Raw genomic sequence first — 57,671 nt, 5'->3', positions numbered from 1 at the left:
TTATTATGGGTGCTAGAATTTAATTTCTGATTAAAATTAAATTAATAATTTCAATATTAACTAGTTTTAATTTCATTTAAAGTCAATTGGTTATTTATATTTTAATGTGATTTAATAGTGGAGGCATAAAAAATAATTAATCGAAACAGTATAATATATTGCTTTGTAATGATGGAAATTATAAAAATACTTTTATGAAATATTGTTAATCATTCAATAAAAAATCAACTTTGACTTTTTATTTTTTGGATTAATTTATGGGCTAATCAATATAATTATTAATGAGAAAGTTAAGTATGTTGATTAACATTTTAATAAATGGAATGGGGTCATAGATATGTTCTTTTCAAGAAAATTAGAGGCGTTTATGGCGGTTGTTGAAAATGGCTCGTTAAGCAAAGCGGCAAGAGTGATGAACCGTACGACACCTCCCATCGCGAAGTCAATCAAAGACTTTGAGACAAGCCTAGGTAAACGGCTTTTTAAACGAGAAAAATTTGGAATGACATTAACTAAGGACGGCCAAGAGCTTTATAACGATCTAAGAGATCTTTATTTACAGGAGAAAGAAATAACGAAAAAACATTTTTCAGGTTATATAATCAATGAGGCTAATATTTATTATGACTGGGGAAAGGAAAATCATTTAATTAATTTATATCAATCAGCACATCAAAATAATGTACAAGTAAATATATTAAGGTTTAATTATGATGAAGTAGATGAAATTGTCGATTATGATGGAAATACACTTATTCTTAGTTCAGAGCAGGTTGTCAGCGAACGGTTTTCATTACAAAAAATAATAGAAAATTCACCATTAGGTATTTATTGTCGGAAAGAACTATATGAAAAATTTCATTATGACCTTGTTACATTATTACAAAAAAGTACCTGGTTATGTGACCCCGCATTTTATAAAAGTTCTTTAATGAGCGATTTATTAGCAAAAATTGAAACGGTTGATAATAAAACGAGCGTGAGACAAATGGATAATATTGGCTGTTGCCAAAGTTTTATTCAAGATGGTGACTTTATAGGTATTATAGACCACTATCCAGAAGAAGAATTAATTGATAAATCATTAATTTATATACCATTAAACAAGATTTTGGGGAAAAGTGTTTGTTACATTTATAAATCAAAATCACACTCTAGTGTACTAAATCGTTTTATGGGTGTTGTTGATAAATTAGGGGGGGATGTTAATTAAATGGTGGTGGGAGAAGGATTCGAACCTTCGAAGTCTGTGACGGCAGATTTACAGTCTGCTCCCTTTGGCCGCTTGGGTATCCCACCAGATTTTGAGTTGCTGTAATCATTGACAGCGGGCGGCATCATATCAAATGACGCGCCGCTGTAAAGCATTAATTTTCAATAAAATGGTCGTTTGCTGTTTTTTTATTCTTAATGCGTGTTAAATCAACAAAGTGTTGTTAAATAAGCCACTGCGTTGGCTTATAAAATAATGGTGCGATTACCATATACAAATACACGTTGAGCTAAGACCCAGTAAAGGGCATGACTTAGTACATTTTTTTCAACGTCACGTCCAGCACGCATCATATCATCCGCTGTGAATGTATGGTCTACATTAATCACGTTTTGTGTAATGATTGGCCCTTCATCAAGGCTGTCATTAACAAAATGCGCTGTAGCACCAATAATTTTTACGCCACGCTCATAAGCTTGGTGATAAGGACGGGCACCAATAAAGGCAGGTAAAAACGAATGGTGAATATTGATAATCTGGTTTGGATAATGCTGAACAAATGCGGGCGTTAATACGCGCATATATTTAGCCAACACAACGTAGTCAGGCTGATACTGGTCAATCTGTACTGTCATTTTTTCGTCATGTTGTTCGCGAGTTAAGCCTTCATGACTAATATGGTGGAATGGGATGCCAAATTGTTCGACTAAGTTTCTTAGCGTATCGTGGTTTCCAATAACAGCAGCAATTTCAACATCCAAGCCATCATAAGCACTTTTCATGAGTAGGTCGCCCAGACAATGTGCTTCTTTGGTTACCATGACGACAATACGACGCCGGCCTGCAGTGTTTAATTCACGTTGAGACCCAACAGGCAATGCATCGTCGAGATCCGCTAATAATGTTTCATCGTTGAAAATGCCTTCTAACTCAGTTCTCATGAAGAAACGGCCAGTGTGATGATCAACAAATTCATTATTTTGTACGATATTGAGTTGGTGTTTATAGCAAATATTGGTGATTTTCGCGATTAATCCTTTCGCGTCAGGGCAAATTGTCCTGAGAATTTTCTTTTGTACAATTTTGTGTTGCATGAAACAGCCTAATCCTTAACTAACAAAGCGATATAAAAAACGACAGATTGAGTATTAAATGTGTCTCATTAGACAGGCATTAAATAAAGGGTAATTAGTCTGGGTGCCCACACTTTTTATATTTTTGACCAGAGCCACAAGGACATAAATCATTACGACCAATTTTTGGGTTAATACCGTCTATATAATACCAACACGAATCCATCTTAATAAAACGTGAACGTTCATGAATAAGCTGCTTATGATCAGCTTTTTCATCAATAAAGCAAGCCGAAAATTCGACATAAGCTTCATCGGGATTTTTAGCATAAGAAGAACTAATAACACGAAGACCACACCAGCGTGTCTTCGAAAAACTATTTACAATTTCGTGGTGCCATTCTTGAGCATGGCAATCCGGGTGCCATGTTTTAATCAGATAATCGGCATTTTGGTGAACATAAGCGCTATATCTGGAGCGCATAAGCTGTTCAGGCGTCTGTGGAATAGATTTTCCTTGTAAAAAAGGTGCGCAGCATTGTTCAAATTGTGCTTCGTTGCCACAGCAACACCTATCTTCTACTTGTGATTTCATAACACTCTCTATAAAAATAAGTATAAGATTGAAAAGTCACTATACTTAAATGATGGCGAATAAATGATTTTATCGTATGAATAATTGTATTGTTAATTAAACCAGGCTTTTGCAGTAGGTATCTTATGAAAAATAGAAAAGTACTCATAATAGAAGACGAAATCACCTTCTGTACAATTTTAAAAAATTACCTCGAAACGCTGGGTATTGAGATCTATACCGCAGATAATGGTCAATTAGCAATAGAGATGTTAACAATAAACGGTATCACCCCTGATATCATTCTCTGTGACCTTAATATGCCGATAATGAATGGTGAAGCGTTTATGCGAGAGCTTATTGCTCGTAATATTGATATTCCAGTCATTGTGATTACGGCAACAACTGATTTTACTCAGTTAGATAGAATGTTTCGTTTAGGGGCTAAAGATGCTTTGCTTAAGCCAATAAAAAATTTAGATGAAGTTAAAGTGACCCTACTTTCTGCACTGTATCCTGAGAAAAATAGCCTAACAGAGCTAATGGGAGAGGAAATTCATCAGATTTCTACATTAATGCAAGATCATACTCAAGATATGTTGACGGTGTTGAAGCAGTTACAACCGCCAGTAAACCAAATTATAAATAATTACCGAATTAACTATCGCCAACTTAATGAAGCTAACCGCTTTGGTTTATTATTAGACTTAGCTGCTATTTCAGACAGCCAAATAGGATTTTACTGCATTGACACTGAGCGCTCTCCCCAAGAAGGTATTATGGCTGCTTTTTTGATTCGTGTGGTGTTCAATGACCTATTAAAAAGTGCGGTAAGCTACCCAGAAAAAAAATTACCGAATATTGATAGGATTATTAATCAAATAAATTATTTACTAGAGGATTCGGGGTTTAGTGGGCAATTTCCTCTCTTATTGGGGTATTTTAATACACAGAATAAAGCAATTATAATGGCGAGTGCGGGCTTAGAAGCGGAAATAACGACAGAAAATACGCATGTTAAGTTACCAAGAAGTCTTCCTTTAGGTACACTTAAATTTTATCAATCTAACCATTTAGAGGTAAAAGGAAATGCTTGGCAGTGTTTAATACGTAATAATAGTCAGAAAATAAAACTTATGTTTAACCCGGAGACATAATTAATGTCTAAAATGCATGCATGTGTCATCTAAATAACCCTATTCAGACTCGTCGCTATTTATTCATAAATATTTCCTGATATACTTTTGCGCACTTAAAATGCCTCTTGATACTTTAGTGAAATTTGAGAGGCAAGGATGATATCTGGAGTGATAAAAATGACACAGCGCAAGGTGCGTAAAGCGGTAATCCCTGTTGCAGGCTTAGGGACTCGTATGCTTCCTGCAACAAAAGCTATTCCAAAAGAAATGTTGCCAATAGTCGATAAGCCACTTATTCAATATGTTGTTAATGAGTGTATTGCTGCGGGGATCAATGAAATTGTTTTAGTAACACATTCATCAAAAAATTCCATTGAGAACCACTTTGACACAAGCTTTGAGTTAGAAGCTATTTTAGAAGCGCGTGTTAAGCGCCAGTTATTGGATGAGGTTCAATCTATTTGTCCAAGTCATGTAACGATTATGCAAACGCGACAAGGAATAGCAAAAGGATTAGGGCATGCAATTTTGTGTGCTAAACCGTTAGTCGGTGAAGAACCTTTTGCGGTTATTTTACCTGATGTCATTTTAGACCGTTACAGTACAGATTTAACTAAATTTAACTTGCGTGAAATGCTCGAACAATATGAATCAACAGGTGCAAGTCAAATTTTAGTTGAGCCAGTCCCTGAAGAAGATGTATCTAGCTATGGTATTGTGGATTGCAGTGGAGAAACGCTAGCACCTGGGGATAGCAAAAGAATTGTTCGTATGGTTGAAAAACCAAAACGTGAAGAAGCTCCATCTAATTTATCTATTGTTGGTCGTTATGTTTTATCTGAAAAGATTTGGGATGCATTAGCTAAAACAGCTCCCGGTGCTGGTGATGAAATACAATTAACTGATGCTATTGCATTAATGATGGAAAATAATGAGCCTGTAGAGGCCTACCACTTATGTGGTAAAAGTCATGACTGTGGAAATAAATTAGGTTATATGAAAGCATTTGTTGAATATGGAATGCAGCATGATGCGTTGGGTGAAGAGTTTACTCAGTGGCTGAAGAAATTATCAGCGTCATTGAATGCAGCAAAATAAAATTTCACAATAAATTTTTATTAAAGGCTAACTTAATTTGTTAGCCTTTTTTATGCGTGAAAAAATAAATTATTAACAATAAACGTCAGGTATTAAGGCGTATCGCTCTGATTTAGACTGTTTAGTTGCTACTCATTATAAGTGAGAGGTGTACAAAAATTAACATATAACCCCATTACATAAATAAAATCACTGAACAATATTTAAGTTTATCTAATTAAGCTTACATATCTTTACTACTCTGTTTTATTTATCATGATTATTTGATTGGTAGTATAATACAGCGCAAAGGCTTAAACAGAACAGTTAATTGAAGTGGGCAGTAGTTATGCGGCTTTAGTGCTAAAAAAGGGAGCTATAATAGCTAAGCGCTTTTTCTTAGTAGAGGTTAATATAAAATAATATATAAAGGTTGAAACAAAAACACCCTTATAAAAGGGTGTTTAGAATACATGTATAGGCTATTAGATTAAGAAATCATCTAAAGATTTGCCTTGTTCTTCAATGGCAACTTTGATTACTGCTGGAGTACGGCCTTGGCCTGTCCAAGTTTTAGTTTCGCCATTTTCATCAACATATTTATATTTAGCTGGACGTGCAGCACGTTTAGCACGGGTGCTAGTGCTTTTACCTGAGTCCATTGTTTGCAGAAGGTCATTTAAATCGACGCCTTGCTCAAGAATCATTTCACGAACTTTTTCCAATTTACGGTTACGTTCTTCTAATTCCGCGCGAGCTTGGCTCTCTTCATCACGACGTTCTTCAACAACGACGGTTAATTTTTCCAGCATTTCTTCTAAAGATTCTAAAGTTACTTCGCGAGCTTGAGCACGAAGAGTACGGATGTTATTTAACGCTTTTAATGATTCGCTCATTTTCCTGGTCTCAAATTATTTGTTGGCATGTGTACAGTAATAATAGAATGCTATTTTAAATTCTGCAATAGCTAAATTACTTCCTTAGTTTAAAAGTAATCTTTAACGAATGCAATTTTTTTACAAAAGAAAAATAAACTTTTCGTAGATATATATATAGCTATTATCAATAACTGAACTAAACGAAAAATAGGAATAAGCCAAAATCTTAGTGATTAAATAATTCAAAAAAGAAGAGGCGTGTCTCATTTTACTTTTACTCGGAATGAATTGAAGGGAAGGTCAGGCTTAAATTTTCTTTTTTTGATGATGCTTTTTAGCGGAATGTGCTTTAGTTGAAACTGTTTATAGTTAATATCAAATTGATTTTTATTGCATACGTGCTAAGTAATATTTGCAATAAGGTACAAGTTGAGCCCCAAAAAAAAGTTAAATTTTCAATAAGTAAAGGGCATCTACACCAATATTGTTAATCCTCAAGTATGTTTTATGGTAAAATTATTATGTATATTAATTTTGAGGGAACAGCCAAATGGCTCAGCTTTACTTTTATTATTCAGCAATGAACGCGGGAAAATCAACGTCATTATTGCAATCATCGTATAACTATAATGAAAGAGGAATGCGTACGGTTATTTTTACGGCAGAGATAGATAACCGTTTTGAACAAGGAAAAGTCTCATCGCGAATAGGTTTATCTGCGGAAGCGTTACTATACTCAACAACAACAAATATGGCCGAGTTAATCAAAAAAGAAAATAGTGTACAAAAAGTACATTGTGTTCTTATTGATGAATGTCAGTTTCTAACAAAAAAACAAGTTGAAGAATTATGTGACATAGTCGATAACGAGGATATTCCGGTTTTATGTTATGGATTGCGTACCGACTTTGCAGGACAATTATTTGAGGGTAGTCAATATTTGCTTGCTTGGGCTGATAAATTAGTTGAGCTAAAAACGGTTTGCTATTGCGGGCGTAAGGCGAGCAAGGTATTACGTATAGGAAGTGATGGGGTGCCTGTATATGAAGGCTTACAAGTTGATATAGGTGGTAATGAAAAGTATATCTCTGTTTGTCGTAAGCACTATTCAGAAGCAATAAAACAAGCTCAGTTGATGAATGAGGGCGTTATACCTAAGCAGCCACTTCATTTTCGATGAGCAGAAATATTTTGGTGTAGGGACTAAAATAGGCTTCGGTTATCGGATTATTACGGCAGTTAATGAAATCAACTCAGTGGGTTAAATTATTTTATATAATATTGATTTTATGTATTCTTGCTGTCATCCATTTCAAATAGTGAAACAAAAGGCACTACAATAATTGTAGTGCCTTTATTTTAAATAATGTTTAACACATTATTTCTTAGCGTTTTTCTTTTCTACTTCTTTTTTTACGGCTGTTTTTTTCTGAGGCGCTTTTTTTCCTCTTTATCAATCACAGGCGTATCTTGATGCTCAACAAACTCACGACCATAATAAGAATCCAGTAATAACTGTTTAATTTCAGAGATTAAAGGATAGCGGGGGTTTGCTCCTGTACATTGGTCATCAAATGCATCTTCAGAAAGTTTATCTACACGGGCTAAGAAGTCGGCTTCAGTTACACCAGTCTCACGAATAGATTTAGGAATGCCTAAATCAGCTTTCATTTCCTCCAACCATGCGAGTAATTTTTCAATTTTCTCAGCAGTCCGATCTCCAACTTTAGTGAGCCCTAAATGATCTGCAATTTCTGCATATTGGCGACGTGCATGAGGTCGATCGTATTGGCTAAACGCAGTTTGTTTTGTTGGGTTATCATTAGCATTAAAACGGATAACATTACAAATTAATAATGCGTTCGCAAGGCCATGAGGAATATGGAACTCTGAACCAAGTTTGTGAGCCATTGAGTGACAGACACCTAAGAATGCGTTTGCAAATGCAATACCCGCAAGTGTTGCTCCGTTATGTACACGTTCTCTTGCAACAGGGTTTTTAGCGCCTTCGTGGTAACTGGCTGGTAAATAATCTTTTAATAAACTCAGGGCTTTAAGTGCTTGTCCGTCAGTAAATTCATTTGCTAAAACAGAAACATAAGCTTCCAATGCATGGGTGACAGCATCTAAACCACCAAAAGCTGTTAACGATTTAGGCATATTCATGACTAAGTTCGCGTCAACAATTGCCATATTTGGTGTTAATGCATAATCCGCTAATGGATATTTTTGGCCTGTTTTATCATCAGTCACTACCGCAAATGGAGTCACTTCTGAACCCGTACCGGAGGTCGTTGTGATAGCAACTAATTTAGCCTTAACGCCCATTTTAGGGAAACGGTGGATACGTTTACGTATATCCATGAAACGTAATGCTAATTCCTCAAAATGAGTTTCGGGGTGTTCATACATAACCCACATAATTTTAGCCGCATCCATTGGTGAACCACCACCTAATGCAATAATGACATCAGGTTGGAATGCTTGCATTTGTGCTGCACCTTTACGAACAACCGTTAATGTCGGGTCTGCCTCAACTTCAAAGAAAACATCAGTTTCAATCTGATGTTTTTTGAGAACGCTAATGACTTCATCAACATAACCATTATTGAATAGATAGCCATCGGTTACGATAAAGGCGCGTTTTGCACCGTCAGTTGCAATCTCTTCAAGGGCGATAGGTAGACAACCACGGCGGAAGTAGATTGAGTTCGGAAGTTTATGCCACAACATATTTTCAGCTCTCTTCGCCACAGTTTTGGTATTGATAAGGTGTTTTGGACCGACGTTTTCAGAGATGGAGTTACCCCCCCAAGAACCGCAACCTAGTGTAAGAGAAGGCGCTAATTTAAAGTTGTACAGGTCACCAATACCGCCTTGTGACGCTGGCGTATTGATTAAAATACGCGCAGTTTTCATTTTTTGGCCAAAATAGTTAACTCGCTCATGTTGGTTATCTTGGTCAGTATATAGGCAAGAGGTATGGCCAATTCCCCCCATTTCAACTAATTGTTCTGCTTTTGCAACGGCATCTTCAAAATTCTTACCACGATACATGGCTAATAATGGAGACAGTTTTTCATGGGCGAACGGTTCTGACTCATCAATAGTTTTTACTTCACCAATTAAGATTTTAGTTGTTTTTGGCACGCTAATACCGGCCATTTCGGCAATTTTATAAGCAGGTTGACCAACAATGGCGGCGTTTAGGTTGCCATTTTTTAAGATGATATCTTGAACTGCTTTGAGTTCTTTTCCTTGCAGCAGGTAGCCACCATGGCTGGAAAAACGCTCGCGAACTTGGTTGTAGATTTCATCCACGACTACAACGGATTGTTCAGATGCACAAATAACCCCGTTGTCGAATGTTTTTGACATCAGAATAGACGCGACAGCACGTTTAATATCTGCCGTTTCATCAATCACCACAGGGGTGTTACCCGCACCAACTCCGATAGCGGGTTTACCTGAGCTATAAGCGGCTTTCACCATGCCTGGTCCACCTGTCGCTAAAATCAGGTTAATATCAGGATGGTGCATTAAGGCATTGGATAACTCAACAGAAGGGGAGTCAATCCAGCCAATAATGTCTTTTGGTGCACCCGCTGCAATAGCAGCATCCAGCACGATTTGTGCTGCACGGTTAGTAGCAATTTTGGCGCGAGGGTGCGGAGAAAAAATAATAGCGTTACGTGTTTTTAAGCTAATGAGTGATTTAAAAATTGCGGTTGAAGTCGGGTTAGTTGTTGGCACAATACCACAGATAATACCAATCGGCTCAGCTATCGTAATTGTCCCAAATGTTGGGTCTTCAGATAGCGTACCACAGGTTTTTTCGTCTTTATAAGCATTGTAGATATACTCTGAAGCAAAGTGGTTTTTGATCACTTTATCTTCAACAATGCCCATTCCAGATTCTTCGACAGCAAGTTTTGCTAGGGGGATACGTGCGTCAGCAGCAGCGAGGGCAGCGGCTCTAAAGATTTCATCAACTTTTTCTTGGGAGAAAGTTGCGAATTCACGTTGAGCTTTTTTGACACGAGCAACGAGTTCATTGAGTTCGGTAACGTTAGTTACGGACATATAGATTACTCCTGATAAATGTTAAACTTTTTAAGCCAATGAGCAATGCATCTATAGAACGAAGAAATGCTTAAAGATGAAAGTATAGATGTAATCTATAATAACGCTGCTCATCATCGCTTATTGGCTTAAAAACCTTATTCAATATTGAGTTAATATCCTAATTAGCTCTGTCTATCAGTTAAGAGTAGATTAACAAAACGGTAATTAAATAAAGTGATCTAAATCACGAAAATGCTAAGCTGACTCCTTTCAGCACGTGTATTTATGCACAAGTTGAATAAATGTTGTTCATCTATTACTTAATTTAATATTATCAAAACAATTCGTGCGGATAATCTATGTCTATCTAACTAAATATTAAATAAATTTAGCAAGTTAAAGAAAATATTGTTTTACTCAAGGAAATTAATAACATCGGTGGTAAAATTATGAAAGGTATCAATGAATCTCTAAAGAGAATTGCTTAAGGAAATGAATGGGTGAGTAGCGCATTACTTGATTTATCGGGTTATATTAAATTTTTTATTGGTTTATTTGCACTTGTAAACCCAGTTGGCATATTACCTGTGTTTATTAGTATGACAAACTATCAAAGTAATGCTGGGCGAAATAAGACTAACACCATTGCAAATACCTCAGTTGCGATCATTTTATGTACATCATTATTAATTGGTGACTCAATACTGCAATTATTTGGTATTTCAATTGATTCCTTCCGTATTGCTGGGGGGATTTTGATCGTCACAATCGCGATGTCAATGATTAGCGGTAAAATTGGTGAAGACAAACAGAACAAGCAAGAAAAAACGGAAACTGCGGTTAGGGATAGCATTGGTGTTGTACCTTTAGCTTTACCTCTAATGGCGGGGCCTGGTGCAATAAGTTCTTGTATTGTATGGTCATCTCGTTGGCATGGTTGGCAAAACTTTTTAGGCTTAGCGTTGACGAGTATCGCTTTTGCCTTTTGTTGTTGGTTATTATTTCGTTCAGCGTCTTTATTGGTTCGTTACTTAGGTCAAACAGGGATCAACGTAGTGACTCGTATCATGGGGTTATTACTGATGTCGCTGGGAATAGAGTTTATTGTGACGGGTGTTAAGGCCATATTCCCAGGCCTATTGTAATCTCATTTCTTTTTATGGCTGCAAATCGGCCCTATTGCAGCCATACCCACTGCTAATTTACCTCGTATTACACATATCAGTTTTGCTATTCAGATAGCATATTTCCCTTTTCTTTAATTGGCTGGCTAAAATTTTAGCTATCAATAATCACGTCTAAAAAAATGATGCCTGTAATTATATGTGGCATTTATTGCTAAAACAGGGATAAAAAGTAAGGAATTGTGAGCTATGTAAATTTATTCACTATTCTAATTGGCGTTTGTTAATGATATGTTTGGAAATGTGCTTGGGGGCTATCTTATAGTATATAACCAATATTTTATTAAATCATTGTAATATAAGTGAATTATAATCATGCCACCTGTTTTTTTAAAACTTACTTAAAATTTTTAACTAACTAATGTTAATTAATTGTTTTAATTATTTGAGTTCATTAAGTGGATTGCCCATAAGGAAATAGCGGTACTAGGGCTTAAATATTAGCATAAAGAAGGTTGCTAGTGAGGTTATAGCACCATCAATGAATCATGAGGGATAGGATGTTCAAATCAACACTTGGTTTTGGTGTACTCTCTTTATTATTTGTTACGTTACAGGCAAGTGCCACAGAAAAAGTAAAACAGGTTATTACAATTAACAATGGCTCAGAAGTGACTTCACTTGACCCCCACAAAGTGGAAGGGGTGCCAGAAAGCAATGTGATATTAAACTTATTAGAAGGTCTAGTGTATACCGATGTAGACGGTAAATCGGTTCCTGGTGTTGCTAAGAGTTGGAGTAATGAAAATTTCACCACGTGGATTTTTACTTTACGAGATGATGCAAAGTGGAGTGATGGTTCGCCAGTAACCGCTGAAGATTTTGTGTATAGCTGGCAACGCTTGTCTGACCCAAATACCGGCTCGCCTTACTCTAGTTACTTACAAAATGCATATATTTTAAATGCAGATGCAATTTTAGCAGGGAAAATGCCAGCAACAGCGCTGGGAGTGAAGGCGCTTGACCCGCAACATTTACAAGTAACGCTTAGCCACCCTGTGCCTTATTTTGTAGATATGCTTTCCCATACATCTATGAAACCCGTGAATAAATCTGCAATTCAACGACATGGCGATAAATGGACCCAGCCTCAAAATTTTATTGGGAACGGGGCATACGTATTGGATAACTGGGTGGTAAATGAACGTATTGTTGTCAAAAGAAATCCATTTTACTGGGATAACCAGAATAGCCGTATTGAGCAAGCGACCTTTTTAGCGATTAGTTCCGAAGTGAGCGATATTAATCGTTATCGTAGTGGTGAAATTGACATATCTAATTCTGCAATCCCACCTGTTTTATATAAAAAAATGCAGCAAGAAAGGCCTAATGAGTTATATGTTCGGCCTTATTTGTGTACGTTCTATTACGAAATTAATAATCAAAAAGCGCCGTTTAATGACCCGAGGGTGCGTGAAGCTATAAAACTAGGGTTAGATAGAGAAACAATCACTAACAAAATTATTGCGCAAGGGCAAAAAGTCGCTTATGGCTTTACGCCAACCTTTATTAATAATGGCAATTTTACATTACCTAATTGGGCAAATTTATCGGCGGAGCAACGTTACCAACGAGCAAAAGATTTGCTTTCACAGGCCGGTTATAACAAAGAAAACCCATTGAAATTTGCTTTACTGTACAACACTTCAGATCAAAATAAGCAGCAAGCTATTGTTGCGGCATCCATGTGGCAGAAAAATATTGGCGCACAAGTTACGTTGCAAAACCAAGAATGGAAAACATCATTACAAAGTCGTCATGAAGGAAACTACGATGTTGCTAGGGCGACATGGTGTGCAGATTACAACGAACCAACCGCCTTTTTGAACATGATGCTGTCTCAAAACAGTAATAATACCTCTTTTTATAATAATCCGGACTTTGATGCCTTACTTGAGAAAGCGTTAATTGCACCAGATCCTTCATCTCGTCATGCGATATACCAACAAGCGGAAGCTCTGCTAGACAAGGATTCGGCTATTGTCCCTGTTTATTATCGTGTCAGTGCTCGAATGATAAAACCGAGTGTTAGTGGATTTAAAGGTAATGACCCTCTTGATTATACGGATATTAAACGGTTATATAAATGAACCTAATTAATAATATCTAAATAATTATAAAAAGTGTTCATCTCGTAGGTGAACATGCATCAACACACAATCATAATAATATATATGGGAGTAACCGATAAGATGAGTAAATCAATCAATAAATCGATTATTGCACTTAGCGTAATGGCTGGGTTAGGAATGGGCTCTATAGCAACAAGTTTTGCTGCAACGGTTCCTGCTGGTGTTGAACTGGCAGAAAAACAGGTAATGGTTCGTAATAATGGTTCAGAACCTCAATCTTTGGACCCACATAAAATTGAAGGGGTGCCTGAATCCGCTTTAGCGAGAGATCTTTTCGAAGGGATCACGATAGTGGGGCCTGATGGTGAAATTTTACCTGGTTCGGCAACCAGCTGGGAAAATAAAGATTTTACAGAGTGGACATTTAAAATTCGTGATGGCGCTAAGTGGTCTAATGGTGACCCTGTCACGGCAGAGGATTTTGTGTATAGTTGGCGACGATTGGCTGACCCTGATACCGCATCGCCTTATGCAAGTTATTTGCAATATGCTCACATCCAGAATATTGACGATGTTATCGCGGGTAAGAAAAAGCCGGAAGAACTTGGTATTAAAGCCCTTGATGATAAAACCCTAGTTATTACACTGAGTGAAGCCGTTCCCTATATTCCTAAATTATTAGCGCACTCATCTATGTCGCCAGTCAATAAAAAAGTCATTGAACAACATGGCGCTAAATGGACGCAGCCACAGAATTTTGTGGGGAATGGGGCATATAAATTAAAAGATTGGACGGTAAACGAGCGCATTGTATTAGAACGTAGCCCAAGCTATTGGGATAATGCGAATACGGTTATTGATCAAGTTACATTTTTACCTATTTCTTCAGAAGTCACTGATGTTAACCGCTATCGAAGTGGTGAAATTGATATGACATACAGTAACTTACCTATCGAGCAGTTTAAAAGCTTACAACAAAATATGCCGAATGAGTTACGTGTAAACCCGTATCTCTGTATTTACTATTATGAAATTAATAATGAAAAACCGCCGTTTAATGACCCTCGTGTTCGTGAAGCGTTAAAGCTATCTATGGATAGAGATACGATTACATATAAGGTCAAAGCGCAAGGGGATATTCCTGCATATGGTTTCACACCACCATTTACCAGCGGTATGAAAACAGAAAAACCGGATTGGTATGCGAATATGACCCAAGAGCAGCGTAATGAAAAAGCGAAACAGTTGCTAGAAGAAGCGGGATATAACAAAGCCAACCCATTAAAATTCAACCTGTTGTATAATACCTCAGACTTACATAAGCGTATTGCCATCGCAGCTTCTTCTATGTGGAAGAAAAATATTGGCGCGCAAGTGAAACTAGAGAACCAAGAGTGGAAAACCTTCTTAGATAGCCGACATCAAGGTAACTATGATGTCGCGCGTGCAGGCTGGTGTGCCGACTACAACGAGCCTTCCTCCTTCCTGAATATGTTACTTTCCTACAGCAGTAATAATACGGTTCATTATAAAAATACAGATTTTGATGCGGTGATGAAAAAAACATTGCAAGTCAAAACAGATGATGAACGTGCAGAACTCTATCAACAAGCCGAAAAATTACTCGATAAAGACTCCGGTATTGTTCCTCTTTACTATTATGTTAACACGCGTTTAGTGAAACCTTATGTCGGTGGTTATAGTGGCAAAGACCCATTAGATAACCTGCATACAAAAGATTTATACATTATTAAACACTAATACAGTTGCTCTGGCTCCATTTATTGGAGCCAGATATTCGCCTATTTAGGCAATAGAAGTAGGAAAGAGCGATGTTGAAATTTATTTTTCGTCGGTTGTTAGAAGCCATCCCGACTCTTTTGGTTTTGATTACCATTTCATTTTTTATGATGCGATTAGCCCCAGGGAGTCCGTTCACTGGCGAGCGGAAATTGCCACCGGAAGTGATGGCAAATATTGAAGCTAAATATCATTTAAATGACCCAATGTATAAGCAGTATTTTAATTATTTAATTCAGCTTTCCAAAGGTGACTTTGGTCCATCATTTAAATACAAGGATTACAGTGTTAATGATTTAGTTGCTAAAGCATTTCCGGTCTCAGCAAAATTAGGGGCAACGGCATTTATTGTTGCTGTTTTGTTTGGGGTATCCGCAGGGGTGATAGCCGCACTAAACCAAAATACCAAATGGGACTTTACAGTCATGGGGTTTGCAATGACGGGAGTTGTTATCCCAAGCTTTGTTGTCGCACCGTTATTGGTGCTGATTTTTGCCATTCATTTGAAATGGTTTCCTGGCGGTGGTTGGGATGGAGGAAACCTAAAACATATGGTGCTCCCCATGGTTGCGCTTTCATTAGCTTATATCGCCAGTATTTCCCGTATTACACGTGGTTCGATGATCGAAATTATGCATTCTAATTTTATTCGTACTGCTCGAGCAAAAGGGTTACCGCTAAGAACTATCATTTTACGCCATGCACTCAAACCAGCGTTGCTTCCCGTACTCTCATACATGGGGCCCGCCTTTGTGGGGATTATTACTGGGTCAATGGTAATTGAAACTATTTTTGGGTTACCAGGGATTGGCCAACTCTTTGTTAATGGTGCACTTAATCGTGATTATTCACTGGTATTGAGCTTAACGATTTTAGTTGGGGTACTGACAATTACATTTAATGCAATTGTCGATGTTTTGTATGCAGTTATTGACCCTAAAATTCGTTACTAAGTCGGAGAAACACGATGCTATCGAATCAAAAAAATAGTGAAGCTCTGGCGAATTTTTCAGAGCAGCTCGATATTGAAGGGCGCAGTTTATGGCAAGACGCAAGGCGCCGTTTTATGCACAACCGTGCGGCAATTTTCAGCTTATGTGTCTTATTTTTAATTACTTTGTTTGTTATTTTTGCTCCCATGTTATCGCCGTTTTTGTATGATGATACCGACTGGGAAATGATGTCAATGCCACCTGATATGGCAACTGGACATTATTTTGGCACAGATGCTTCAGGCCGAGATCTATTAGTGCGTGTCGCGATTGGTGGGCGTATTTCCTTAATGGTGGGCGTTGCAGCTGCGCTAGTTGCCGTGGTGGTAGGAACTTTATATGGTTCATTAGCTGGCTATGTGGGTGGAAAAGTGGATTCCATCATGATGAGGATATTAGAAATTTTAAACTCCTTCCCATTTATGTTTTTTGTGATCCTCTTAGTGACCTTGTTTGGTACCAATATCTTACTGATCTTTGTGGCCATTGGGATGGTGTCGTGGTTGGATATGGCGCGTATTGTTCGCGGGCAAACACTCGGATTAAAGCGCAAAGAATTCATTGAGGCGGCATTGGTTTGTGGCGTTAGTACACGACAGATTATTTTACGTCATATTGTTCCTAACGTTTTAGGTGTCGTCGTGGTGTATGCCTCATTATTAGTTCCAAGTATGATTTTGTTTGAATCATTCTTAAGCTTTTTAGGTTTAGGCACACAAGAGCCATTAAGTAGTTGGGGGGCTTTATTAAGTGATGGAGCTAACTCAATGGAGGTCACACCATGGTTGCTACTGATCCCAGCAGGTTTCTTAGTCATTACGTTATTTTGTTTTAACTTCATCGGTGACGGGCTGCGTGACGCGCTCGACCCGAAAGATCGCTAGAGGGAATAATATGTCAAATAACCCAATGAAAAGCCCTCTGTTATCCGTGAAAGATCTCAGTGTGACATTTGCGACCCAAGATGGTGACGTTACCGCCGTAAATAAATTGAACTTTGAATTAAGTGCGGGGGAAACGCTAGGAATTGTTGGTGAATCCGGTTCAGGAAAATCACAAACAGCTTTTGCTCTGATGGGCTTGCTTGCCAAAAATGGCAAGATTAATGGCTCTGCTATATTTAACGGCCGTGAGATCTTGAATTTAAGAGAAAAAGAATTAAATCGGATGCGAGCGGAAGAAATTTCAATGATCTTCCAAGACCCAATGACATCATTGAATCCTTATTTGAAAATTGGTACACAGCTGTCAGAAGTTCTCATGTTACATAAAGGCATGAGTAAAAGGGAGGCTTTCGAAGAATCAGTTCGTATGTTAGATGCAGTTAAAATGCCTGAAGCACGTAAGCGGATGAATATGTATCCACATGAATTTTCAGGAGGAATGAGACAACGAGTCATGATTGCAATGGCATTATTGTGCCAACCCAAGTTGTTAATTGCTGACGAACCTACGACGGCACTTGATGTGACAGTGCAAGCGCAAATTATGACTTTGCTCAATGAGTTAAAACACGAGTTTGATACTGCGATAATTTTGATTACTCACGACCTTGGGGTCGTCGCTGGGGTATGTGATAAAGTTCTCGTAATGTATGCGGGACGCACGATGGAGTATGGTACCGCTAAGGATATTTTTTATCAGCCATCTCATCCATATTCACTTGGCTTGTTAGCTGCCGTTCCTCGCCTTGATGGGGATGACGAGAGTTTAGCGACCATTCCAGGTAACCCGCCTAATTTACTACGTTTACCTAAAGGGTGCCCATTTTCACCTCGTTGCCAATACGCCGTTCAGCAATGTGTTGAACAAGAACCTGCATTAACCACTTTTGGTCAAACGCGGTTACGTGCCTGCTTTAAACCGCTGGAGGAGTTGGTATGAGTACCCATGAAAATAGACCAGTATTGTTAGAAGTGAATGATCTTAAAGTCCATTTTGAGATTAGAGACAAAAAACAGTGGTTTTGGCAGCCAAACAAAAGCCTCAAAGCTGTCGACGGCGTTACACTGCGTTTATATGAAGGTGAAACATTAGGCGTGGTTGGGGAGTCGGGGTGTGGAAAATCTACTTTTGCTCGAGCGCTCATTGGGTTAGTGAAAGCGACTGATGGTACTGTAAGTTGGCTTGGGCAGAACTTATTAGGTAAAACCGCTAAAGAGTGGCGCAGTGTTCGCAGTGATATCCAAATGATTTTCCAAGATCCATTGGCTTCTCTTAATCCGCGAATGACCATTGGTGATATTATTGCCGAACCATTAAAAACATATCATCCTAAAATGCCGCCATCACAAATCACAGAAAAAGTGAAAAAAATGATGATGCGGGTTGGTTTATTACCAAACTTAATTAACCGTTATCCCCATGAATTTTCCGGAGGGCAATGTCAGCGTATTGGTATCGCAAGGGCATTGATTTTGGAACCTAAATTGGTAATTTGCGATGAGCCCGTTTCTGCATTAGATGTGTCAATTCAAGCGCAAGTTGTTAATTTATTGCAAGAATTACAACGTGAAATGAAATTATCTCTCATATTTATCGCACACGATTTGGCGGTTGTTAAGCATATTTCTGACCGTGTGTTAGTGATGTATTTGGGGCATGCCGTGGAGCTTGGTACCTATGATGAGGTATATAATAACCCACTACACCCTTATACACGCGCATTGATGTCAGCGGTGCCAGTTCCTGATCCCGATAAAGAAAAAAATAAGGTGATAGAGCTTTTAGAAGGTGAATTGCCATCGCCAATTAATCCGCCTTCAGGCTGTGTATTTAGAACCCGTTGCCCATTAGCCGATGACGAGTGCGCAAAAACTAGGCCATTATTAGAAGGGAGTTTCAAACATGCGGTGTCTTGTTTGAAAATTGACCCTCTTTAGTTTGTTATAGATGCCCAACAAATTAAAAACAGAGCCAAGTGCTCTGTTTTTTTATCGAATAATCTGAATAGTGATATTCCTATTTTTTCCACAGAATATGGTGAAACGGTTTAGAAGGGTGGCGGCTAATTAATATGCGAGCAAAGATATCTTCTACCTCGGCATCAGGGGTTTGAGCTAACCCGATAACCACTTCACTAAACTGCGCTAATTCAATGTTATTATTAATAATATCTTGCCAGTTATGACTAAAGGGGACAATTTCTGCAGCACCTAACTCTTCGAACTGCAAAGCAAAAATTAACTGGTCAGCGGGTTCTAAATTATCCATTGCCCCTTCAAGAAAAAGGTCATAAGCGATTTCAATGATGTCATCTTCATCGATTAACGGTGTGTTTTGTATTTCAGTCATGACCTTTCCTAATAAACTAAATTTATAACAATGGACTAAAGAAGTAACAAATGCGTTCAACGACACGGTTCCAGAAAGGGCGTTGTTCCCACTCTTCGATTTCTAAACGTGTTGACCGCGCAATATAATCATACTGAACTAACGTGAGATCGCTACCAAAACTTTTATCGTCAATGACCACGGTGATTTCAAAATTGAGCCATAAACTGCGCATATCAAGATTGACTGAGCCAACTAGGCTGAGCTCGCCATCAACTAATACACTCTTGGTGTGCAATAAGCCATCTTCGAATTGGTAAATCTTAACACCGGCAGCTAATAATTCACTGTAAAATGAACGGCTTGCCCAGCGGACAAGGAATGAGTCATTCTGCCTTGGCATAATAATACTGACATCAACACCCCGCATTGCTGCCGTGCAAATTGCATGTAAAAGGTCATCGCTAGGCACAAAATAAGGAGTCGTCATGATCAGTTGTTTGCGTGCAGAAAACATGGCGGTCATCAGCGATTGTTGAATCAACTCATCAGGGAAGCCAGGGCCGGAGGCGATAATTTGTGTTGTATGCCCATTCGCTTGTTCAAAAGGCATAATATTACTATCAGGCGGTGGTGGAAGTACGCGTTGGCCAGTTTCCATCTCCCAGTCAAAAGCATACACAATACCTAACGTGGTACTCACTGGGCCTTCCATACGCACTAAAATGTCAACCCATTCACCAACCCCTGAATCTTGTTTAAAATAACGAGGGTCAACCATATTCATACTACCTGTATATGAAATATAGTTATCGATAACGACTATTTTACGATGTTGACGTAAATCCATTCGACGCAGGAAGAAACGCATCAAATTAACTTTTAGTGATTCTATAAACTCAATGCCTGCAGCACGCATTTTTTCGGGATAATCACTACGGAAAAAGTGCCAACTTCCTGCAGAGTCCACCATAATACGGCATTTAACACCTCGTTTTGCAGCGTTGAGTAATGCTTCGGTAACTCCGTCAACTAAACCACCCGGTTGCCAAATATAGAAGACCATTTCAATTGAGTGCTGAGCATTATTGATATCATTGACTATCGCTTTTAATGAATCTTCACAAGTGGTTAAAAGTTGAATCCTATTACCTTTAACCCCAGCAATGCCTTGGCGTTTTTCAACTAATTGAAATAATGGCTCAGCGACGGGGCTGTTATCAGTGGCAAAGATATGTTTTGAATTTCGTAGATTTTCTAACCATGTTGCGACAGAAGGCCACATATCATGAGCTTTATCAACTCGACGTTTACCGAGGTGAAGTTCACCGAAGGCGACATACGCAATAATACCGACTAATGGCAGGATATAAATGATCAGGAGCCATGTCATGGCTGAGGTGACCGGCCTTCTTTTGACTAAGATGCGGACTGTAATTGCTGCAATAATTAGCCAATATAGGAAGAACAAAAGCCAACTCATAAGTGTATAGACGGTTGCCATAACGGGTCAGATGCCTCACTGATAAGAAAAAAGGTTCAAAAAAAGATAGTTTAGCTAAAAAAACTATTAGTAAAATATCAACTTAATAGAATTTAGCAAAATTCTGCAGTAAAAGCTTCGTGAAATAGAGTAATTCGTAAGGAAAAAATGATTGTGTAAGGTGATATTATTGTTGTGAAATTAAATATTGTACTCTAAGCGTATATAAAAAGTTCCTCTTGGTTCTTTTTTTCAAAGGAATATAATATTTTTTTCTAATAATTTTTAGACGATTAAAGGACACAATTAAATGAGACGTAGTAGGCATGAAGTAGGGCGTTGGCGTATGTTAAGACAATCCCTACGCCGCCGCAGACGCTGGCTAGAAGGGCATTCAAGGCGAAACATGCGCATCTATGCAATGCGTAAAATTGATATTTACCATCGTCGACATTCCCTGCTTTTTACCCAATGGATTGAGTAAGGTTATTACAGCGCGCACTCACATTTTTCACTTTGTATGACAAACCTTATTGAATATGATTGCTATTTGCATTTAAACTATCAGTCATATTCTTTTTGGTAGACAGGTGTAGGGTAGAAATTGCATATGCGTTGGATGCGTTGGACTTTAATTATCGTCATTTCATTATCTATTCATGCAGGCCTTGCAATGGCATGGATTTTTAATCAACCTAATTTGGCTAGAGATCCTGAGCCATTGACGATTGCTATGGTTGCTTTTGCTGCCCCTGAACCTGCTTCTGAACCTGTTGAGCAGGTTGAAACACCGGTAGAGCCAGAACCTGAACCCGTTATTGAGCCAGAGCCTGAACCGGTGGTTGAGCCCGTTATTGCATTACCTAAGAAAAAACCTGAGGTGAAGAAAAAACCTAAGCCAAAACAGGAAGAAAAGAAAAAGGTTAAAGAAGATGTGAAGCCGGTTGAAAAGCAATTGGCTATGAATAACCTAAAATCAGATGTTACTGCACCGAAAACGAATAACAACCCAATAAAGACAGCTAACAATACTGGGGCAAGTAATAGTCAATCAACCAAAAAGGGTGGCCCTAGGGCTCTACATAAACAAGCTCCTTCCTATCCTGAACGCGCACGTCGCTTAGGTAAAGAAGGGTATGTGAAGGTTCGTTATGATATTGATGATGGTGGGCGAGTGACAAATATTGAATTTGTCGAAGCTTCACCTAAAGGGTTATTCGAGCGCGATGTTAAACGGGCTATGAACCGTTGGACTTTTGAAAAGCAACCTGCAAAAGGCTATGTGACCGAAATTTATTTCAAATTGGATGGAACCGTAAGCCAAGTATAAGTGTTCTTTTCTTGCAAAATAAAAAAGCACCTTTAATTAATGAGGTGCTTTTTGTTTTATTTATATTTTAAGATAGGTATTAAAGTTTAGTCTGCGTGTTGCTCAGAACTGGCTAATTGAAAATGCTGCTTTTCTTTGGGTAATGAACGAGAGGTACTATCGTCATTAACGGCAACATAGGTAAATACAGCATCAGTTGCACGATAGCGGTGGCCAACGGGCTCGGTTGCTACTTTTTTTACCCAAACTTCAATATTAATTGTAATTGAGCTTTTCCCTGTTTTTAGGCAGCGTGCGTAGCAACAAACAACATCACCTACGGCAACAGGCTTTTGAAATTTAATCCCATTTACCGCTACAGTAACTACTCGTCCTAGCGCAATTTCTTTCGCTAATATAGCCCCACCTATATCCATTTGTGACATCAGCCAGCCACCAAAAATATCACCATTCGCATTAGTATCTGCGGGCATGGCTAATGTACGTAAAACCAACTCACCGTTCGGCAATTGCATATCAGACTCTTATTAAAAGGGTTATTACTTTTGATTTTGCATTTATAGCAAATTACATAGGTAATAGTAAACCTGAACCTCGTAGTTATTGATTGATAATGACTATTTGAGTGAATTGCTGCAAAAATAAGACAAATATGATATCTATTATTAATAAACGGCTTCTAAATATGATAAAAAGCTCAACTTTTGCAAAGAAAAAGCAAGAAGTGTTTTTTATATTTAGTCAACTGATTGAATTAGCTATACTCAGTAATATGAATATTATTGATTAATTTAGAGGTATGAAATGAGATTGTTATTGGCAATATTATTACCTTGGTTGCAATTTTTTACGATAGGGCGCCCCTTTGCTGGGATTATTTGCTTAATTTTGCAGATCACGTTGATTGGTTGGTTACCAGCCGCCATTTGGTCGGTATATGCACTATCACAGTACAATACAGATAAAAAAATTGAAAAAGCATTTGGTGACAAGCGCTATTAACATATAAAAAAACCTGCTAAGCGAGATGCAATTAGCAGGTTTTTAACTCTATTTATAAATTATTCTTCGTGTTTTTCTACAGGCTCTTTAACCATATTTTTAAAAATATAGACCACACTCAGTACTGTAAATATTAATGTTCCTGCTGTTAGACCAAAGACTTTGAAGTTAACCCAGATATCTTGAGCCATCCAGAAAGCAACATAAATATTCAGAAGTGCACAGAAAATAAAGAAAATAGCCCATGCACTATTAAGTTTATTCCAATAACTATCTGCAAGTTTTATTTCTTGGTTACTGCCTAACATGCGCTGAATGAGTGGTTTTTCAGTAAACCATTGGCTAAAGAGTAATGCACCAGCAAATGCAGCATAGATAATAGTGACTTTCCATTTAATGAATGCATCACTATGGAAAATAAGAGTTAAAGCCGCAAAACCCATTACGATTGCACAGGTAATTTTTGCGACTTTTTCAACTTTCTTATAAATAAGATAAGTTGCTAATAACGCTAAAGGAGTGGTCACCATTAATGCGCCACTCGCATAGAAAATATCGTATCTTTTATAGACAATAAAAAAGATTATCAAAGGAATAAAATCAATAAGTTGTTTCATAACAGTGAATACAGCGCCTCAACGTAAAGATAATGGAGTAGTTTAACCGATTTTGGCTTTAATTGTTAAAAGTTTGCACCTTTTTACCAATAAACATGCTTTGTTACCAATCATATTTGCACTATTTTACGATTATTTGACTTACTTCTAGATAAACTTTATTAGTTCGGATATATATAGTATATAAAATAATTTAACTTGCTAATTTATAGGTACTTTTCCCCGATGATAAAGGCAAAGCTATTTGTCTGGATGCCAGGTTTAAAAACGTTATTTAACTATCAACGTTCAGATTTAGGTTCTGATGTTAAAGCTGGCCTATCTGTCGCTGCTGTTGCCTTGCCCGTTGCTATTGCCTATGCTGAGTTAATGGGTGTGAATGCAATTGTCGGGTTATACTCGTGTATTTTACCGATGTTTTTTTATGCATTGTTTGGTACGTCTAAACAATTGATTATCGGTCCTGATGCCGCTACATGTGCTGTAATTGCAGCCGCAGTCGCACCTCTTGCCATGGGGGATGAAACTGTTCGTTGGCAGCTGATTATTGTCATGAGTTTTATGACTGGGGTTTGGTGTTTGATTGCAGCAAAATTTCGCTTAGGGACCTTTGCCGATTTTTTATCCAGACCGATATTACAGGGCTTATTAAATGGGGTTGCTCTCACTATTATCGTCAGCCAAATTAGTAAAGTATTTGGTATCAGTACGTTACCTTCAGGGTTTATTGAACGCTTAATAGCATTACCATTAGCGTTAGTGGAAACACATATTCCGACATTATTAGTTGCCATTGCAACATTGGTCATTACTCTATTGATTAAGCGAGTGCGTAGCAAGTGGCCATCGCTATTAATTGCAATGGTGTTGGCCACAGCAGCAAGTATCCTATTTAATCTCGAACAATATGGTATTAGTACGGTTGGGGATTTAGGTGAAGGGCTTCCGTATATCCCAATGCCTGATTTTCCACCTGGCTTACTTCGAGACCTTGTCATTCCATCATTAAACTTGTCTGTGATCAGTTTTGTTAGCTTTATGATGACGGCTCGTAGTTTTGCGAGCAAGAACGGTTATACCGTTGATGCAGACCAAGAACTAAAAGCGTTAGGAATGGCAAATATTGCTTCTGCTTTTGGTCAGGGTTTTGCTGTTAGTGCTGCGAGTAGCCGTACTGCGGTGAATGATATGATGGGGGGGAAAACGCAATTAGTTTCCCTTGTTGCCGCAATAACCATCTTAGCGGTTTTACTTTTTTCTATGAATTTATTGGAATATATCCCAATGCCTGCTTTAGGGATAGTTTTGATTATTTCAACGTATTCATTACTCAGTTTTCGCAGTATTTTATCAATGCGAAAACGCAATAGAGAAGCTTTTTTCTTATGTATTTTCACGCTATGTGCAGTGCTGGTGGTTGGTTTGATTAGTGGTGTAGGCTTAGCTATTCTATTAGGTTTGTTGCAGTTTATCCGAATTATATTTAGACCTACAGATCAACTACTAGGCGTTGATGAACATGGTATGTTGCACTCGATGACATCAGAAAATGATATTCAAGAAGTTGATGGCGTCCTGATTTATCGTTTCAATTCTCCGCTTACCTATTTCAATGTGAATTACTTTAAAGAACGTTTAAATAAACATTTAGATAATCAACGGAAGAGGCCTGCTTGGGTGATTGTGGATGCTGCCGTCAGCTTCACACACAATGATGTGAGCGTATTTTCCACGTTAAATGATATTGTGACATCTTTGAAGGCGAAAGGGGTAACTTTAGTATTAGCAGGGCGCAGAACGTCGCTTAATCGTTGGCTAGAACAAAATAAAATCAATCGTTCAGATGATGACTTATTAGTGGTACCGGATATCTATTTTGCAATCCGTTTAATTCAAAGTAAGCAACAAATTCAAATGAAATGCGTTGAAGAAAGAAAAGCACAAGAGTGCCAAAAAGATTTCGGTATATTGGAACATGATTGTGAAAGTCGAATTACACCGATGGATATTCGCTCAGATAATGCTTAAAAAATAATGTAAATAAAAAGGTATCTTTCGATACTTGAAGTTGTTGCCAAAGCGGGATAAAGCGTTGTTTTCCCGCTTTGGGTTATCAGCTGAAAATCAATAAATCAATTTTTAGTGATTAGCATATATAAACGATAAAAGTAAATTAAAGCGAATGCCGCTACAACATTATTGAGTAAAAAAGAGATGCCATTAATAACAATATGATTCATATTAAGGTTACCCAATAGAACACTAATAAGCATTTGAGCCGCCATCCAAATTAAAATCATCGGTAAGGCAACACGCCAATTCGCATAAGCCATTTTCCAGCTTTTTCCCATCGCACTGAAAGGGTTGGTACGTTCTGTTATTAAAATCGCTGGTGCTAAGGAAAAACCAATGGCTAAGACAATACCAGGTAGAACCATAATTGTGATACCTAACTGGATAAGCAGAGAACAGACGACCAATAGAAGGAACATAGAAGGTGCTTTGTTCAGTGATGATGTTATTGCCTGTAGCCCTGTCATATCTTCACCGCGAGACATACCAGAGATATAGGACAATGTACCACAAATAAGGAACAAACTTCCAAAAGTGACGGAGAGGATCAACCCGAAAGAAACACGCAAAATACTACTTTTATCTTCTTCAGATAGACCTAAAATCCAGTCTTGTAACCCCGAATTACCAGATTCAATCATCTGGCTTTGTGCTTGTGCCAGAACACCTATCAGCTGTTCACTTGGGATCATCACCGCATAGATAACGAGGCTCACTACGGTGGCTAAAAGCACGATGGTGAAGAGGCCACTCAATTGATTTTTAAAGAAATTGATACTATCACTAATGAGTGAGTTGGCCGAAATGGACATGACACTGCTCCTATCTACAAACGGGATCAAAAATTTATGCCAATTGTAACCGAGTATCACGCCTAGAGGTAGAGAAAGATAATAAAATTCGGGAGGTTAAGACAAATATAATGGACATAATGATTGAATTTAATTAGCCAAAGAAATGAAACTATATAAGTTGTATTTTTAATATATGTTTAAGTTTCGAAATAAATATATATATTTCGAAATCAAATTTTTATTTTGTTAGTTATCTTCCAAAAATTGATTTAAATCAAAATTTAAAAAATAATAAATGAAATAATAAATCCATATTTATTGGTTTACCTCTAAATTAGTAAAAGATGTGATCTTGATTTGAACATCAATTTAAATAATAAGGTATATTTTCCTAAAATAAAAACACAGGAATGGGATTGATAATGAAAAAACTCACTGCGCTTGTATTAGCTGCTGCAACTTTAGCTCCAGCAGTTTCTATTGCTCATGAAGCTGGCGACTTTATTTTCCGTACAGGTACTGCAACGGTACGCCCAAATGCAGGTTCTGAAAATGTATTAGGTTTAGGTTCATTTGATGTTAATAACAATACTCAATTAGGTTTAACGTTTGGGTATATGATCACTGATAATATCGGTGTGGAATTATTAGCAGCAACTCCGTTTGAACACAAAGTTGGCGTAGGGCCTTTAGGTACAATTGCAACTGTTAAACATTTACCACCAACTTTAATGGCGCAATATTACTTTGGTAGTAAAGAAGATAAATTACGCCCTTATTTAGGTGCAGGTGTTAACTATACCTTCTTCTTTGATGAGAAATTTAACTCAACAGGGAAAGGTGCGGGCTTATCAGACCTTGATTTATCAAGCTCTTGGGGCTTTGCAGCGCAAGCTGGTATGGATTACATGCTAACTGATAACTGGATGTTAAACGCCTCTGTTTGGTGGATGAATATTGAAACGGATGTGAAATTTAAAGCGGGTAATGACACACACAAAATCGATACTCGTTTAGACCCATTTGTATTTATGTTTGGTGCGGGTTACCGTTTCTAAGAATTTGATAGGAAGCAATACAGGTAATACCTGAATTCTGATGGATTAGAGTGAAGTGGAAATCCGAGAATATTCGTATTCTCGGATTTTTCAATTTCTATTAACTATAAACATACAATCAACAACAAAACAACAAAACAGTAACGCAAAGGGTGACGTTGGTTTAATAGATTAATTGGTGTTATAGCGTGATAATAAAATAAATACATTTATTGGTTATCTTATTTTATTAAGATAAATAAGATTAAATAACAGAATATCGGTATTATCTATATGAAAATAAAAAGCCGAATATAGGAGTGATATTCAGCTTTAAGGTATGATTAAATTTTAAGATATTAACTTACCAAAACCATTGCACATTTAACCCCGCATTGACGCTACTAGTTTCATATTCATCAGGTTTATAAAGTGGTGCGCCTAAAAATAAGTCATAGCTGAATATATTAACATTACCTCTCATACCAATAGCCGTTCCTAATAGTTGGTCATCAGAATAGAGACCTAGCGGATAAACACCTCCAAGTATTCGGCCATAGTCAAGTGCGTAGTATGGATAAAAGGAAAAGCCAGGAATATAAAAGTTAAACTCATTTCGCAAGTAAAAACCCTTATCACCGATCAGTGAAAACTCTTCATCGAAACCACGAACAGTCCAACGGTTACCTAACGAAAATTGATCTTGAATAGTTAAGCGGTCGCGTGAATATTGTACAAACAGTTGTGGGTTATAACTCATAATAAAATTGTCAAGTGAGAAGGGGAACATTCCCGAAATATCGGCAGTATAAACACGGCTCATTGTGCTGACATCACCATATTTCATATCCCAACTTTGTTCGGCACCAAACCAAGGTACGTTACGTTGATGGTATAATGATGCATCAATGGTAGAATTGTTGATATTTTGACGATGGCTAATACCCAGTTTAAGACTGGTAAGGTCTCGTTGTTGGGAAAGTAGGCTGACATCCTCCAACTTATATTTTGATTTTCTTTTAATCAATTGGATTGATGCTGTATCTTTAAACGTTTGGCCGCGCAAAAAAACATTACTGGCCGTAGCGTTATAATATTTACTGTCACCATAATATTTATAGCTAAGTACAGAGTCATTAATAGTTTGTTTATAGTCACTTTTACTTGCGTACAATGAGAAAAGCCAATAATTATAGGGAACAGCATAATAAATAGAAGCATTACTGGTGCTGTTTCGTGCTTGGTTTTTTGCATTTTTTCCGGCGGAGACATATAAGGTATCGTTTAAGCTCGTTAGGTTATTCGCATACAGAGTTACTCCAACTTGGTCTTTACCCGTTTGGCGACTTCCAGAGTTATTGTAATATCCTCCTAGATTAAAGTGAGATGACTTTTCTCGTTGTATGGAAATATCTGAGGTGGAAAATTCTTTACCTGGTGCGAGTTCAATATTCACCTTCGCACCAGGGATCCGTTCAAGGTTTTCTAGGCCTTGTTCAATGTCACGAATATTTAGAATATCTCCTTCTTTAGCGGGCATAATTGCCCCTAAAGTAATATAAGTATCGCTGCCTTCGGCAAGTTTAACATTCGCAACTTTACCTGGAATAATTTGGAGCATTAAAGTCCCTTCACTGATGTTTTGTTCTGGAATATTAACGCGTGTTGTGACGTAACCTGATTTAATTATTTTATCTTGTAAGCCTTTTGCTAAGGTTTCAACTCCATTGATACCGATACATACTCCGACAACTTGGCTTGCATAAGCTTCTAAAGGTCTCATTGAGGGGAGTTTAGGTTCTGAAAGTAAGACTACTTGTTTCATTTCAAAACAATCTTTCTCATCATCAAAAATTAAAATATTATTTGAGGGTTCTCTGGTTTTACCTAAGGCATCTTTAGCTTCAAGTTGAGTCTGTTGTTGGCGAGAGCGATCTTGGCTAGCTTGATTATTGATTTGTTGGTCAATAATTTGTGCGGTATTAGCTGATACAGCTAAAGGTAATAGCGTTGACAATAAAAAAATAAATCGAAAATTCATGTGCACCACATTAATTTTTAAAAATATTAAAGTTATTTTTATGTTAGGAAATATAATAAAGAAAATTGCTAATGAACAATGTTTTATCAGAACTATCTTATTAACTTGCCATCAGGGCTTTATTTTGAAAAGGTTTTCATTTATATCCCTATAATAAACCTATTATTAAGTTATTTTTTCCTTTGAGTATTTTAATTATGCTTTAAATATATGTGAAATAAAAATCAATTAAACTGATTGAGTTAGTATAAATACTTTTGGGGTTTGTTACTGAAAATACAACCAATATAATTCATTCTATAGTGGCTTATTTATCTCCAATAAAATCAATGAGTAAAGAATGCTCTATATTAAATTGAATAGGTATTTTTACTTGGATTTAGAACGCTTCTATTTACTGTTAATATGAGCAATAATTAAAGTAGCTTAAGGAACATTAATGGTGCTAAAATAATTCTATTTATTATATTGTTGACACTCTGCTTTGGAGTAAATAAGGAGGCTATTTGCCTCCTTATTTTACCTAACTAGTAATAATTAGGTGTATTTAAGATAATCATGGAACCTAGAATTTGCCCATAAGGGCTATTGTAAATTACAGGACTTGTAATTTTAGTCGTTCCCATTGAGCTTAAGCGACCATTATTATTATCTACACGAGTAAAGGTATCGATAGTTAAATCTTTACCAGCGTCAACAGTACCAGAGTAAGTATTATTTAACTTATTTACATCTAATGTGACATTATTTGTACCTTGGATTTTACCATAACGGTTATCAAGGTCATTTCTTAATGTAATATCAATGTCACCTACGTTTGGCGCTTTTTGTGTTTGATTAGCAGCAATAACACCAGAATAGTTATTTAAGCTATTTGCTTTGATAGTCGCTGAACCATCTTTCGCGTAGATCCCACCCGTTTGGCCAGCAACACCAAATTTACTCGCGTAACTATTAAACCCATTAGCGTAGCTATTATCAACACTTGTTGCATTAACAACCACATTTGAATCTGCAGTGATTAAGCCTCTCCCATTACCTAAATGGGTGGTTTTGATGTCTAAGTTATTGGCTTTGATAAATCCATACTGATTATTAAGAGAATAAAGATCAAATTTTGATTTACCTGCGCCCGAAGCGAGTGAACCTTGGTTGTAAATGATGTTAGCTTTGATATTCAATGCCTTTCCACTATCGATTGCAGCATAACCGTTATTTACTAGGTTACTTGATAGGGTGATATTGGTCTGTCCATTGGTGGATTTAATCAGTGAATTATTGTTTTGTAACGTAACAGAATCGATATCGATTTTTCTTTTAGCTAGAATCTGCGAGCTATTATCATTCGCGACAATATTACGGGCATTTATTGTGATATCACGGCCTGATAACGTAGAGTTATTATTTGCAAGTGTTGTCGTATCAATTGATAAATCACCACCTGCTCGAATTCCTCGTTCGTCTACATTAATGACGTTATTACGTAGGGTATAGTTATTGTCAATCTTACCTGTCGCACGAATTGCAATATTTCCACGATTAGTTTTAATTGAACCGTTAGTGTTAACAATATTTGCAGTCGCGATGTTCATGTCTTGCTGAGCATGAATAATACCACTTCGGTTATCAACACTCGTAGCTGAAGCCAGTTTGAGATTGCCATCATTAGACTTAATCTGTCCATTCACATTACTCAGAACTGAGTTTTGTGCATTAATATCAACATCACCATTCGCTACAATAGTTGCTGTATTATATAACCCATTGGATTTTATATTGATATTACCATTGGCATTCATTTTTCCTGCTTGGTTATACACTAATCCCGTTGAATCAATGTTAACTCCACCAGTTCCGGCAATTAAGTTTCCGTTATTAGAAACACCGGTTCCACTTTCCGTGGAAACTAGCGTAATTTTATTGGCATACATCCCTCCCATAGCCGCGACATCAACACCGATTCGCGTGGCAGACCCAACTCCTTGTACCTTGGTAATGTAATTACCTTTTGCATCAACAAAGTTATTGCCTGCTACAACATTAATTTCTTTGGCGCGAATGTCTCCACGGATCACTGCAGAGCGAGCGATAATATCAGTAGGGGAATCTGACTGTAAGCGGCTATTAATAATAATCTGACCTTTTTCAACGTTATAGCCAAGAACTTCACCACCAGCAACAATTGGCTTACCTGTTGTTAAAGTCACCCGATCGGTATTAATAAATCCACAGTTATTACATGTGATGCCTGATGCGTTAGCAACAATAACTTGCGCTTTATCACCAGCGACTTCAATCATACCGCCTAAAGTACTTGCTTTATTTGAATTAACTTCATTCAAAATAACTTTTGCAGGGCCATTACCATTATTTAAATTTAAGTTGCCATTAATTTGGCCCCCTAAAGTGGTATTCGTGTTGGCTGTACTGTTATTTAAAATAACCCCTTTTTGGTCAACATCAAATTGGCTATAAATGTTGTGTGAAACACCTTTGTCACTTGCGCCTTTAATGTGAACGATAGTAGGACCATTACTTTGATTTATTACGCCAGCACCATTGGTATTAACAACTGCTCCGTGAGCAATAGATATCGATCCTAAAATAACAGACACACTTAAAAAGAGTGGCTTAACTCTCATCATAGGATGAGTGATAGAATGATTGGTAGAATGTTTCATAAATATCCCTAAAATAGACTATAGATAAAATTAAAAATAGCTAATTAAAATTCCATTAAAGCATAGGGATTATGCGTTATATTAATTTTCATTAAAATTTAATTGTATTTAAGTTGAGTCATAAAAATATGGGGAGAGTAATACTCCCATATTATACTATAAATAGTGTTTTATATATCTAGTGCGTAAAATGCTAATTTAATCAAATAGTAACACTTACTCTGATATGGATATATTAAGAGAAAGTACTAGTGTAATAACACGTATCTGTTGATTTTAATATTGGTGGTTTATATTAATAAATATTATGATTGATTTTTTTGGACTATTTGAGAGTTTTAAAACTGAAAAATACTGAATATATTTAAATAATATTTCTAAAAATAACGTTAAAAGGATTGAAAATCGCCCAGACAAAATTTAATTATATGATTTAAGTAATCAAGCCAATAAACTTAAGTATGACTTGATTACTATTTATTGTTTAGCCTATTTCTGTGTTGCTGCTTTCATTTTTGCAACAAACTCAGTTAATGATGTAAGCATAACATCAGGGCGATTTAAGTTGTTTTCGATGATTTTAACCACGGCTGAACCAGAAATTGCACCTGCTGCACCATTTTTAATCGCTTCTTTGACTTGTTCAGGTTCAGATATCCCAAAACCTTGTAGGGCAGGAGCCGCGTTATACTGATTTAATTGGCTCAATAAATGAGCTAATGGCGTTTCAGCGCGTTTTTCTGTGCCTGTTACGCCTGCACGTGATAACAAATAAGTATAACCTTGGCTATATTTCCCAATTTGTTGCAGTAATTCATCATTGGCATTGGGTGGGCAAATAAAAATAGGAGCAATGTTGTGTGCCAATGCAGCTTCACGAAATGGTTGTGATTCGGACATCGGGACATCTGCAACTAATACGGAATCAACACCTGCTTTTTCGCAGCGAATATAAAAATTTTCAATACCATTGGTAAAAACTAAATTTGCATACACTAATAAGCCAATCGGAATAGTAGGGTGTTTTTCTCTAATACGACTTAGTAACTCGAAACAAATAGTCGGGGTGATTTCACTTTGAAATGCGCGTAAATTTGCATTTTGGATGGTTGGGCCATCCGCCAATGGATCAGAAAATGGAATACCAATCTCTAATGCATCAGCGCCACCAGCAATCAAAGCATCAACAATGTTTAATGATAATTCAGCATCAGGGTCACCTAAAGTGACAAATGGAACAAATGCCCCTTGGTTATCGTGAGTTAAACGTTTAAAAAGTTGGGTATAACGTTCCATTAAATTTCTCCTCTGCTGGCTAAAATATCATGCACTGTAAAAATATCTTTATCACCACGGCCAGACAAATTGACGATTAATAATTGTTCTTTATTGGGTTCTTGCTCTGCCATTTTTAATGCATAAGCGAGGGCATGAGAAGATTCTAATGCTGGAATTATTCCTTCTTTACGTGATAATAATTTAAAAGCATTCAGGGCTTCATCATCGGTAATCGAAACATATTCTGCGCGACCAATACTATTTAAATGAGCATGTTGAGGTCCAACAGAAGGAAAATCTAATCCTGCAGAGATGGAATATGACTCTTCAATTTGACCTTCACTAGTTTGCATCATCGGTGATTTCATACCGAAATAAATCCCAACACGACCATGTTTTAATGGCGCACCATGTTGGCCTGATTCAATACCTAATCCAGCAGGTTCAACACCAATTAGTTTCACATGTTCTTCTGGAATAAAAGAGGCAAATAAACCGATTGCATTTGAACCACCACCAATACAGGCAACGACAGCATTGGGTAAACGGCCTTCTTTTTCAAGAATTTGTTGTTTTGCTTCATCACCAATCATACGTTGGAATTCACGTACAATTGTTGGGTAAGGGTGTGGACCCGCCGCAGTTCCTAATAAATAATGAGCTTTATCATAGCTGCCAGACCAGTCCCTTAATGCTTCATTACACGCATCTTTCAAGGTTGCCGAACCGCTATGAACAGATATAACTTCAGCACCCATTAATTTCATACGAAATACATTGGGAGACTGGCGTTCAACATCTTTAGCGCCCATGTAGATACGGCATTTCATATTCAATAATGCACAAGCCAGTGCGGTTGCAACTCCATGTTGCCCAGCACCGGTTTCTGCAATAATTTCGTTTTTTCCCATTCGCTTAGCCAGTAGCGCTTGGCCTAATACTTGGTTGGTTTTATGGGCGCCGCCGTGCAGTAAATCTTCGCGTTTTAAATAGAGTTTTGTTTTCGTACCGGCAGTTAAGTTTTTACATAATGTTAGTGCAGTAGGGCGACCTGCATAATTCTTTAGTAAGTCGTGAAATTCACGAATAAACTCAGCATCATTCTGTGCGTCGATAAACGCGTCTTCTAATTGATTTAATGCAGGGATCAGAATTTCTGGGACATATTGCCCACCAAACTCGCCAAAATACGGATCTAATTTACTCATTATTTATTGTCCATTTTAACAGTTACATTAATTGGTGTTGGAGTTTTATCTTTTCGTTGTGTATTAGTGAGCCGTTGATTCGGCTAACAACGCTGACAACACCAAATTTATTTTTTGTTCACTTTTTATACCAGGTTCAATTTCAACCCCTGAATTAAAGTCTAATCCGTTGCACAGTAACTTTGCAGCATCTAGGCAGTTATCTGGTGTAAGTCCCCCCGCAATCATTATTTTTTGTGTTGCAGATGAAGGGATTTCTGACCAATTGAAGGTTTTACCAGTGCCACCTTGTCCGTTATCCAGTAGTAACACATCAATGTCTTGTGTGTCATAGTCATTTAAAGTTGTTCTTGACATATCAAGCGCTTTCCAAACTTCACAGTAGTTTGGTAAAAATGTTTTTAACGTATTGATATAAGCAGAGTCTTCTTCACCATGTAGTTGCACCGCAGATAACGCAAGCTGTTTGGCAATATGGGCAACAAAATCGGCGGACTGATTACGGAAAACACCGACATATTTTAACGGCGCTGCATGAATGATATTTTGGGCTTGTGACAATGTCACTTTTCTCGGGGAGGTTTCAGCAAAAATTAATCCACCGTAGTGTGCTCCTGCTTTAAATGCGGCTTTTGCATCTTGTTCGCGGGTTAAACCACAGACTTTATGTTCCCCAGCTAGCAGGTTTCGAATGGCTTTATCTAAGTCAGCTTGCTCCATTAGTGCGCTACCAATTAAAAAACCATTTGCAAACTGTCTCAGTGACTGAATATGTTGGTGTTGATGAATGCCTGACTCACTGATCACTATCGTTTCTTTTGCTAAGCGAGGCGCGAGCTCACGAGTCCGATTTAAATCAATAGAAAGGTCGCGTAAATCCCGGTTATTGATGCCAACCACTTTGGCTTTTAACCGAATTGCTCGCTCTAATTCTTCTTCATTACTGACTTCCGTTAATATCCCCATACTCAGTTGATGAGCAACTTCAGCCAATACGATATATTCATCATCATTTAAGACAGATAACATCAGTAAAATGGCATCTGCTTGGTAGTAACGTGCAAGATAGATTTGGTATGGGTCAATGATAAAATCTTTGCATAATACGGGTTGCTTTACGGTATTACTGACAATCGTTAAGTAATCCATATTGCCTTGAAAATATTTTTCATCGGTGAGAACGGAAATCGCACTCGCATAAGGAGCATAAGTTTTAGCTATCATCGCAGGGTCGAAATCAGCACGGATCAAACCCTTTGAAGGAGACGCTTTTTTGCACTCTAAAATAAAAACAGGGCGTTTAGCGCTTAGTGCGTTATAGAAACTACGCTGGCTAGGCTTAACTTCAGCAATAAAGCTTTCTAAAGGCTGCTTGGCTTTGCGTTCAATTAAATAGTCAACTTTATCATCAACAATTTTTTGTAAGACTGTCGCTTTCATTTTATTGGTTCCTTGCCGCGAGAGCTGTAACGCGGTCAAATGCTTTACCGCTACGAATAATTGCAAGTGCGTGTTCGCTGTTTTGTTTTAAATCTTCATGGCCATTAATACGCATCAGCATGGCAACATTGGCCGCTACAGCCGCTTCGTGAGCCGCTTGGCCATGGCCTTGAAGTAAATCACTAAGCAATACGCGGTTTTCATCAGGTGTACCGCCTTCTAAGTCGCGTAATTGATATGGTGCTAGCCCAAAATCATCAGCAGTTAATTGATAATGTTGTACTTTGCCATCTTTTAATTCAGCGACTTGAGTGACTGCATGTAATGAAACTTCATCCATCCCTCCACTGTGTACCACAGCTGCACGGGTAAAACCAAGCATCTGTAGTGTTTCAGACACAGGTTTTACCAATGATCCTTGGTACACACCGATAAGGGCAATCGGTGGGCGAGCTGGATTAATTAATGGCCCCAATACATTAAATAACGTTCGAGTTTTTAGTTGAGTACGCACAGGGGCAGCATGACGGAACCCACTGTGGTATTGTGGTGCGAATAAAAAACAAACACCAAGCTCATCTAATGCGTCACGAGCACTTTGCGCACTGAGGTCTAAGGCGATACCAAAGGCGGCAAGTAAATCCGAAGAACCTGAACGGCTCGAAACACTTCGATTACCGTGTTTCGCCACTTTAATCCCACATTCAGCAGCAACGAATGCGCTTGCTGTGGAAATATTGATACTATTTGCGCCATCTCCCCCAGTGCCAACGATGTCGCTGAATGGGTAGTCAGGGCGGGGAAATGGCTGTGCATTCTCTAAACAAGCTAACGCGGCTCCAGCAATTTCTTGCGGTTGTTCACCTCGCATTTTCATACTGATTAACACAGCAGCTAATTGAGGTTCTGTTAATTCGCCTTGAATAATAGCATTAAACAAGTACTGGCTTTCTTGTTGAGTCAGTGGTTGCGCTTTAAATAACTTATCATAAATATTTTGCATAATTGGCTCTTTAGTATTCCGTTAGTGCGAATGAGTAGGTTCGGTTGCATTGGGAGTAGAAAGAGCCCATGCCACAGTGTTTTCTAGCAACTGTTTACCTTGCGTTGTTAAAATGGATTCGGGATGAAATTGGAATCCACAAACTCTATCGCTATCATTACGTACAGCCATGACCATGCCATTTGAATGGGCACAAATGGTTAAGCTTTCCGGAATTTGGCTACCAACAAGAGAGTGGTAACGCGCCACTGATATTGGGTTTTCAAGATGATTAAACATAGCTAAACCATCATGTGTGGCAATCGAAGATTTACCATGCAAAATTTCACCAGCAGCTGAAACCGTTCCGCCATAAGCTTCAACGATGGCTTGATGACCTAAGCAAATACCAATAACAGGAATTTTGCCTTTTACTCGCATTAATACTTCTGGCATTGAACCTGCTTCACTCGGTTTACCAGGGCCGGGTGATAAGACTAGTATCGGTGAAATCATTTGATTTAATACAGATAAAAGATGTTCTACATTGACTGTATTGCGATAAATAACCACGTTATGGCCACCTGCGCGCAGTTGGTCTACTAGGTTATAAGTAAAGGAGTCAACGTTATCGAGCAGTAAAATGTTCGCCATTAGAATAACTCCTTAACTTGATGTGCTTGGGCAATTGCACGGATCACTGCACGTGCCTTATTACGGGTTTCATCGGCTTCAGCTTGAGGTACGGAATCTAGAACGACACCACCTCCCGCTTGCACAGTGGCAATACCATTTTCTACGTACGCAGAGCGAATAACGATACAGGTATCAAAATCACCATTTCCTTGAAAATATCCTACAGCTCCTCCGTATGACCCTCGGCGTTCTTGCTCATATTGAGCAATCAGTTGCATGGCTTTTACCTTTGGTGCACCCGTTAAAGTCCCCATATTCATGCAAGCTTGGTATGCATGAAAAACATCTAAATCTTGGCGCAATGTTCCCACAACATGAGAAACTAAGTGCATCACGAAAGAGTAACGGTCAACCTTAGTTAGGTTGGCGACGTAACGGCTACCGGCTTCACAAATACGGGCTAAATCGTTGCGAGCTAAGTCAACTAACATGATGTGTTCAGCGAGTTCTTTTTCATCTGAGCGCATGGAAAGTTCAATTCGGCTGTCTAAGTCGAGGTCTAATTCACCCTGCGCGTTACGCCCACGAGGGCGGGTTCCTGCGATAGGATAAATTTCCACTTTGCGATTTGCTGTTGCATATTTGAGTGCGCTTTCAGGTGAAGCCCCAAAGAGTGTGAATGCTTCATCTTGCATGTAGAACATATAAGGGCTTGGGTTTTGTGCTTTGAGTTTTTGATATGCAATTAAGGGATGTGAGCATGGCATCGTAAATTTACGAGAAGGCACAACCTGAAAAATATCACCACGGTATATGGCTTCTTTTAATGAGGTGACAATTTCCCCGTATTGTTGGTCATTTTTGTTTATCGAGACCGCAAAATCAGGTGCTGTTGCTAAAGGAAGTGCGGGTAAGAACGGACGGCACGAAGCGATAATTTGTGCGTGGCGTTGTGTAACCGTTTCGACATCTTGCTCATTTTGCGTAAATAGGCAACTTTTGAGTCGAGCAGCCTGATTTTGGTGGTCGATCACTAAATAATGTTCAGCAACAAAAAAACAATAGTCAGGGCAGTGATTAACGGTATTCACCTTGGGTAAATCTTCAAAACTGGCGACTAAATCGTATGCAAACAAACCACCAACAAACAGGTTTTCAGGTTTTGTTGAATAGGCTTGTGCGAGAGCGGGCAGAGCACGTAAAACGTCTAAACAAGATGCGGCCTTCAGACGACTGTCTTCGTCTAAATCTTTTGCAGGTTGGCTAAACGTTACCGTTAAGCTATTTTCTTGCATGCTATGATGTGTGATTAAATGGGTTAATTGTGCTAACAGCTTTGGTAATAAGGCTTGACCATTTGGCGTCAACGCGTCTATTTCAACTCGTTGGCCAAAAGCACGAATACGTAGCGCGCTGTTGACAACCAGCAAGCTTTGCAAGTTGGCTTTATTATTAATTTCAGCAGACTCCAACAACATTGTTGATGGAACTTGATGGCACAGATGATTAAATAATAATGTAGGGTCAGGCTGATAATTAATTGGGCTATCCAGATACTTAAAATGTGCTAATGTGGTGTTTTGTTCGTTCATTATGTTGCCTTACGCTAATTTTTGACATAAAAAAACCCGCCGATGAAGGGCGGGTTTGGCACTGAGACATACAATAACTATGCGTGTGCGGCTTCCGCCCAATTTGGGAAGTCACGCCACCAACGATTTGATAAGTTAAATAAATTCATTGTATGCCTCACTGGATAAACTGATGATTTTTAGCCTTAGCCATCTTGCGTACTAGTTAACTGGATCGCGTTGTTTATGTCAAGAACTTTGTTACTTTATTAGGAAATATAGTTGTACATGGAAATTAGAGAAGATATCAATCTGTCGACTGCTTCGCCGCCATTAGTGACTCGCTACGACTTACATAGCCATACGAATGCTTCGGATGGTGACCTTACTCCAGCAGAGTTAATCGAACGTGCGATTGAAAAAGGGGTTAATATTTTAGCGATCACAGATCATGATACCTGTGAAGGTGTATTTGAGGCTCGTCGCTATCTTACTGAAAATGAAAGGCCAATTGAGTTAGTCAATGGTGTTGAAATTTCGACACTGTGGGAAAACATTGAAATACATATTGTGGGGTTAAATTTTTCGACTTCACACCCCGCTATGGCTCAATTGTTGAAAGCACAATCTGAACGTCGCTTCGAGCGTGGTATTGAGATGGGCAGGCGATTACAAAAAGCAGGGATTGATGACGCATGGGAAAATGCGCAACATATTTCTGGTGGTGGGCAGGTAACGCGGGCTCATTTTGCACAGTATATTGTGAAAATAGGTAAAGAAAAAACCATTAATAACGTATTTAAGCGTTATTTATCAAAAGGAAAAATAGGTTACGTTCCTGCGAAGTGGTGCTCAATTCAAGACTCTATCGACGCAATTCATGCGGCCGGTGGTATTGCGGTATTAGCTCATCCTGCGAAATATCAATTATCCAATAAATGGTTAAAACGGTTGGTTGCGTATTTTAAACAGTGTGGAGGTGATGCCATGGAAGTTTCTCATTGCCAGCAGCCGCCACATGAAAAGCAGTATTTAGCGGAATTAGCCAATAATGCAAATTTATACACATCGGTGGGTTCAGATTTTCATCGGCCATGTTCTTGGATAGAGCTTGGCCGAAATTTATGGTTACCTAATGATGATAATGCAGTCTGGACGCTTTGGAATGCGGTAAAAAGCAGCTAATTAATTGATGTATTAATAATGCGGTGTAAAATAATTATTATAAGTGATGATTTATTTCTGAGTAGGTCATCTCATGGAATTAAGAGATAGTAGCATTTATAGGTGTTTTTGCCGGGTGATGCTGTCGATACCCAAAAATTAGAGGTATGTATGAGCCAGTTTTTTTATGTCCATCCGGATAATCCTCAAGCAAGGCTGATTAGCCAGAGTGTTGAAATTCTAAATAAAGGCGGTGTCATTGTTTACCCTACGGATTCAGGATACGCCATTGGATGCCGTTTAGAAGAAAAAGATGCTTTGCAACGTATTTGTCGTATCCGTCAGCTTGATGCTAACCATAATTTCACTTTAATGTGTCGAGATCTCTCTGAGCTATCGAATTACGCACATGTTGATAACACCGTTTTCCGTTTAATTAAAAATAATACTCCGGGTAATTACACCTTTATTTTACGGGCAACGAAAGAAGTTCCACGGCGTTTAATGAATGAAAAACGTAAAACCATTGGCTTACGTGTGCCATCAAACCCGATTGCTCGAGATTTACTCGAAGCTGTTGGTGAACCTTTGATGTCAACCAGTTTGATTATGCCTGGCGATGATTTCACGCAATCAGATCCTGAAGAAATTCGCGATTTACTTGATAAACAAGTCGATTTAGTTATACACGGTGGTTATATCGGGCAAAAACCAACAACTGTGATTGACTTTACTGATGATACACCTGTTGTGGCACGCGTCGGAACAGGGGACCCAACGCCTTTTGAATAAATACAAATACCTAAAAGCCTAAGATTTAGCACGGAATTAAATAAAATCGTATTGAAAGTGCGATATTCAGATAAGTTATAGGGGTTCAGGACAAACCTGTGTATAATGCGCGGGTTTTCAAATTCATTACTTTTTGGTACGGTCACAAGATGACGCGCCAAAAAGATATTTGACGCCTGTGAAGGCGACAGCTGAGGGTTACATGAGCGTAAAACCGCAAAAAACTGAAAAATTACAGAAAATCCTTGCTCGTTCAGGACATGGTTCTCGTCGAGAAATCGAAACATTCCTGCAAGCGGGTCGTATTAGTGTTGATGGCAAAATTGCGACACTTGGAGACCGTGTTGAAGTCACACCAGCAACAAAAATTCGTTTAGATGGTCGTTTATTAGCTATCAAAGAACCTGAAAAAGAAATTTGCCGTGTAATGGCTTATTACAAGCCAGAAGGTGAATTATGTACACGCCATGATCCAGAAGGGCGCCCAACTGTCTTTAACCGTTTACCTCGCTTAACGGGAGCACGGTGGATTGCTGTTGGCCGCTTAGATGTTAACACCAGTGGTTTATTGTTATTTACGACTGATGGTGAGCTAGCTAATCGTTTAATGCACCCGAGCCGTGAAGTTGAGCGTGAATATGCTGTACGTGTGTTTGGTGAAATCAATGAAGCAAAAATTCGTCAATTAACACAAGGCGTACAGTTGGAAGATGGTCCTGCTTCTTTTAAAACGGTTTCTTACCGTGGCGGAGAAGGGATGAATCAATGGTTTAACGTCACTTTAACTGAAGGGCGTAACCGCGAGGTCCGTCGCCTTTGGGAATCGGTTGGTGTTCAAGTGAGCCGTTTAATCCGTGTGCGTTATGGTGATATTGATTTACCGAAAGGTTTACCACGTGGAGGATGGACGGAACTGGGTTTAGAACAAACCAATTATCTCCGCGAGCTGGTGGAATTGCCGGTAGAAACTGAAAGCAAAGTTGCCGTTGAGCGTGACCAACGTCGTATTAAAGCGAACCAAATTCGCCGTGCAGTAAAACGCCATACGCAAGTTGCATCACGTCCTGCATCAAAACGTCAATCTTCAAGACCAACGGCGAAACGTCGTACTCGCATCTAGATTAATTGCAATTCTCGAATATTAAAAAAGCTGAGGCTCCACCCTCAGCTTTTTTTGATCTAATGTTCTAGTTCACATTATTATGAAAGCTATCAGTAAGAGATGATATTTATGAGATATCCGTCTCATTTTAATGTAATTAAAAGTCTTAGTATGACCCTTCTTGTGGGATATTCCTCACAAAATATTGGGTTACTACTGATAATAAAGACAAATTTACAGATAAACCTATTACTTACCCAGTTTATCCAGATAAATAAAGAATGGTTTAAGTGGATAAACCTGAATAAGGACAAAACATGAAAAAAATAACACTGACTTTGAGTGCGATTGCATTGGCATTAAGTTTTACAGCAACGTCTCAAGCAAAAATTCCAATGCCAGAAACCGTAAGCCCTGGGGTTACCGTTGTTGAACTAGCTCAACAACAGCCTATTCATTGGGTTTCCATCGAACAAATTAAACAAAGCCTAGAAGGCAAAGCGCCAATGGCTGTTGGGTTTGATATCGATGATACGGTGTTATTTTCGAGTCCAGGTTTTTACCGTGGTAAATTAGAGTTCTCTCCTAACGACTTTAGCTATCTCAAAAACCAACAATTTTGGGAAAAAATGAATAATGAGTGGGACAAATTCAGTATGCCAAAACAAGTGGGTATTGATTTAGTCAAAATGCACTTAGATCGCGGTGATACTGTCTATTTCATCACAGGCCGTACGAAAACAAAAACAGAAACGGTGACTAAATACGTTCAAGAAGGTTTAGCAATACCTGCAGATAAAATGCAACCTGTCATTTTTGCAGGCGATGAGCCAGGGCAAAATAATAAAGTGAGCTGGATGCGCGATCACAAATTAACCATCTATTATGGTGATGCTGATGCAGATATCGCGGCAGCTCATGAGTTAGGTATTCGTGGTGTCCGTATTTTACGTGCAGCTAATTCGTCTTATCAACCATTACCAAAAGCAGGGCGTTTTGGTGAAGAGGTGGTGATTAATTCAGAATATTAATTCTGTAATTAGCCATAATAAAAAGGCGGTCATTTAGAAATGACCGCTTTTTTTAAGCGTAGGATATTTTAGTTAGTCACAACAGCATCAATAATCACACGATTACCGGAGATGCTTCCTGTCGTTCCACTCGTGACGATAGGGCTGGTGATCTTAGTGGTATTAGTCGAACGTAAAGCCCCATACTGATTATTAACCCGATTTTTGGAATCAATAGTTAGGTTTTCCCAGCAGTCACTTTTCCTGCGTAGTTTTCTAATGTGCCAATATCAAGCTTTTGGTTATTAGCGGCTGTAATTTGCCCATAATTATTATTGAATGTCGCTTTGAGTTTAATGTAAACATCGTTACGTGCAGCAGCGTTATTATTCACATTTGCAGCAATTGAACCATACAAGTTATTTAGAGTATCTCCTTTAACTTTAACAGTACCATTATTAGTTTGTAGACCACCATTTTGGCCTGTAAGACCAAAGATAGTTAGCTAGATACAAGTCGATTAAAAGTACAATAACTGTATAAATATCGAATTATTGCACTTTATTTAGTGGTTAGTTACCAATCAATCCCTTTTTGAGCTTTAATCCCAATATCAAATGCATGTTTCACTGGGCGCATTTCTGTTACTGTATCGGCTAATTCGATCAAATCTCGGTGGCAACCTCTACCCGTGATCACGACAGACTGATTGGTAGGACGGCTTTGTAATGCTTGAACCACCTCTGCTAATTCGAGGTAATGATAACTCACCATATAGGTGAGCTCATCTAAAATGACTAAATCGTACTGTGGGTCACTTAACAATTGCTTGGCGTACTGCCAAGTTTCCATACAAGCAAGGGTATCGGTCTCTTTATTTTGAGTCTCCCACGTAAACCCTGTTGACATAACATAGAAGGGGACGCCTTGTGGTTCTAGTAGTTCGCGTTCGCCATTATCCCAACCTCCTTTAATAAATTGAACAACAGCCGCTTTTTTACCATGGCCTACTGTACGGCAGACAGTTCCAAATGCGGCTGTGGTTTTGCCTTTCCCATTTCCAGTAAAGACAATAACGATCCCTCGTTCAATTTGTGCGGCTTCAATACGTGCATCTACTTTTTCTTTTAAACGTTGTTGGCGTTCTTCGTGTCGATTTTGAGACATCGTGTTTACTCCGCAGCACCAGGTTTACGTCCGGGTTGAGCATCATAACTACTTCCCGTTTTACGCAGGCTATCATCGCCCATCAAATAGATATAAATAGGCATGATATCAGCAGGGGTTTTTAATTTAAGCGGATTTTCATCAGGAAATGCACTTGCTCGCATTGAGGTTCGAGTGCCGCCTGGGTTAATACAATTTACACGAAGATTAGTCTGCTTATATTCTTCGGCTAGCACTTGCATTAAACCTTCGGTGGCAAATTTTGATACAGCATAGGCGCCCCAACCGGCGCGACCTTGCTTACCTACACTCGAACTGGTGAAAACTAATGAGGCATTAGGTGCTTTGAGTAACAAAGGGAGCAATGCTTGAGTTAGCATAAATGTGGCATTAACATTTATTTGCATAACATCATGCCATAGGTCGCTGGGTTGCTCAGTGATGGGGGCAACGACACCAAGTATTCCGGCATTGTGTAATACGCCATCTAAATAAGGTGTTATTGCGGCAACTTGCGAGGCTAGAGTATAGCAGTCATCAATTGTTGCAGTTAATAAGTCTAATATAAAGCAAGGTGGCTTACTTCCACCTAAAGCGGCTATTTCATCACTAACGGATTGTAATTTATGCTGTGTTCTACCAACAAGGATAAGGGATGCGCCATAGCGCGCATAAGTGAGAGCGGCTTCACGGCCAATGCCATCACCGGCACCGGTTACAAGAATCGTTTTACCTTTCAATAGGTCTTGTCTAGGTTGATATTGGAGCATATTCTTTCCTACTATTGTGATTAGCATGTACGGTTATCATCGCACTGATTGTGATAATTGGCTAATCTAACATAGTTATTAACGAAGTTTGTGTGCTAACTCTGTTTTTTTCTGGTTGTTTGCACGTAATCGTGAGATTATTTTTGTAATTGAAGATAAACATCAAAAGGATCAGATTGTGGAGTATTTCTCATTGTATGGGCTATTTTTAGCAAAAGTCGTCACTATTTTGGTGGCGGTGGTTTTGCTAGCTGTCTTTGTGTTTGGCGTAGGTATGCGCCGACAAGGGGCTAAAGGTGCTTTAAAAATCACAGATTTAGGTGAAAGTTATCGTGAGCGCCAACGCCAAATGCAACAAATTAAAATGAATGAACCAGAACATAAAGCGTGGTTGAAAGCATTTAAAAAGCAGCAAAAAGCGAAATCAAAAAGTGAGAAAACAGGGGCGAAATTAGGCCAAACAGGGGTTAAAAAACCTTGTTTATATGTCTTAGACTTTAAAGGTAGCATGGATGCCCGTGAAGTTGCCTCTTTACGTGAAGAGATCAGTGCAATTATTGCTGTTGCCGATCAACAAGATGAAGTTTTGTTAAGACTTGAAAGCCCTGGTGGAATGGTTCATGGTTACGGTTTAGCAGCTTCTCAATTATTAAGAATCAAAGAAAAAAATATCCCACTTACCATTGCGGTTGATAAAGTTGCGGCGAGTGGCGGATACATGATGGCATGCATTGCAGATAAAATTATTGCTGCACCATTTGCCATTATTGGTTCGATTGGTGTGGTTGCTCAAATTCCGAATATTCATCGGTTATTAAAAAAACATGATGTTGACGTTGAACTTCATACCGCAGGTGAATACAAGCGTACATTGACCATGTTAGGTGAAAACACGGAACAAGGCCGTAAAAAATTTGTTGAAGATTTAAATTCAACACATGAATTGTTTAAACAATTTGTTCATCAAAATCGCCCATCTTTAGATATTGACGCAGTTGCGACAGGGGAGTATTGGTATGGCTCACAGGCTCTTGATAAAGGGCTAGTAGATAATATTGGTGTAAGTGATGATTTTATTATCAATGCAATTGATACTAAGGAAATAGTTAGTATTCGTTATGTGTTAAGTAAAAAAATGATGGATAAGTTTATGGGAAGCGCGGCAAAGAGCGTGGATAACTTATTATTGCGCTGGTGGCAACGCGGGCAAAAACCACTCTTGTAATTTTAAATTTCGCCTAGCGAATAAGCGTTTTTAAATCTACTATTAATTTACCGGCGTTAAAGCCGGTAAATTTTATACAAAAAGCAAACGTGTTAATTAGTTATTATCACTTAATTGGTATTGTTCTGACAGTACATGAGCGAGATGTTTGTACATATTAAAAGCAGCTGTACTTTTTAAAGTAGGAATATTGTTCTCATCTAAGAAGAATTCTCCTTTAAATACCAATGTACCCCGATGCTGCTCAACGGTGTCAACAAACATACCATGAATATAATCATCATGTTTCTTTATGATATCATTAGCTTTTTCAAGTAACTCTTTTTTTGTGATGAACGGTAAATTATCTTGCATAACTTGGCTTCCTTGAAAAAATAATTGGTTGCTTCTAGCATTTTATCAGGTAGAGTGTGTGGTTTTCAATTGTGACTAAACATCTTTATGTGGTTAAAATCAGTCAACTAGAAGACACTTTGTGCTTTTTAGAATAACGTGATTGAGTTTATAAGTTTTGTTTCAACACAAATAATTGTTTAAAAATATATTGATATATTGTGATTGTGTCGCAATATAAAAAAGAGATTCTCATTTTGCGCATTTTAATGTAGAAATGCGCCATTGTTGATATTTAGGTAAAGGTAAATATGGGTAAAGCTCTTGTTATAGTGGAGTCCCCGGCAAAGGCCAAAACGATTAATAAGTATCTTGGCAGTGGCTACGTTGTAAAAAGCAGCGTTGGCCACATTCGTGATCTGCCGAAAAGCGGCTCTGGTTCACAAACCGGCTCACAAAAGAGTACAGGCTCATCTACCGACAAAACAAAGAAAGTAAAAAAAGATCCGCGTGATGCGTTAGTTAAGCGCATGGGGATCGACCCTTACCATGGTTGGAAAGCGAATTATCAAATTCTACCGGGTAAAGAAAAAGTGGTTTCTGAACTTAAATCATTGGCGGAGGATGCCGAACACATCTACCTCGCAACGGACTTGGACCGCGAAGGGGAAGCTATTGCGTGGCATTTACGCGAAGTGATAGGTGGAGACGATTCTCGTTTTAGTCGTGTTGTATTTAATGAGATCACCAAAAATGCGATCACTCAGGCATTTGATAGCCCTGGGGAATTAAACATAGATAGAGTTAACGCACAACAAGCGCGTCGTTTTATGGACCGAGTTGTGGGTTATATGGTTTCTCCGTTGCTGTGGAAAAAAGTCGCTCGTGGCTTATCGGCTGGCCGTGTTCAGTCAGTTGCAGTGAAACTCATTGTTGAACGTGAACGGGAAATTAAAGCTTTCGTCCCTGAAGAATATTGGGAACTGCATGCCGATTTAGCTGATAAAGATATCGCTAACTTGCGTATGGAAGTCACTTCACAAGGTGGTAAGGCATTTAAACCAGTCAATAAAGCGCAAACAGAGGCAGCAGTTAAGCTACTTGAAAAAGCCCGTTTTGCGGTTGTTGACCGTGAAGATAGGCCGACATCAAGTAAGCCGAGCGCACCGTATATCACGTCAACGTTACAACAAGCCGCCAGTACTCGTTTAGGTTTTGGCGTGAAAAAAACCATGATGATGGCTCAGCGTCTTTATGAAGCAGGGTATATCACTTATATGCGTACTGACTCAACAAACTTGAGCCAAGATGCATTGGATATGGTTCGTGGCTATATTAATGATAATTTTGGCGCTAAATATCTGCCAAAAGATGCGAATGTTTATAGCAGTAAAGATAATTCGCAAGAGGCGCACGAAGCCATTCGTCCTTCTAGTGTCGATGTTTTACCTGAGTCACTAAAAGACATGGAGAACGATGCGAAAAGGTTGTATCAATTAATTTGGAATCAGTTTGTGGCCTGTCAAATGACGCCAGCAAAATATGATTCAACAACCTTGACAGTCAAAGCAGGTGATTTTGAACTAAAAGCCAAAGGGCGTACTTTACGTTTCGATGGTTGGACGAAAGTCATGCCTGCACTGCGTAAAAATGATGAAGATAAAACATTGCCACCAATACAAGTTGGTGCGGAGTTATCTTTAATTGAGCTATTACCTAGCCAGCACTTTACTAAGCCACCAGCTCGCTTTAGTGAAGCATCTTTAGTTAAAGAGCTCGAAAAACGTGGTATTGGTCGTCCTTCGACGTATGCAGCGATTATTTCGACGATCCAAGACAGAGGTTATGTCAAAGTTGAAAATCGTCGTTTTTATGCAGAGAAAATGGGTGAGATTGTCACGGATCGTTTAGAGGAAAACTTTAACGACCTGATGAACTACGATTTTACTGCGCGTATGGAAGACCAACTGGACCATGTTGCAAACCATGATGCTGAGTGGAAAGCCGTATTAGATGAATTCTTCTCTGACTTTAGTAAGCAGCTAGATGTTGCTGAAAAAGAACCAGAGGAAGGGGGAATGCGTACTAACCCAATGGTGATCACCTCAATCATTTGCCCTGATTGTGAACGTCATATGGGTATCCGTACTGCATCAACCGGGGTATTTTTAGGTTGTTCTGGTTACGCACTACCACCAAAAGAACGTTGTAAGAAAACAATAAACCTTATCCCTGAAGACGAAGTCTTGAATGTGCTTGAAGGGGATGATGCGGAAACTAATGCGTTAAGAGCAAAACGTCGCTGTCCAAAATGTGGTACCGCGATGGACAGCTATTTGATTGATAATGGCCGTAAATTACATGTATGTGGTAATAACCCTGCATGTGAAGGTTATGAAATCGAAGAAGGCGAATTTCGTATTAAGGGTTATGACGGCCCAGTCATTGAATGTGACAAGTGTGGATCAGAAATGCACCTGAAAATGGGGCGTTTTGGTAAGTACATGGGTTGTACTAACGAAGAGTGTAAAAATACGCGTAAAATCTTACGAAGTGGCGAAGTCGCACCACCGAAAGAAGACCCGGTTCCATTACCGGAACTTCCATGTGAAAAATCCGATGCGTATTTTGTGTTACGTGATGGTGCTGCTGGGGTTTTCCTTGCGGCAAACACATTCCCAAAATCACGAGAAACGCGTGCACCATTAGTTGCAGAATTACAGCGCTTTAAAGACCGTTTACCTGAAAAACTGGCTTATTTGGCTGAAGCACCAGCTGAAGATGGCGAAGGTAACCCAACTGTCGTCCGTTTTAGTCGTAAAACGAAACAGCAATATGTTTCTTCAGAAAAAAATGGTAAAGCGACGGGTTGGAGTGCATTCTACGTTGATGGTAAATGGGAAGTGAAAGAGAAATAATAATTCCCTTTTGCATTCAAACAAAAAAGCCAATCATTTAATTTGATTGGCTTTTTTATTAACTTGTCAATTTCATATCAATGCCTATCGGTGAATAACCCACTGTTATACTGTCATTTCCTTTATTTCTTATCGCTCACTGTGATATAACCGCCAATTTTTAACTAAACTCAAATGTAGCACCAAAGTGATAACTAATTTGTGTTAACTTAAGATAGAGTCATTGTAATTATCAATAGATAGTAATAGTTCTTACCTTGTTAAGGTCTTTAGGTAAGTCGATGGAATGATAGATAAAAGTTATCCACCGGAGGCAAAATGAAGTTAAAAATGTGTTTACTGGCTGCATTATTGACAGCGGGGACAGCATACGCTGCTCAATCTACTGTTGTATTAAAAGAAGCGACCCCAACAGGTGATGGTAAAGCAATTGGTGAAGTTGTTATCTCAGAAACAGAATATGGATTACTATTTACACCAAAATTAACGGGCCTACAAGCAGGCATTCATGGGTTTCATATTCATGAGAACCCAAGTTGCGAACCCGCAGAGAAAGATGGCAAATCGGTACCTGCATTAAAAGCAGGCGGTCATTTAGACCCCGCTAAAACAGGTGTCCACAAAGGCCCTTATGATAACACAGGGCATTTAGGCGATTTACCCGGCCTAGTTGCCGATAGCCAAGGTAATGCTGATTACGCGGTACTAGCACCACGTTTAAAATCACTCAAAGATGTTCAAGACCGTGCATTGATGGTGCATGTGGGTGGTGATAACTATTCTGATAATCCAGAAGCGTTAGGCGGTGGTGGGGCTAGAATGGCCTGCGGCGTCATCAAATAATACGCGTCATATTTCAAGCTGTGGCGTTGTTAGCTGCGCTCGCTAACCCTAGTCACATACTTATGTATGCTCCTAGGGCTTAGCGCCGCTTGCTGCCTAGCCACAACTTGATCTATTTAGCGTATTGTATTGATTAGAAAGTGATTTAAACAGCAGTGTTGTTAGCTGGGTTTACTAATTTTAATCATATACTGATGTATGCTCCTAGGGCTTAGCGCCGCTTGAGGCCTAGCCACAACTTGAACTATTTAGCGTATTGTATTGATTAGAAAGTGATTTAAACAGCAGTGTTGTTAGCTGGGTTTACTAATTTTAATCATATACTGATGTATGCTCCTAGGGCTTAGCGCCGCTTGAGGCCTAACCATAACGTGAACTATTTAGCGTATTGGATTGATTTGAAAACAATTTAATTTTGTTAGTCATAAAAAGAAGGCTCAAGTTAAATTTCGAGCCTTCTTTTTTCATTGATAAATTACCAAATACGAATACGTTGCTCTGGTGCCAAATACAGTGTGTTATTTTTATCAACACCAAATGTTTGGTACCAGTCATCAATATTGCGTACTACGCCATTAGCACGGAATTGGTTAGGGCTATGCGGGTCTGTCATAATCTTATTACGCTCAGATTCTTTATTTGACAGTTCTTGCCAAGTACGAGCCCAAGCAATGAAGAAACGTTGTAACCCAGTTGTTCCGTCAATAATTGGGGGCTCACCATTTGGGTAATTTTCTTTGGCAAATTGTTTATAAGCACTCAAGGCGATATTTAATCCACCGAGATCGCCAATGTTTTCACCTAATGTAAGCTCACCATTCACATTTAAACCATCAACAGCAAATGCGTTATACTGCTCAACAAGCTTGGCTGTTTTCTCTTTAAAGTGAGTTTTGGCACTCTCACTCCACCAGTTACGTAATTGCCCCGTACCATCGTATAAACTGCCTTGGTCATCAAAACCATGGCCCATCTCGTGACCAATTACAGCGCCAATTGCACCATAGTTATAGGCTGGGTCAACATTAGGATCAAAGAAAGGTGCTTGTAAAATTGCCGCTGGGAACACAATTTCGTTTTGAACAGGGTTGAAATAAGCATTGACTGTTTGTGGCGTCATGCCCCATTCCCATTGACGGACAGGTTGGCCAATTTTGCCAATCATATCATCATATGACCAGGCTAAAACTTGTTTATAATTCTCTAATAATGAGTCAGGCTTGAGGTTAATTGTGCTGAAGTCATTCCATTGATCTGGATATCCCACTTTAACAGTGAATTGCTCTAATTTTTTAAGGGCTTCTTGGCGAGTTGGCTCATCCATCCAGTCATTGACTTTTAGGCGTGAATTAAATGTGCTCCTCACATAGCTGACCAAGTCTTTAATTTTTTCTTTAGCTTGCGGGTCGAAGAATTGTTCGACATAAATTTGCCCTAATGGCTCACCTTGGAGCGAATTAACAGTCTGCAATGCACGCTCTTGGCGAGTGCGTTGTTTTTCAATTCCATTGAGTTTTTTCGAATAAAAATCAAACTGGGCATCCGCGATAGCTTGGTTTAAATAACGTGCGTGTTCACTAATATATTGGAAGGTTAGGTAATCTTTTAGTGTCGAAACAGGGGTATCAGCAAAAATTTTTGCGGTTTGTTCCACCGCGCTATCTGTTTCAACGATGATTTTCTCAAGTTGTTTATCTGTTAGTTTACGATTGGTAATAAAACTAGTCCAATCAAAACCTTGAGTATAATTTTTCATTTCAGCTAGAGACATTGCATGGTAATTTTTGATAGTGTCACGGCGTGCTTCTGGGCTCCAATGCACTGTTGCAATTGCTTTTTCCAAATCAAAAATTTTCTGCGCTTTTGGTTGTACATCTTTTTCACCCGCCAGTTCTAGCATGGTAGCGATATAAGCGATATAACTTTTTCGAATATCTTCCATTTGTGGGGTGTCATCGAGGTAATAAGTACGGTTCGGTAGCCCTAAACCGCCTTGACCGATATAAAGCACATAGGTATCAGGTGCTTTGGCATCTAAATCTACCCAATAAGAAATCAGCGATTTATAGTCAGGCTGTGTCATTAGCTGGCTAATATCATGATGATTTTTAGCTTTTGCAATGGCATCTAAATCGGATTTTATTGGGCTAATACCAGCTTGCTCGATAGCCGCTTCATTCAGGTAGCTGAGATATAAATTTCGAATATTTCGTTGGTTATGCGTGAGCTTGTTTTCAGGGATCTGTTGTAATTGATCAATAATCGATTGAATGTGTTTTTCTGTGTTTAAGTATAATTCCACGAAAGAGTTAATACGTGGCATACCGGTGGGGATTTGCGCTTTATTTATCCAATCTTCATTAACATAACGGTAAAAATCATTTCCGGGTTCAATCGTATCAGACAAAACAATTTTTTGTTGTCCATAAGCCACTTCTTTCGCCAAGAGCGCAGGGGCAAAAGAAATCGTCGACATACCAATAATTAAAGCCAAAACATTTAAACGCATGTAACCACCTCTCTTCGTTGAGAATTATGATATCCACTTTAATACGTTAAATTTTACAGTGAGGATCCTGCAAAATTCATTTTACTTATTGAACCACATAATGAAATAAAGTTAATCCGTCTTTGCACTATCTTACGGCCTTTCATCAGTGTAGTGGCATTTAGATGAAATTTTATCATCATACTGTTTATTCTTCTGTGAATGATGTTATATTGGTTATATCAAATTATTTAATTATAACTTTTAGTTATATTTAATATTCTTTAGCTATAGATGCAAAAGCACATTATTCATGTATGAGGTAGACTGAAATATGAAATTGCAGCAATTACGTTATATTGTTGAAGTGGTTAACCATGACTTGAATGTCTCCTCAACCGCTGAGGGGCTTTTTACGTCACAGCCCGGTATCAGCAAACAAGTGCGGATGCTTGAAGATGAGCTTGGGATCCAAATTTTTGCACGTAGTGGTAAACATTTAACGCATGTCACCCCAGCAGGGGAAGAAGTCGTGCGGATCTCCCGAGAAGTACTATCAAAAATAGAAGCGATCCGTTCGGTTGCTGGGGAGCACACTTATCCCGATCGGGGGAGTTTGAGTATTGCGACGACACATACACAAGCTCGTTATGCTTTACCTCCAACAATCAAAGGCTTTATTGAGCGTTACCCTCATGTTTCATTGCACATGCAGCAAGGGTCTCCAACGCAAATAGCTGAAGAAGTTTGCAAAGGAAATAGCGATTTTGCGATAGCAACAGAAGCACTGCACCTGTATAACGATTTGATTATGTTGCCATGCTACCATTGGAACCGCTGTGTCGTTGTGCAAAAAGACCATCCGCTAGCGACGAAAAAAAATGTCACTATTGAAGATATCGCGGAATATCAAATTGTAACGTATACCCATGGATTTACTGGACGTTCAGAATTAGATGTGGCATTTCAGAAAATTGGTCTTGAGCCCAAAATTATTTTTACCGCAACGGATGCCGACGTGATCAAAACCTACGTCAGGTTAGGGCTAGGGATTGGTATCATTGCGAGTATGGCAGTTGACCCGGTGAGTGATAGTGATTTAGTTGTAATTGATATGCGTGATAAGTTCAGCTATAGCACAACGAAGATTGGTTTTAAACGCACCAGTTTCTTACGGAGCTATATGTACGATTTTATGTGGCGCTTCGCACCGCATCTAACTCGTGATGTGGTCGATAAAGCGGTTGCTATTCGTAATAATGAAGAGATTGAAGAATTTTTTAAAGATATGAAATTGCCTATCATCTAATTTCTTTATATTTCTGTACTACCCAATAATAACCCTAGTGACTGTATTTCTAGGGTTTTTATGGTCAATACTTTGTTGGTGTACCAAGCTATTTTCTGACTTATTTCCCTTCTTATCTTAAATTTTCTATTATTAATAGAGAAACATTCAATATTTGGCACAAAATCTATAAATCGAATTTCTAGAGCAACTATGATTACAATTGGTTAACAAAAAATAATGGCGGTAAATACACATATTGCCATAGCTATAAAAACCAAGGAGGAGTTATGTCGTTGAGTCTAAAAACAACGAGTGCCTCGACACTCAATGTTGGAAACAAGCAGTATAATTACTTCAGTTTAGCGCTAGCTGAAAAAAAGCTCGGTGATGGGACGAAGTTACCTAAATCATTAAAAGTCTTACTTGAAAACCTATTACGTCATCTTGATGGTAGCTCAGTTGTTGAACAAGATTTACAAGCCATTATTGACTGGCAAAAAAATGCACATGCAGATAGGGAAATTGCGTATTGTCCCGCGCGTGTGCTTATGCAAGATTTTACCGGAGTTCCTGCTGTTGTTGACCTGGCCGCGATGCGTGAAGCGGTTAAATCATTAGGTGGCAATGTTGAGCAAGTGAATCCGTTATCCCCCGTAGATTTGGTCATTGACCACTCGGTAATGGTGGATGAGTTTGCCACCCAATCCGCCTTTGGCGATAACGTTGAAATTGAAATGGCGCGTAACCATGAGCGTTATTTATTTTTACGTTGGGGGCAAAAAGCGTTTAACCGTTTTCAAGTGGTACCACCTGGTACAGGTATTTGTCACCAAGTTAATTTAGAATACCTTGGTAAGGCGGTATGGTATGAAGAAATTGACGGTAAATTATATGCTTATCCAGATACTTTAGTGGGCACGGACTCCCATACGACGATGATCAATGGGTTAGGCGTATTAGGTTGGGGTGTTGGTGGTATTGAAGCTGAAGCCGCGATGTTAGGCCAACCTGTATCGATGCTAATCCCTGACGTTGTTGGTTTTAAATTAACGGGTAAATTATCCGAAGGGATCACAGCAACTGACCTTGTGTTGACAGTGACACAAATGCTACGTCAACATGGTGTCGTGGGTAAGTTTGTTGAATTCTATGGTGATGGCTTGGCCGATTTACCATTAGCAGACCGCGCAACAATTGCGAATATGTCCCCTGAATATGGTGCAACGTGTGGCTTTTTCCCGGTTGATGAAGTAACACTGTCTTATATGCGTTTAACTGGGCGCAGTGATGATGAAATTGCGCTGGTGGAAGCTTATAGTAAAGAGCAGGGTTTATGGCGTTATGCGGGCGATGAACCGATTTTTACCAGCACACTTGAGTTAGACATGTCGACGGTCGAATCTAGTTTAGCCGGGCCTAAACGTCCACAAGACAGAGTCGAACTTAGCCAAGTACCAAAAGCATTTCGTGGCGCAGTCGAATTAGAAGTCAATAAGAAAATCCAATCGAGCTATCCTTCGGTTAAATATCAAAATAAAACCTTTGAATTAACCGATGGCGCGGTCGTTATTGCAGCAATTACCTCTTGTACAAACACGTCGAACCCAAGTGTATTAATGGCGGCGGGGCTATTAGCGAAAAAAGCCGTTGAAAAAGGGTTAGTTCGCCAACCGTGGGTTAAATCATCATTAGCACCGGGTTCTAAAGTGGTTACTGATTATCTTGCCGTTGCAGGTTTAACACCGTATTTAGATAAGCTTGGGTTTAACCTTGTCGGGTATGGATGCACAACCTGTATTGGTAACTCAGGGCCATTACCAGAACCAATAGAAGAAGCGATTAAACAAACGGATCTTACTGTTGGAGCCGTGCTGTCAGGAAACCGTAACTTTGAAGGGCGAATTCACCCACTGGTGAAAACTAACTGGTTAGCCTCTCCGCCGCTTGTTGTTGCCTATGCACTGGCGGGTAATATGAATATCAACTTGAAAACTGACCCTATCGGGGTTGATAAATCGGGTAATGATGTTTATTTGAAAGATATTTGGCCATCAAGTGCTGAAATTGCGCAAGCTGTACAGCAAGTTAAAACAGATATGTTCCGTAAGGAATATAACGCGGTCTTTGAAGGTGATGATGCTTGGAGAGCATTAAAAGTTGAAAGCTCTTCAACTTATCACTGGCAAGCAGACTCGACCTATATCCGCCATCCACCTTTCTTTGAAGGAATGCAATCTCAGCCAGTACCTGTTAAAGATATTCATGGCGCAAATATTTTAGCGATCCTCGGTGACTCGGTCACCACTGACCATATTTCTCCCGCGGGGAATATCAAAAAAGAGAGCCCAGCAGGACGCTATCTGCAAGAACACGGTGTTGCTGTCGCAGATTTCAACTCTTATGGTTCGCGTCGTGGTAACCATGAAGTGATGATGCGAGGGACATTTGCAAATATTCGTATTCGTAATGAAATGGTACCAGGTGTGGAGGGCGGTTATACCTTACATATACCGACAGGCAAACAAATGGCGATTTATGATGCAGCGATGCTGTATCAACAAGAAAATCGCCCATTGGCTATCATTGCGGGTAAAGAATATGGTTCAGGTTCTAGCCGAGATTGGGCTGCGAAAGGTACAAATTTATTAGGTGTGAGAGTCGTCATTACTGAGTCATATGAGCGTATCCACCGTTCCAATTTGATTGGTATGGGGGTTATACCTTTAGAGTTTAAAGATGGGGTATCCCGTAAGACACTCAATTTAAAAGGTGATGAACGCATTGATGTCACGGGGTTACAGTCAATTACTCCTGGACAAGATATCACAGTGAAAATCACGTATGGCAATGGTGATATAAAGGAAGTTATAACCCGCTGTCGTATTGATACTGCAACGGAGATGGATTATTACCGTCATGGTGGTATTTTACATTATGTTATAAGACAGATGCTGCATTAATCATTCAATTGTGTTACTGAAACGCCTGTAAGATTGTTATCCTACGGGCGTTTTTATTTTTTAATATTTAATCTTATTTATCAATTTTGTTTTTT

At 38.7% G+C, this 57,671-nt stretch carries 45 protein-coding genes, 1 tRNA gene, 1 pseudogene and 1 other annotated feature; of the genes and pseudogenes, 25 read left to right on the top strand and 22 right to left on the bottom strand.

All coding sequences use genetic code 11. The features are described from left to right. Positions 1 to 337 precede the first annotated feature (337 nt). Positions 338 to 1,213 (top strand): LysR family transcriptional regulator, encoded by an 876-nt coding sequence (locus PR767_RS07895; protein WP_004911163.1) that lies wholly within the window; start codon positions 338 to 340, stop codon positions 1,211 to 1,213. 1 nt (position 1,214) lies between these two features. Here the strand turns inward: PR767_RS07895 and PR767_RS07890 are convergent. The 3 genes from PR767_RS07890 to PR767_RS07880 form a co-directional block, all read right to left on the bottom strand. Beyond that, positions 1,215 to 1,299 (bottom strand) — tRNA-Tyr (locus tag PR767_RS07890). A gap of 159 nt (positions 1,300 to 1,458) precedes the next feature. Beyond that, positions 1,459 to 2,307: a formyltetrahydrofolate deformylase gene (gene purU / locus PR767_RS07885; RefSeq protein ID WP_272520106.1), complete on the bottom strand. Its 849-nt coding sequence runs from the start codon at positions 2,305 to 2,307 to the stop codon at positions 1,459 to 1,461. Positions 2,308 to 2,401: 94 nt separating this feature from the next. Continuing rightward, on the bottom strand, positions 2,402 to 2,881 hold the full coding sequence (locus PR767_RS07880; protein WP_272520105.1) for a YchJ family metal-binding protein: 480 nt from the start codon (positions 2,879 to 2,881) through the stop codon (positions 2,402 to 2,404). Between the two features lie 125 nt (positions 2,882 to 3,006). On the opposite strand from PR767_RS07880, the gene rssB reads away from it, so the two are divergent. Together rssB and galU are read left to right on the top strand one after the other, a co-directional pair. Next, entirely contained in the window at positions 3,007 to 4,017 is a 1,011-nt protein-coding gene (rssB, locus tag PR767_RS07875) for a two-component system response regulator RssB (RefSeq protein WP_109913228.1), read from the top strand. A gap of 159 nt (positions 4,018 to 4,176) precedes the next feature. Continuing rightward, a complete protein-coding gene (galU, locus tag PR767_RS07870; RefSeq protein WP_004911149.1) occupies positions 4,177 to 5,097 on the top strand; it encodes a UTP--glucose-1-phosphate uridylyltransferase GalU in 921 nt (306 codons plus the stop codon). Between the two features lie 464 nt (positions 5,098 to 5,561). On the opposite strand, the gene hns is transcribed toward galU, so the two are convergent. Beyond that, the gene (gene hns, locus PR767_RS07865) at positions 5,562 to 5,972 is read right to left on the bottom strand and encodes a histone-like nucleoid-structuring protein H-NS (protein WP_004254106.1); all 411 of its coding nucleotides are present in this window, start codon (positions 5,970 to 5,972) and stop codon (positions 5,562 to 5,564) included. A 532-nt stretch (positions 5,973 to 6,504) separates the two neighbouring features. Between hns and PR767_RS07860 the strand changes: the two genes are divergently transcribed. Continuing rightward, complete coding sequence (locus PR767_RS07860) at positions 6,505 to 7,134, top strand: thymidine kinase (protein ID WP_109913227.1); 630 nt, start codon at positions 6,505 to 6,507, stop codon at positions 7,132 to 7,134. A 233-nt stretch (positions 7,135 to 7,367) separates the two neighbouring features. Here the strand turns inward: PR767_RS07860 and adhE are convergent, their stop codons facing one another. Next, on the bottom strand, positions 7,368 to 10,037 hold the full coding sequence (gene adhE / locus PR767_RS07855) for a bifunctional acetaldehyde-CoA/alcohol dehydrogenase (RefSeq protein ID WP_272520104.1): 2,670 nt from the start codon (positions 10,035 to 10,037) through the stop codon (positions 7,368 to 7,370). Between the two features lie 482 nt (positions 10,038 to 10,519). On the opposite strand from adhE, the gene PR767_RS07850 reads away from it, so the two are divergent. The 7 genes from PR767_RS07850 (at position 10,520) to oppF (ending at position 18,949) form a co-directional block, all read left to right on the top strand. Next, complete coding sequence (locus PR767_RS07850) at positions 10,520 to 11,164, top strand: YchE family NAAT transporter (RefSeq protein ID WP_004254112.1); 645 nt, start codon at positions 10,520 to 10,522, stop codon at positions 11,162 to 11,164. A gap of 539 nt (positions 11,165 to 11,703) precedes the next feature. After that, complete coding sequence (locus PR767_RS07845; RefSeq protein ID WP_272520103.1) at positions 11,704 to 13,293, top strand: ABC transporter substrate-binding protein; 1,590 nt, start codon at positions 11,704 to 11,706, stop codon at positions 13,291 to 13,293. 102 nt (positions 13,294 to 13,395) lie between these two features. Beyond that, complete coding sequence (gene oppA, locus PR767_RS07840; RefSeq protein ID WP_272520102.1) at positions 13,396 to 15,036, top strand: oligopeptide ABC transporter substrate-binding protein OppA; 1,641 nt, start codon at positions 13,396 to 13,398, stop codon at positions 15,034 to 15,036. A 71-nt stretch (positions 15,037 to 15,107) separates the two neighbouring features. Further along, complete coding sequence (oppB, locus tag PR767_RS07835; protein WP_004254116.1) at positions 15,108 to 16,028, top strand: oligopeptide ABC transporter permease OppB; 921 nt, start codon at positions 15,108 to 15,110, stop codon at positions 16,026 to 16,028. 14 nt (positions 16,029 to 16,042) lie between these two features. Beyond that, on the top strand, positions 16,043 to 16,951 hold the full coding sequence (gene oppC / locus PR767_RS07830) for an oligopeptide ABC transporter permease OppC (protein ID WP_004911132.1): 909 nt from the start codon (positions 16,043 to 16,045) through the stop codon (positions 16,949 to 16,951). 10 nt (positions 16,952 to 16,961) lie between these two features. After that, entirely contained in the window at positions 16,962 to 17,951 is a 990-nt protein-coding gene (locus PR767_RS07825; protein WP_004911130.1) for an ABC transporter ATP-binding protein, read from the top strand. After that, a complete protein-coding gene (gene oppF / locus PR767_RS07820) occupies positions 17,948 to 18,949 on the top strand; it encodes a murein tripeptide/oligopeptide ABC transporter ATP binding protein OppF (RefSeq protein ID WP_110731958.1) in 1,002 nt (333 codons plus the stop codon). Before PR767_RS07825 ends, oppF begins: the two co-directional genes overlap by 4 nt. Before the next feature lie 79 nt (positions 18,950 to 19,028). Here the strand turns inward: oppF and PR767_RS07815 are convergent, their stop codons facing one another. Together PR767_RS07815 and cls are read right to left on the bottom strand one after the other, a co-directional pair. After that, positions 19,029 to 19,361, bottom strand: coding sequence for an HI1450 family dsDNA-mimic protein (locus PR767_RS07815; RefSeq protein ID WP_272520101.1), 333 nt, complete (start codon positions 19,359 to 19,361; stop codon positions 19,029 to 19,031). A gap of 22 nt (positions 19,362 to 19,383) precedes the next feature. Beyond that, positions 19,384 to 20,844: a cardiolipin synthase gene (cls, locus tag PR767_RS07810; RefSeq protein WP_117162234.1), complete on the bottom strand. Its 1,461-nt coding sequence runs from the start codon at positions 20,842 to 20,844 to the stop codon at positions 19,384 to 19,386. A 289-nt stretch (positions 20,845 to 21,133) separates the two neighbouring features. Between cls and PR767_RS07805 the strand changes: the two genes are divergently transcribed. Next, entirely contained in the window at positions 21,134 to 21,307 is a 174-nt protein-coding gene (locus PR767_RS07805; RefSeq protein WP_004254127.1) for a YciY family protein, read from the top strand. A gap of 126 nt (positions 21,308 to 21,433) precedes the next feature. Then, the gene (locus PR767_RS07800; RefSeq protein WP_198634851.1) at positions 21,434 to 22,153 is read left to right on the top strand and encodes a TonB family protein; all 720 of its coding nucleotides are present in this window, start codon (positions 21,434 to 21,436) and stop codon (positions 22,151 to 22,153) included. Between the two features lie 86 nt (positions 22,154 to 22,239). Here PR767_RS07800 and yciA read toward each other — a convergent pair whose 3' ends face one another. Continuing rightward, positions 22,240 to 22,668 carry an acyl-CoA thioester hydrolase YciA gene (gene yciA / locus PR767_RS07795; protein ID WP_004911119.1) on the bottom strand — a complete coding sequence of 143 codons (429 nt, stop codon included), beginning with the start codon at positions 22,666 to 22,668 and terminating at the stop codon, positions 22,240 to 22,242. A gap of 289 nt (positions 22,669 to 22,957) precedes the next feature. Between yciA and PR767_RS07790 the strand changes: the two genes are divergently transcribed. Then, a complete protein-coding gene (locus tag PR767_RS07790; protein ID WP_004911118.1) occupies positions 22,958 to 23,155 on the top strand; it encodes a YqaE/Pmp3 family membrane protein in 198 nt (65 codons plus the stop codon). Positions 23,156 to 23,214: 59 nt separating this feature from the next. Here the strand turns inward: PR767_RS07790 and PR767_RS07785 are convergent, their stop codons facing one another. Then, the gene (locus PR767_RS07785) at positions 23,215 to 23,772 is read right to left on the bottom strand and encodes a septation protein A (protein WP_109913220.1); all 558 of its coding nucleotides are present in this window, start codon (positions 23,770 to 23,772) and stop codon (positions 23,215 to 23,217) included. Positions 23,773 to 23,997: 225 nt separating this feature from the next. Between PR767_RS07785 and PR767_RS07780 the strand changes: the two genes are divergently transcribed. Then, positions 23,998 to 25,800: a SulP family inorganic anion transporter gene (locus PR767_RS07780; protein ID WP_272520099.1), complete on the top strand. Its 1,803-nt coding sequence runs from the start codon at positions 23,998 to 24,000 to the stop codon at positions 25,798 to 25,800. Between the two features lie 104 nt (positions 25,801 to 25,904). On the opposite strand, the gene PR767_RS07775 is transcribed toward PR767_RS07780, so the two are convergent. Beyond that, entirely contained in the window at positions 25,905 to 26,657 is a 753-nt protein-coding gene (locus PR767_RS07775) for a YciC family protein (RefSeq protein ID WP_272520098.1), read from the bottom strand. 404 nt (positions 26,658 to 27,061) lie between these two features. On the opposite strand from PR767_RS07775, the gene ompW reads away from it, so the two are divergent. Further along, entirely contained in the window at positions 27,062 to 27,697 is a 636-nt protein-coding gene (gene ompW, locus PR767_RS07770) for an outer membrane protein OmpW (RefSeq protein ID WP_109913218.1), read from the top strand. A 343-nt stretch (positions 27,698 to 28,040) separates the two neighbouring features. On the opposite strand, the gene PR767_RS07765 is transcribed toward ompW, so the two are convergent. From PR767_RS07765 to PR767_RS07730, 7 genes and pseudogenes are all read right to left on the bottom strand, one after another. Further along, complete coding sequence (locus tag PR767_RS07765; protein WP_272520097.1) at positions 28,041 to 29,717, bottom strand: ShlB/FhaC/HecB family hemolysin secretion/activation protein; 1,677 nt, start codon at positions 29,715 to 29,717, stop codon at positions 28,041 to 28,043. Positions 29,718 to 30,244: 527 nt separating this feature from the next. Beyond that, the gene (locus PR767_RS07760) at positions 30,245 to 32,398 is read right to left on the bottom strand and encodes a two-partner secretion domain-containing protein (protein WP_109913216.1); all 2,154 of its coding nucleotides are present in this window, start codon (positions 32,396 to 32,398) and stop codon (positions 30,245 to 30,247) included. A gap of 489 nt (positions 32,399 to 32,887) precedes the next feature. Further along, positions 32,888 to 33,694 carry a tryptophan synthase subunit alpha gene (trpA, locus tag PR767_RS07755; protein ID WP_004911094.1) on the bottom strand — a complete coding sequence of 269 codons (807 nt, stop codon included), beginning with the start codon at positions 33,692 to 33,694 and terminating at the stop codon, positions 32,888 to 32,890. Beyond that, a complete protein-coding gene (gene trpB / locus PR767_RS07750) occupies positions 33,694 to 34,884 on the bottom strand; it encodes a tryptophan synthase subunit beta (RefSeq protein ID WP_272520096.1) in 1,191 nt (396 codons plus the stop codon). The genes trpA and trpB overlap by 1 nt, the downstream gene beginning before the upstream one ends. A 63-nt stretch (positions 34,885 to 34,947) precedes the next feature. Beyond that, complete coding sequence (trpCF, locus tag PR767_RS07745; RefSeq protein ID WP_272520095.1) at positions 34,948 to 36,324, bottom strand: bifunctional indole-3-glycerol-phosphate synthase TrpC/phosphoribosylanthranilate isomerase TrpF; 1,377 nt, start codon at positions 36,322 to 36,324, stop codon at positions 34,948 to 34,950. A 1-nt stretch (position 36,325) separates the two neighbouring features. Beyond that, positions 36,326 to 37,960 (bottom strand): annotated as a pseudogene (trpD, locus tag PR767_RS21250) (bifunctional anthranilate synthase glutamate amidotransferase component TrpG/anthranilate phosphoribosyltransferase TrpD). After that, a complete protein-coding gene (locus PR767_RS07730; RefSeq protein WP_272520093.1) occupies positions 37,960 to 39,534 on the bottom strand; it encodes an anthranilate synthase component 1 in 1,575 nt (524 codons plus the stop codon). Before PR767_RS07730 ends, trpD begins: the two are co-directional and overlap by 1 nt. Before the next feature lie 26 nt (positions 39,535 to 39,560). Next, positions 39,561 to 39,662: a sequence feature (Trp leader region), on the bottom strand. Between the two features lie 139 nt (positions 39,663 to 39,801). Here PR767_RS07730 and rnm point away from each other — a divergent pair. The 4 genes from rnm (at position 39,802) to aphA (ending at position 43,602) form a co-directional block, all read left to right on the top strand. After that, positions 39,802 to 40,698, top strand: a complete 897-nt coding sequence (rnm, locus tag PR767_RS07725; protein ID WP_004911072.1) for an RNase RNM — start codon at positions 39,802 to 39,804, stop codon at positions 40,696 to 40,698. A 150-nt stretch (positions 40,699 to 40,848) separates the two neighbouring features. Then, positions 40,849 to 41,469, top strand: a complete 621-nt coding sequence (locus PR767_RS07720) for an L-threonylcarbamoyladenylate synthase (RefSeq protein ID WP_004911068.1) — start codon at positions 40,849 to 40,851, stop codon at positions 41,467 to 41,469. Positions 41,470 to 41,671: 202 nt separating this feature from the next. Beyond that, a complete protein-coding gene (gene rluB, locus PR767_RS07715) occupies positions 41,672 to 42,589 on the top strand; it encodes a 23S rRNA pseudouridine(2605) synthase RluB (RefSeq protein WP_004911066.1) in 918 nt (305 codons plus the stop codon). Between the two features lie 299 nt (positions 42,590 to 42,888). After that, positions 42,889 to 43,602 carry an acid phosphatase AphA gene (gene aphA / locus PR767_RS07710; RefSeq protein WP_004911059.1) on the top strand — a complete coding sequence of 238 codons (714 nt, stop codon included), beginning with the start codon at positions 42,889 to 42,891 and terminating at the stop codon, positions 43,600 to 43,602. Between the two features lie 217 nt (positions 43,603 to 43,819). Here aphA and PR767_RS07705 read toward each other — a convergent pair whose 3' ends face one another. From PR767_RS07705 to PR767_RS07695, 3 genes are all read right to left on the bottom strand, one after another. Then, a complete protein-coding gene (locus PR767_RS07705; RefSeq protein ID WP_042851598.1) occupies positions 43,820 to 43,999 on the bottom strand; it encodes a hypothetical protein in 180 nt (59 codons plus the stop codon). A 158-nt stretch (positions 44,000 to 44,157) separates the two neighbouring features. After that, the gene (gene cobO, locus PR767_RS07700; protein ID WP_004911054.1) at positions 44,158 to 44,748 is read right to left on the bottom strand and encodes a cob(I)yrinic acid a,c-diamide adenosyltransferase; all 591 of its coding nucleotides are present in this window, start codon (positions 44,746 to 44,748) and stop codon (positions 44,158 to 44,160) included. 5 nt (positions 44,749 to 44,753) lie between these two features. Continuing rightward, entirely contained in the window at positions 44,754 to 45,518 is a 765-nt protein-coding gene (locus PR767_RS07695; protein ID WP_109912273.1) for a YciK family oxidoreductase, read from the bottom strand. A gap of 178 nt (positions 45,519 to 45,696) precedes the next feature. On the opposite strand from PR767_RS07695, the gene sohB reads away from it, so the two are divergent. Next, positions 45,697 to 46,743 carry a protease SohB gene (sohB, locus tag PR767_RS07690; protein ID WP_117162224.1) on the top strand — a complete coding sequence of 349 codons (1,047 nt, stop codon included), beginning with the start codon at positions 45,697 to 45,699 and terminating at the stop codon, positions 46,741 to 46,743. Positions 46,744 to 46,839: 96 nt separating this feature from the next. Here sohB and PR767_RS07685 read toward each other — a convergent pair whose 3' ends face one another. Beyond that, the gene (locus PR767_RS07685; protein ID WP_094960535.1) at positions 46,840 to 47,097 is read right to left on the bottom strand and encodes a DUF2498 family protein; all 258 of its coding nucleotides are present in this window, start codon (positions 47,095 to 47,097) and stop codon (positions 46,840 to 46,842) included. 290 nt (positions 47,098 to 47,387) lie between these two features. Here PR767_RS07685 and topA point away from each other — a divergent pair, with 290 nt between their 5' ends. Both topA and sodC read left to right on the top strand, forming a co-directional pair. Next, entirely contained in the window at positions 47,388 to 49,994 is a 2,607-nt protein-coding gene (gene topA / locus PR767_RS07680; protein WP_004911045.1) for a type I DNA topoisomerase, read from the top strand. A gap of 318 nt (positions 49,995 to 50,312) precedes the next feature. Beyond that, positions 50,313 to 50,837, top strand: a complete 525-nt coding sequence (gene sodC / locus PR767_RS07675; RefSeq protein WP_042851597.1) for a superoxide dismutase family protein — start codon at positions 50,313 to 50,315, stop codon at positions 50,835 to 50,837. Positions 50,838 to 51,312: 475 nt separating this feature from the next. On the opposite strand, the gene PR767_RS07670 is transcribed toward sodC, so the two are convergent. Then, a complete protein-coding gene (locus tag PR767_RS07670) occupies positions 51,313 to 53,346 on the bottom strand; it encodes a M13 family metallopeptidase (protein ID WP_272520092.1) in 2,034 nt (677 codons plus the stop codon). Between the two features lie 313 nt (positions 53,347 to 53,659). On the opposite strand from PR767_RS07670, the gene cysB reads away from it, so the two are divergent. Continuing rightward, on the top strand, positions 53,660 to 54,634 hold the full coding sequence (cysB, locus tag PR767_RS07665; RefSeq protein WP_004911040.1) for an HTH-type transcriptional regulator CysB: 975 nt from the start codon (positions 53,660 to 53,662) through the stop codon (positions 54,632 to 54,634). Between the two features lie 269 nt (positions 54,635 to 54,903). After that, positions 54,904 to 57,576 (top strand): aconitate hydratase AcnA, encoded by a 2,673-nt coding sequence (acnA, locus tag PR767_RS07660; protein WP_272520091.1) that lies wholly within the window; start codon positions 54,904 to 54,906, stop codon positions 57,574 to 57,576. Positions 57,577 to 57,671 lie beyond the last annotated feature (95 nt).

The sequence above is a fragment of the Providencia sp. PROV223 genome (assembly GCF_028479245.1).
Classification (GTDB): Bacteria; Pseudomonadota; Gammaproteobacteria; order Enterobacterales; family Enterobacteriaceae; genus Providencia; species Providencia rettgeri.
Note: the sequence above shows the minus strand (reverse complement) of the source record. Positions and strands in the feature narration are given on the sequence as shown.

Coding starts and splice junctions, on each gene's coding strand:
- PR767_RS07895 (WP_004911163.1), top strand. CDS start 338: ATGTTCTTTTCAAGAAAATTAGAGGCGTTTATGGCGGTTGTTGAAAAT.
- purU (WP_272520106.1), bottom strand. CDS start 2,307: ATGCAACACAAAATTGTACAAAAGAAAATTCTCAGGACAATTTGCCCT.
- PR767_RS07880 (WP_272520105.1), bottom strand. CDS start 2,881: ATGAAATCACAAGTAGAAGATAGGTGTTGCTGTGGCAACGAAGCACAA.
- rssB (WP_109913228.1), top strand. CDS start 3,007: ATGAAAAATAGAAAAGTACTCATAATAGAAGACGAAATCACCTTCTGT.
- galU (WP_004911149.1), top strand. CDS start 4,177: ATGACACAGCGCAAGGTGCGTAAAGCGGTAATCCCTGTTGCAGGCTTA.
- hns (WP_004254106.1), bottom strand. CDS start 5,972: ATGAGCGAATCATTAAAAGCGTTAAATAACATCCGTACTCTTCGTGCT.
- PR767_RS07860 (WP_109913227.1), top strand. CDS start 6,505: ATGGCTCAGCTTTACTTTTATTATTCAGCAATGAACGCGGGAAAATCA.
- adhE (WP_272520104.1), bottom strand. CDS start 10,037: ATGTCCGTAACTAACGTTACCGAACTCAATGAACTCGTTGCTCGTGTC.
- PR767_RS07845 (WP_272520103.1), top strand. CDS start 11,704: ATGTTCAAATCAACACTTGGTTTTGGTGTACTCTCTTTATTATTTGTT.
- oppA (WP_272520102.1), top strand. CDS start 13,396: ATGAGTAAATCAATCAATAAATCGATTATTGCACTTAGCGTAATGGCT.
- oppB (WP_004254116.1), top strand. CDS start 15,108: ATGTTGAAATTTATTTTTCGTCGGTTGTTAGAAGCCATCCCGACTCTT.
- oppC (WP_004911132.1), top strand. CDS start 16,043: ATGCTATCGAATCAAAAAAATAGTGAAGCTCTGGCGAATTTTTCAGAG.
- PR767_RS07825 (WP_004911130.1), top strand. CDS start 16,962: ATGTCAAATAACCCAATGAAAAGCCCTCTGTTATCCGTGAAAGATCTC.
- oppF (WP_110731958.1), top strand. CDS start 17,948: ATGAGTACCCATGAAAATAGACCAGTATTGTTAGAAGTGAATGATCTT.
- PR767_RS07815 (WP_272520101.1), bottom strand. CDS start 19,361: ATGACTGAAATACAAAACACACCGTTAATCGATGAAGATGACATCATT.
- cls (WP_117162234.1), bottom strand. CDS start 20,844: ATGGCAACCGTCTATACACTTATGAGTTGGCTTTTGTTCTTCCTATAT.
- PR767_RS07805 (WP_004254127.1), top strand. CDS start 21,134: ATGAGACGTAGTAGGCATGAAGTAGGGCGTTGGCGTATGTTAAGACAA.
- PR767_RS07800 (WP_198634851.1), top strand. CDS start 21,434: ATGCGTTGGATGCGTTGGACTTTAATTATCGTCATTTCATTATCTATT.
- yciA (WP_004911119.1), bottom strand. CDS start 22,668: ATGCAATTGCCGAACGGTGAGTTGGTTTTACGTACATTAGCCATGCCC.
- PR767_RS07790 (WP_004911118.1), top strand. CDS start 22,958: ATGAGATTGTTATTGGCAATATTATTACCTTGGTTGCAATTTTTTACG.
- PR767_RS07785 (WP_109913220.1), bottom strand. CDS start 23,772: ATGAAACAACTTATTGATTTTATTCCTTTGATAATCTTTTTTATTGTC.
- PR767_RS07780 (WP_272520099.1), top strand. CDS start 23,998: ATGATAAAGGCAAAGCTATTTGTCTGGATGCCAGGTTTAAAAACGTTA.
- PR767_RS07775 (WP_272520098.1), bottom strand. CDS start 26,657: ATGTCCATTTCGGCCAACTCACTCATTAGTGATAGTATCAATTTCTTT.
- ompW (WP_109913218.1), top strand. CDS start 27,062: ATGAAAAAACTCACTGCGCTTGTATTAGCTGCTGCAACTTTAGCTCCA.
- PR767_RS07765 (WP_272520097.1), bottom strand. CDS start 29,717: ATGAATTTTCGATTTATTTTTTTATTGTCAACGCTATTACCTTTAGCT.
- PR767_RS07760 (WP_109913216.1), bottom strand. CDS start 32,398: ATGAAACATTCTACCAATCATTCTATCACTCATCCTATGATGAGAGTT.
- trpA (WP_004911094.1), bottom strand. CDS start 33,694: ATGGAACGTTATACCCAACTTTTTAAACGTTTAACTCACGATAACCAA.
- trpB (WP_272520096.1), bottom strand. CDS start 34,884: ATGAGTAAATTAGATCCGTATTTTGGCGAGTTTGGTGGGCAATATGTC.
- trpCF (WP_272520095.1), bottom strand. CDS start 36,324: ATGAAAGCGACAGTCTTACAAAAAATTGTTGATGATAAAGTTGACTAT.
- PR767_RS07730 (WP_272520093.1), bottom strand. CDS start 39,534: ATGAACGAACAAAACACCACATTAGCACATTTTAAGTATCTGGATAGC.
- rnm (WP_004911072.1), top strand. CDS start 39,802: ATGGAAATTAGAGAAGATATCAATCTGTCGACTGCTTCGCCGCCATTA.
- PR767_RS07720 (WP_004911068.1), top strand. CDS start 40,849: ATGAGCCAGTTTTTTTATGTCCATCCGGATAATCCTCAAGCAAGGCTG.
- rluB (WP_004911066.1), top strand. CDS start 41,672: ATGAGCGTAAAACCGCAAAAAACTGAAAAATTACAGAAAATCCTTGCT.
- aphA (WP_004911059.1), top strand. CDS start 42,889: ATGAAAAAAATAACACTGACTTTGAGTGCGATTGCATTGGCATTAAGT.
- cobO (WP_004911054.1), bottom strand. CDS start 44,748: ATGTCTCAAAATCGACACGAAGAACGCCAACAACGTTTAAAAGAAAAA.
- PR767_RS07695 (WP_109912273.1), bottom strand. CDS start 45,518: ATGCTCCAATATCAACCTAGACAAGACCTATTGAAAGGTAAAACGATT.
- PR767_RS07685 (WP_094960535.1), bottom strand. CDS start 47,097: ATGCAAGATAATTTACCGTTCATCACAAAAAAAGAGTTACTTGAAAAA.
- topA (WP_004911045.1), top strand. CDS start 47,388: ATGGGTAAAGCTCTTGTTATAGTGGAGTCCCCGGCAAAGGCCAAAACG.
- sodC (WP_042851597.1), top strand. CDS start 50,313: ATGAAGTTAAAAATGTGTTTACTGGCTGCATTATTGACAGCGGGGACA.
- PR767_RS07670 (WP_272520092.1), bottom strand. CDS start 53,346: ATGCGTTTAAATGTTTTGGCTTTAATTATTGGTATGTCGACGATTTCT.
- cysB (WP_004911040.1), top strand. CDS start 53,660: ATGAAATTGCAGCAATTACGTTATATTGTTGAAGTGGTTAACCATGAC.
- acnA (WP_272520091.1), top strand. CDS start 54,904: ATGTCGTTGAGTCTAAAAACAACGAGTGCCTCGACACTCAATGTTGGA.